The 56,147-nt window shown below is 68.7% G+C and carries 52 protein-coding genes (1 of these 52 running past the window's edge); 15 read left to right on the forward strand and 37 right to left on the reverse strand.

From position 1 onward, the window contains the following. Positions 1-144: 144 nt before the first annotated feature. From AB0305_RS08280 to fdxA, 3 genes are all read right to left on the reverse strand, one after another. Positions 145-1,428: a citrate synthase gene (locus tag AB0305_RS08280; RefSeq protein ID WP_290255781.1), complete on the reverse strand. Its 1,284-nt coding sequence runs from the start codon at positions 1,426-1,428 to the stop codon at positions 145-147. 230 nt (positions 1,429-1,658) lie between these two features. Next, positions 1,659-2,807 (reverse strand): succinyldiaminopimelate transaminase, encoded by a 1,149-nt coding sequence (gene dapC, locus AB0305_RS08285; protein WP_364133072.1) that lies wholly within the window; start codon positions 2,805-2,807, stop codon positions 1,659-1,661. A gap of 12 nt (positions 2,808-2,819) precedes the next feature. Then, a complete protein-coding gene (gene fdxA, locus AB0305_RS08290) occupies positions 2,820-3,146 on the reverse strand; it encodes a ferredoxin (RefSeq protein ID WP_290255783.1) in 327 nt (108 codons plus the stop codon). Positions 3,147-3,316: 170 nt separating this feature from the next. On the opposite strand from fdxA, the gene AB0305_RS08295 reads away from it, so the two are divergent. Beyond that, positions 3,317-3,613: a hypothetical protein gene (locus AB0305_RS08295; protein ID WP_364133075.1), complete on the forward strand. Its 297-nt coding sequence runs from the start codon at positions 3,317-3,319 to the stop codon at positions 3,611-3,613. Here AB0305_RS08295 and AB0305_RS08300 read toward each other — a convergent pair. Both AB0305_RS08300 and typA read right to left on the reverse strand, forming a co-directional pair. Next, positions 3,610-4,944 carry an MFS transporter gene (locus tag AB0305_RS08300; protein ID WP_364133078.1) on the reverse strand — a complete coding sequence of 445 codons (1,335 nt, stop codon included), beginning with the start codon at positions 4,942-4,944 and terminating at the stop codon, positions 3,610-3,612. The two genes, AB0305_RS08295 and AB0305_RS08300, sit on opposite strands and share 4 nt — an antisense overlap. A gap of 192 nt (positions 4,945-5,136) precedes the next feature. Continuing rightward, the gene (gene typA / locus AB0305_RS08305; protein WP_290255786.1) at positions 5,137-7,065 is read right to left on the reverse strand and encodes a translational GTPase TypA; all 1,929 of its coding nucleotides are present in this window, start codon (positions 7,063-7,065) and stop codon (positions 5,137-5,139) included. 294 nt (positions 7,066-7,359) lie between these two features. Between typA and AB0305_RS08310 the strand changes: the two genes are divergently transcribed. Continuing rightward, a complete protein-coding gene (locus AB0305_RS08310) occupies positions 7,360-8,271 on the forward strand; it encodes an SGNH/GDSL hydrolase family protein (protein WP_364133081.1) in 912 nt (303 codons plus the stop codon). A gap of 115 nt (positions 8,272-8,386) precedes the next feature. Here AB0305_RS08310 and AB0305_RS08315 read toward each other — a convergent pair whose 3' ends face one another. The 5 genes from AB0305_RS08315 to AB0305_RS08335 all read right to left on the reverse strand — a co-directional run bounded on the left by AB0305_RS08315 (position 8,387) and on the right by AB0305_RS08335 (position 16,031). Then, entirely contained in the window at positions 8,387-10,102 is a 1,716-nt protein-coding gene (locus AB0305_RS08315) for an ABC transporter ATP-binding protein (protein WP_364133084.1), read from the reverse strand. Between the two features lie 11 nt (positions 10,103-10,113). Next, positions 10,114-11,106 carry an ABC transporter permease gene (locus tag AB0305_RS08320; RefSeq protein ID WP_364133087.1) on the reverse strand — a complete coding sequence of 331 codons (993 nt, stop codon included), beginning with the start codon at positions 11,104-11,106 and terminating at the stop codon, positions 10,114-10,116. Continuing rightward, positions 11,096-12,025, reverse strand: a complete 930-nt coding sequence (locus tag AB0305_RS08325; RefSeq protein ID WP_290255790.1) for an ABC transporter permease — start codon at positions 12,023-12,025, stop codon at positions 11,096-11,098. The genes AB0305_RS08320 and AB0305_RS08325 overlap by 11 nt, the downstream gene beginning before the upstream one ends. Positions 12,026-12,280: 255 nt before the next feature. Continuing rightward, complete coding sequence (locus AB0305_RS08330) at positions 12,281-13,921, reverse strand: ABC transporter substrate-binding protein (protein ID WP_290255791.1); 1,641 nt, start codon at positions 13,919-13,921, stop codon at positions 12,281-12,283. Between the two features lie 283 nt (positions 13,922-14,204). Beyond that, entirely contained in the window at positions 14,205-16,031 is a 1,827-nt protein-coding gene (locus AB0305_RS08335; RefSeq protein WP_364133092.1) for an ABC transporter ATP-binding protein, read from the reverse strand. 76 nt (positions 16,032-16,107) lie between these two features. Between AB0305_RS08335 and AB0305_RS08340 the strand changes: the two genes are divergently transcribed. Then, positions 16,108-16,737, forward strand: coding sequence for a PH domain-containing protein (locus AB0305_RS08340; RefSeq protein ID WP_364133095.1), 630 nt, complete (start codon positions 16,108-16,110; stop codon positions 16,735-16,737). 28 nt (positions 16,738-16,765) lie between these two features. On the opposite strand, the gene AB0305_RS08345 is transcribed toward AB0305_RS08340, so the two are convergent. From AB0305_RS08345 to AB0305_RS08365, 5 genes are all read right to left on the reverse strand, one after another. Then, positions 16,766-17,887, reverse strand: a complete 1,122-nt coding sequence (locus AB0305_RS08345) for an ABC transporter permease (protein ID WP_290256469.1) — start codon at positions 17,885-17,887, stop codon at positions 16,766-16,768. 26 nt (positions 17,888-17,913) lie between these two features. Next, positions 17,914-19,455, reverse strand: coding sequence for an ABC transporter permease (locus AB0305_RS08350; RefSeq protein ID WP_290255794.1), 1,542 nt, complete (start codon positions 19,453-19,455; stop codon positions 17,914-17,916). Positions 19,456-19,630: 175 nt separating this feature from the next. Next, complete coding sequence (locus AB0305_RS08355; RefSeq protein WP_364133098.1) at positions 19,631-21,412, reverse strand: ABC transporter family substrate-binding protein; 1,782 nt, start codon at positions 21,410-21,412, stop codon at positions 19,631-19,633. A 299-nt stretch (positions 21,413-21,711) separates the two neighbouring features. Then, complete coding sequence (locus tag AB0305_RS08360) at positions 21,712-23,322, reverse strand: cryptochrome/photolyase family protein (RefSeq protein ID WP_364133101.1); 1,611 nt, start codon at positions 23,320-23,322, stop codon at positions 21,712-21,714. Positions 23,323-23,372: 50 nt separating this feature from the next. Beyond that, complete coding sequence (locus tag AB0305_RS08365) at positions 23,373-24,275, reverse strand: dihydrodipicolinate synthase family protein (protein ID WP_290255797.1); 903 nt, start codon at positions 24,273-24,275, stop codon at positions 23,373-23,375. Between the two features lie 80 nt (positions 24,276-24,355). Between AB0305_RS08365 and AB0305_RS08370 the strand changes: the two genes are divergently transcribed. Further along, on the forward strand, positions 24,356-24,907 hold the full coding sequence (locus AB0305_RS08370; protein ID WP_290255798.1) for a DUF3090 domain-containing protein: 552 nt from the start codon (positions 24,356-24,358) through the stop codon (positions 24,905-24,907). A 49-nt stretch (positions 24,908-24,956) separates the two neighbouring features. Here the strand turns inward: AB0305_RS08370 and AB0305_RS08375 are convergent, their stop codons facing one another. The 5 genes from AB0305_RS08375 to AB0305_RS08395 form a co-directional block, all read right to left on the reverse strand. Then, a complete protein-coding gene (locus AB0305_RS08375; RefSeq protein ID WP_290255799.1) occupies positions 24,957-25,265 on the reverse strand; it encodes an SDR family NAD(P)-dependent oxidoreductase in 309 nt (102 codons plus the stop codon). Further along, positions 25,253-25,624 carry an SDR family NAD(P)-dependent oxidoreductase gene (locus tag AB0305_RS08380; RefSeq protein ID WP_364133105.1) on the reverse strand — a complete coding sequence of 124 codons (372 nt, stop codon included), beginning with the start codon at positions 25,622-25,624 and terminating at the stop codon, positions 25,253-25,255. Before AB0305_RS08380 ends, AB0305_RS08375 begins: the two co-directional genes overlap by 13 nt. A 64-nt stretch (positions 25,625-25,688) precedes the next feature. After that, positions 25,689-26,261, reverse strand: coding sequence for a hypothetical protein (locus AB0305_RS08385; protein ID WP_364133108.1), 573 nt, complete (start codon positions 26,259-26,261; stop codon positions 25,689-25,691). A gap of 457 nt (positions 26,262-26,718) precedes the next feature. After that, entirely contained in the window at positions 26,719-27,243 is a 525-nt protein-coding gene (locus AB0305_RS08390; protein WP_364133111.1) for a hypothetical protein, read from the reverse strand. Positions 27,244-27,375: 132 nt separating this feature from the next. Continuing rightward, the gene (locus AB0305_RS08395; RefSeq protein ID WP_364133113.1) at positions 27,376-27,945 is read right to left on the reverse strand and encodes a TetR-like C-terminal domain-containing protein; all 570 of its coding nucleotides are present in this window, start codon (positions 27,943-27,945) and stop codon (positions 27,376-27,378) included. A gap of 55 nt (positions 27,946-28,000) precedes the next feature. Between AB0305_RS08395 and AB0305_RS08400 the strand changes: the two genes are divergently transcribed. Further along, positions 28,001-28,501: a DUF4188 domain-containing protein gene (locus AB0305_RS08400; protein ID WP_364133116.1), complete on the forward strand. Its 501-nt coding sequence runs from the start codon at positions 28,001-28,003 to the stop codon at positions 28,499-28,501. 114 nt (positions 28,502-28,615) lie between these two features. Here the strand turns inward: AB0305_RS08400 and ychF are convergent, their stop codons facing one another. Then, positions 28,616-29,701 carry a redox-regulated ATPase YchF gene (gene ychF, locus AB0305_RS08405; protein ID WP_364133119.1) on the reverse strand — a complete coding sequence of 362 codons (1,086 nt, stop codon included), beginning with the start codon at positions 29,699-29,701 and terminating at the stop codon, positions 28,616-28,618. A gap of 77 nt (positions 29,702-29,778) precedes the next feature. Between ychF and AB0305_RS08410 the strand changes: the two genes are divergently transcribed. After that, positions 29,779-31,026 carry a DNA recombination protein RmuC gene (locus AB0305_RS08410; protein WP_364133122.1) on the forward strand — a complete coding sequence of 416 codons (1,248 nt, stop codon included), beginning with the start codon at positions 29,779-29,781 and terminating at the stop codon, positions 31,024-31,026. A 15-nt stretch (positions 31,027-31,041) separates the two neighbouring features. Here AB0305_RS08410 and AB0305_RS08415 read toward each other — a convergent pair whose 3' ends face one another. Both AB0305_RS08415 and AB0305_RS08420 read right to left on the reverse strand, forming a co-directional pair. Continuing rightward, a complete protein-coding gene (locus AB0305_RS08415; protein WP_290255810.1) occupies positions 31,042-32,133 on the reverse strand; it encodes a 4-hydroxy-3-methylbut-2-enyl diphosphate reductase in 1,092 nt (363 codons plus the stop codon). Between the two features lie 22 nt (positions 32,134-32,155). Next, complete coding sequence (locus AB0305_RS08420; protein ID WP_364133126.1) at positions 32,156-33,022, reverse strand: hypothetical protein; 867 nt, start codon at positions 33,020-33,022, stop codon at positions 32,156-32,158. A 227-nt stretch (positions 33,023-33,249) separates the two neighbouring features. Here AB0305_RS08420 and xseA point away from each other — a divergent pair, with 227 nt between their 5' ends. Together xseA and AB0305_RS08430 are read left to right on the forward strand one after the other, a co-directional pair. After that, on the forward strand, positions 33,250-34,536 hold the full coding sequence (gene xseA / locus AB0305_RS08425; RefSeq protein WP_364133129.1) for an exodeoxyribonuclease VII large subunit: 1,287 nt from the start codon (positions 33,250-33,252) through the stop codon (positions 34,534-34,536). A 26-nt stretch (positions 34,537-34,562) separates the two neighbouring features. Then, a complete protein-coding gene (locus AB0305_RS08430; protein WP_290255813.1) occupies positions 34,563-34,805 on the forward strand; it encodes an exodeoxyribonuclease VII small subunit in 243 nt (80 codons plus the stop codon). Here AB0305_RS08430 and AB0305_RS08435 read toward each other — a convergent pair. From AB0305_RS08435 to AB0305_RS08470, 8 genes are all read right to left on the reverse strand, one after another. Next, positions 34,802-35,656: a polyphosphate kinase 2 family protein gene (locus tag AB0305_RS08435; protein ID WP_364133132.1), complete on the reverse strand. Its 855-nt coding sequence runs from the start codon at positions 35,654-35,656 to the stop codon at positions 34,802-34,804. The two genes, AB0305_RS08430 and AB0305_RS08435, sit on opposite strands and share 4 nt — an antisense overlap. Positions 35,657-35,725: 69 nt before the next feature. Continuing rightward, a complete protein-coding gene (locus AB0305_RS08440) occupies positions 35,726-36,946 on the reverse strand; it encodes a pyridoxal phosphate-dependent aminotransferase (protein WP_364133135.1) in 1,221 nt (406 codons plus the stop codon). A 142-nt stretch (positions 36,947-37,088) separates the two neighbouring features. Beyond that, positions 37,089-38,051, reverse strand: a complete 963-nt coding sequence (locus AB0305_RS08445) for an ABC transporter substrate-binding protein (protein ID WP_290255816.1) — start codon at positions 38,049-38,051, stop codon at positions 37,089-37,091. Continuing rightward, positions 38,048-38,794: an ABC transporter permease gene (locus AB0305_RS08450; RefSeq protein ID WP_290255817.1), complete on the reverse strand. Its 747-nt coding sequence runs from the start codon at positions 38,792-38,794 to the stop codon at positions 38,048-38,050. Before AB0305_RS08450 ends, AB0305_RS08445 begins: the two co-directional genes overlap by 4 nt. Continuing rightward, on the reverse strand, positions 38,791-39,492 hold the full coding sequence (locus tag AB0305_RS08455) for an ABC transporter permease (protein ID WP_364133139.1): 702 nt from the start codon (positions 39,490-39,492) through the stop codon (positions 38,791-38,793). The genes AB0305_RS08450 and AB0305_RS08455 overlap by 4 nt, the downstream gene beginning before the upstream one ends. Continuing rightward, positions 39,492-40,583 (reverse strand): ABC transporter ATP-binding protein, encoded by a 1,092-nt coding sequence (locus AB0305_RS08460; RefSeq protein ID WP_364133142.1) that lies wholly within the window; start codon positions 40,581-40,583, stop codon positions 39,492-39,494. The genes AB0305_RS08455 and AB0305_RS08460 overlap by 1 nt, the downstream gene beginning before the upstream one ends. 286 nt (positions 40,584-40,869) lie before the next feature. Then, positions 40,870-41,976 carry a ribosome small subunit-dependent GTPase A gene (rsgA, locus tag AB0305_RS08465; protein ID WP_364133145.1) on the reverse strand — a complete coding sequence of 369 codons (1,107 nt, stop codon included), beginning with the start codon at positions 41,974-41,976 and terminating at the stop codon, positions 40,870-40,872. A 350-nt stretch (positions 41,977-42,326) separates the two neighbouring features. Beyond that, positions 42,327-42,791, reverse strand: coding sequence for an NUDIX hydrolase (locus AB0305_RS08470; RefSeq protein WP_364133147.1), 465 nt, complete (start codon positions 42,789-42,791; stop codon positions 42,327-42,329). Between the two features lie 65 nt (positions 42,792-42,856). Here AB0305_RS08470 and AB0305_RS08475 point away from each other — a divergent pair, with 65 nt between their 5' ends. Continuing rightward, positions 42,857-43,879 (forward strand): pirin family protein, encoded by a 1,023-nt coding sequence (locus tag AB0305_RS08475; RefSeq protein WP_364133149.1) that lies wholly within the window; start codon positions 42,857-42,859, stop codon positions 43,877-43,879. 38 nt (positions 43,880-43,917) lie between these two features. Here the strand turns inward: AB0305_RS08475 and AB0305_RS08480 are convergent, their stop codons facing one another. Continuing rightward, entirely contained in the window at positions 43,918-44,850 is a 933-nt protein-coding gene (locus AB0305_RS08480) for a BadF/BadG/BcrA/BcrD ATPase family protein (protein ID WP_364133152.1), read from the reverse strand. A 49-nt stretch (positions 44,851-44,899) separates the two neighbouring features. Here AB0305_RS08480 and AB0305_RS08485 point away from each other — a divergent pair, with 49 nt between their 5' ends. Further along, positions 44,900-45,940, forward strand: coding sequence for a nitronate monooxygenase (locus tag AB0305_RS08485; RefSeq protein WP_364133155.1), 1,041 nt, complete (start codon positions 44,900-44,902; stop codon positions 45,938-45,940). 55 nt (positions 45,941-45,995) lie between these two features. On the opposite strand, the gene AB0305_RS08490 is transcribed toward AB0305_RS08485, so the two are convergent. Beyond that, positions 45,996-46,979 (reverse strand): LysR family transcriptional regulator, encoded by a 984-nt coding sequence (locus AB0305_RS08490; protein WP_364133158.1) that lies wholly within the window; start codon positions 46,977-46,979, stop codon positions 45,996-45,998. A 117-nt stretch (positions 46,980-47,096) separates the two neighbouring features. Between AB0305_RS08490 and AB0305_RS08495 the strand changes: the two genes are divergently transcribed. After that, positions 47,097-48,413 (forward strand): MFS transporter, encoded by a 1,317-nt coding sequence (locus AB0305_RS08495; protein WP_364133161.1) that lies wholly within the window; start codon positions 47,097-47,099, stop codon positions 48,411-48,413. On the opposite strand, the gene AB0305_RS08500 is transcribed toward AB0305_RS08495, so the two are convergent. After that, a complete protein-coding gene (locus AB0305_RS08500) occupies positions 48,410-49,573 on the reverse strand; it encodes a PLP-dependent aspartate aminotransferase family protein (RefSeq protein WP_364133164.1) in 1,164 nt (387 codons plus the stop codon). The genes AB0305_RS08495 and AB0305_RS08500 overlap by 4 nt on opposite strands. A 132-nt stretch (positions 49,574-49,705) precedes the next feature. Between AB0305_RS08500 and AB0305_RS08505 the strand changes: the two genes are divergently transcribed. After that, positions 49,706-50,212 carry an Lrp/AsnC family transcriptional regulator gene (locus AB0305_RS08505; protein WP_290255827.1) on the forward strand — a complete coding sequence of 169 codons (507 nt, stop codon included), beginning with the start codon at positions 49,706-49,708 and terminating at the stop codon, positions 50,210-50,212. 35 nt (positions 50,213-50,247) lie between these two features. On the opposite strand, the gene AB0305_RS08510 is transcribed toward AB0305_RS08505, so the two are convergent. After that, positions 50,248-51,483, reverse strand: a complete 1,236-nt coding sequence (locus AB0305_RS08510; RefSeq protein ID WP_364133166.1) for an MFS transporter — start codon at positions 51,481-51,483, stop codon at positions 50,248-50,250. A 175-nt stretch (positions 51,484-51,658) separates the two neighbouring features. Between AB0305_RS08510 and AB0305_RS08515 the strand changes: the two genes are divergently transcribed. The 3 genes from AB0305_RS08515 (at position 51,659) to AB0305_RS08525 (ending at position 54,960) form a co-directional block, all read left to right on the forward strand. Beyond that, on the forward strand, positions 51,659-52,195 hold the full coding sequence (locus AB0305_RS08515; protein ID WP_364133169.1) for an Lrp/AsnC family transcriptional regulator: 537 nt from the start codon (positions 51,659-51,661) through the stop codon (positions 52,193-52,195). A gap of 7 nt (positions 52,196-52,202) precedes the next feature. Next, complete coding sequence (gene corA, locus AB0305_RS08520) at positions 52,203-53,198, forward strand: magnesium/cobalt transporter CorA (protein WP_290255830.1); 996 nt, start codon at positions 52,203-52,205, stop codon at positions 53,196-53,198. Positions 53,199-53,283: 85 nt separating this feature from the next. Then, a complete protein-coding gene (locus AB0305_RS08525; RefSeq protein WP_364133172.1) occupies positions 53,284-54,960 on the forward strand; it encodes an AarF/UbiB family protein in 1,677 nt (558 codons plus the stop codon). Between the two features lie 39 nt (positions 54,961-54,999). Here the strand turns inward: AB0305_RS08525 and AB0305_RS08530 are convergent, their stop codons facing one another. Together AB0305_RS08530 and AB0305_RS08535 are read right to left on the reverse strand one after the other, a co-directional pair. Next, positions 55,000-55,353, reverse strand: coding sequence for a hypothetical protein (locus tag AB0305_RS08530; protein WP_364133174.1), 354 nt, complete (start codon positions 55,351-55,353; stop codon positions 55,000-55,002). Positions 55,354-55,389: 36 nt separating this feature from the next. After that, positions 55,390-56,147, reverse strand: the end of a protein-coding gene (locus AB0305_RS08535; protein ID WP_364133177.1) for an ABC-F family ATP-binding cassette domain-containing protein. 835 nt of this gene lie beyond the right edge of the window; 758 of the gene's 1,593 nt are visible here — the last part of the coding sequence; its start codon lies beyond the right edge, outside the window; its stop codon occupies positions 55,390-55,392.

Raw genomic sequence — 56,147 nt, forward strand, 5'->3', positions numbered from 1 at the left:
GACGCCATTCAGCTGCAGCACAGCCTGGCCGACCTGCATCGCGCCGGCGCTCGCGCCATCGCCATGGAAGTGTCGTCGCACGGCCTGGAGCAGGGACCGCCGCCGTCGGGCTGTGCTCAGCAGTGCAGTGCCGTTGGATGGGACCTAGACGGCCGGGTAGTTCCGTTCCGGCTCTCCCGTGTACAGCTGGCGCGGGCGGCCGATCTTGGTGTTCGGGTCGCTGATCATCTCGCGCCACTGCGCGATCCAGCCGGGGAGGCGGCCGATCGCGAAGAGCACGGTGAACATCTTCTCCGGGAAGCCCATGGCCTTGTAGATCAGGCCGGTATAGAAGTCCACGTTCGGGTAGAGCTTGCGCTGGATGAAGTAGTCATCCTGCAACGCCTTCTCTTCGAGGCGGAGGGCGATCTCGAGCAGTTCGTCGTTGCCGCCGAGCTTGCTGAGGATCTCGTGGGCCGTGGCCTTGACGATCTTGGCGCGCGGGTCGTAGTTCTTGTAGACCCGGTGGCCGAAGCCCATCAGGCGGACGCCGTCTTCCTTGTTCTTGACCTTCTCCATGTAGTCCTCGGGCTTGATGCCGTCGGCCTGGATCTGGCGGAGCATCTTGAGGACGGCCTCGTTGGCGCCACCGTGGGCGGGGCCGAAGAGGGCGTTGATGCCGGCGGAGACGGACGCGAAGAGGTTGGCGTTGGAGGAGCCGACCAGGCGGACCGTGGAGGTGGAGCAGTTCTGCTCGTGGTCCGCGTGCAGGATGAGCAGCAGGTCCAGGGCCTTGGCAACGACCGGGTCGACCTCGTACTGCTCGGCGGGGAGGCCGAAGCTCAGGCGCAGGAAGTTCTCCACCAGGTTCATGGAGTTGTCCGGGTAGAGCATCGGCTGGCCGATGGACTTCTTCAGCGCGTATGCGGCGATGACCGGCATCTTGGCCAGCAGGCGGTAGGTGGAAACCTCGACGTGCTCGGCGTTGAACGGGTCCAGCGAGTCCTGGTAGAAGGTGGACAGCGCGGAGACGGCGGAGGAAAGCACCGGCATCGGGTGCGCGTCGCGCGGGAAGCCGCTGAAGAAGCCCTTGAGCTCCTCATGCAGCAGGGTGTGGTGGCGGATCCGCTGATCGAAGGCCTCCAGCTCGGCCGGCGTCGGCAGGTTGCCGTAGATCAGCAGGTAGGACACCTCGAGGAAGCTCGAGTGCTCGGCGAGCTGCTCGATCGGGTAACCCCGGTAGCGCAGGATGCCGGCGTCGCCATCGATGTATGTGATGGCCGAGGTGGTGGCCGCCGTGTTCATGAAACCGGGGTCAAAGGCAACGGCGCCGGTCTGCTTCAGCAGCTTGGAAACGTCGTAGCCTTCGTTTCCTTCAACAACCTTGATGCGCGGGAGCTCAAGCTCGCCGCCTGCATGACGCAGGGTTGCGCTGGTGGTCTCAGTCATGGATTCTCCTCATGAGGCCCTGGGCCCCTGTTGAAAGCTTGATCCAACATCTGGTGAAGCCGCCCACGGAATCCGCATCTACATGCCGGTTCCAACGGCCGCGCTGCCTTCTTGTGGAAAGCCACCATTGATCGTCAGTTAAAAAGTACCGGGACTTCGCGGGTGGTACTAATCCGCAGGGCCTTCAAGGCGGCGAATCCGCGCTTTGTGTGCCCCGCGTCACAGCATCGTTACGGTCCCGTAGCCAGACGCTCCGCGGCGGTGGCGATCCGCTCGTCGCTGGCCGTGAGGGCCACCCGCACGAAGCCGTTGCCGGCGTCGCCGTAGAACACCCCGGGGCCGACGACGATTCCGCGGTCCGCCAGCCGCCCCACCGTGTCCCAGGTCGGCTCGCCCGCGGTGGCCCACAGGTAGAGTCCGGCGCGGGACTCGTGAATGGTCAGCCCGAAGGACTCCAGTGCGGGAACGATCCGCTCGCGGCGGCCGCGGTACAGGTCCTTCTGCGCGGTGACGTGGGCGTCGTCGCCGAGCGCCACGCGCATGGCCTCCTGGACCGGGTAGGGCACGATCATCCCGGCGTGCTTGCGGCTGTTGACCAGGTTGGCCATCAGGGCCCCGTCGCCGGCGACGAAGGCGGCCCGGTAGCCGGCCAGGTTGGACTGCTTGCTCAGCGAGTAGACCGCCAGCAGCCCCTCGTGGGAGCCGCCCGCCACCCGCGGGTCGAGGATGCTGGGTACGGGTTCCCCGCCTCGCTGGACGTCCCATTCGCCCCAGCCGAGTTCGGCGTAGCACTCGTCGGAGGCGACGACGGCGCCCAGCTCACGGGCCTGCGCCACGATCCGGCGCAGGGACTCGGCGTCGCGGACGCTGCCGGTGGGGTTGGCCGGGGAGTTGACCCAGACGAGCCGGACGCGCGAGCGGGTGCCGGCGTCGAGTTCATCGAGGTCGTCGGCGGCGACGTGCTCCGCGCCGGCGAACGTGGCCCCGATGTCGTAGGTGGGGTACGCGACGGTGGGCCGGACGACGACGTCGCCGGGCTTCAGGCCGAGCAGGAACGGCAGCCAGGCCACCAGTTCCTTGGACCCGACTGTGGGCATGACGTTCTGCGGGTCGAGGCCGGGGACGCCGCGGCGGCGCTCGAACCAGGCGGCGATGGCCTCGCGGAGGGCCGGGGTGCCGTGCACGGTCGGGTAGCCGGGAGCGTTGGCCGCGGCCCGGAGGGCGTCCTGGACCAGGGCGGGCGTGTCATCCACCGGGGTGCCGATGGACAGGTTGGCCACTCCCCCGGGGTGCCCGGCGGCGCGGGCGCTGTAGGGCGCCATCGCCTCCCACGGGTAGTCGGGCAGGCTGAGGCCGAAGCTGCGCACCGCAGAAGTCACCGTGGATCCGTCCTAGTGGTCTTGGTTCTGCGGCGGCAGGGCGGCGATCATCGGGTGGTCGGTGTGGGTGTTGCCGATCTTGGCGGCGCCGCCCGGGGAACCCAGCACGTCGAAGAACTCCACATTGGCCTTGTAGTAGTCCGCCCACTCTTCGGGTGTGTCGTCCTCGTAGTAGATCGCCTCGACGGGGCAGACCGGCTCGCAGGCACCGCAGTCCACGCACTCGTCCGGGTGGATGTACAGGGAACGCTCGCCCTCGTAGATGCAGTCGACGGGGCACTCCTCAATGCATGCCTTGTCCTTAACATCTACACACGGCTGCGCGATTACGTACGTCACGACCCTGGCCTCTCCACGTTGGCTCCGGCTTCCGCCGGGCGTTCTGCCCCGGCCTGAGCGCCGGGCTGCTGACTTCCGAGCCTATTATCCCCCAGCCCGCTCCCGCCAACCTACCCGGCCGTCACAGACGCCCGCGGCAGGCGGTCTGCCCGCGGACCTAGGATGGTCCGGTGAGCGATTCCCCTTCCCGGCCCCGTGACTTTCTGGCCTCCGCCGCGCCGGGCACCCGGGTGGTGGTCCGGTACCGCATCGAGGGCGGCCTGACCGACGCGCTGGGCGAGCTGCTGGGTTGCGACGGTACCGAGTGCACGGTCCGCACGCGCCGGGAGGACACGGTCATCACGCTGGCGTCCGTGGTGGCGGCGAAGGCCGTGCCGCCGCCTCCGCCCCGCCGGGCGCCGCGGGTGAGGCCGGGCTCTACTGAGCCGGAGAAATCCCAGGACGCTGCCGGGCCGGAGGAAGCCTAGGAGGCGGGTCCCTCGACGCTGTCCGGGAGCTTCCGCATGGACATCAGCGGCGAGAACAGCACCGGCGCCACGGAGAGCAGGCTCAGCGCGGCGCCCAGCCACATGGCGGGCACCATCCCGATTGACTCGCCGAGGAAGCCGCCGATCAGGGCCGCCACCGGCATGACGCCCCAGACGACGCAGCGGACGGAGGCGTTCATCCGGCCCAGCAGCCGCGGCGGGCAGACCCGCTGCCGCATGGTCAGCTGCATAATGTTGTAGACCAGCGCGCCGAAGGTGGTGCCGAACTCGGAGATGGTCAGCAGCACCAGGGCGTTGCCGGGTTCGGTCTGCAGGGCCGCCACCGGCACCAGCACCAGCGCCAGCGACCCAAGCAGTGCCCCCGCCGGGATGACCCGGCCCTCGCCGATCCGGCGGGCAAGCCACGGGCCGGACACCGCGCCCAGCAGGCCGCCCGCGGCGCCGACGGACATGATGATGCCCATACCCTGGGGACCCAGCCCCAGCTGCCGGAGCACCAGCACCGGCAGCAGCGTGAACACCAGCATGCTGGCGAAGTTCATGCCGGCGGTGCAGAGCACCACGCGGCGGATCAGTTCGTGCCGCACCACAAAGGAGAGGCCCTCGCGGATCTCGGTGCCCAGCGAACCGTGTTCCCGGGCCGGGCGGGGCTCCTCACGGTCGCGGGTGCGGGTCAGGAACACGGCGGAGAGCAGGTATCCCACGGACTGGCCGACAAAGAGCACCGGCGCCGTCACCACGGCCAGGAGCGCTCCGCCGGCGGCTGGCCCGCCGATCCGGGCGATCTGGGCCGTGGCCTCGAGTTTGGAGTTTGCCTCGCCCACGTGGCGGGCGGGCACCAGCAGGGGGACGAAGCTCTGATAGGAAACGTCGAAGAACACGGTGGCGACGCCGACGACGGCGGAGATGACGTAGAGGTGCCAGACCTGCAGCGCACCGGCCCACCAGAGCAGGGGCACGGCGCTGATCGCGACCATCCGGACCAGGTCCGCGAGGATCATGGTGCGGCGCTTGAGCCAGCGGTCCACCCAGGCGCCGGCAGGCAGCCCAACCAGCAGGAAGGCGGCGAGTCCGGCGGCGTTGAGGATGCCCACCTCGAACTCGGTGGCGCGCAGCAGGGTCACGGCCAGGACGGGGAACGCGAGCTGTCCGAGCTGGGCGCCGAGCTGCGAAAGGGACTGGGCGGTCCAGAAGACGCCGAAGTTGGCGTCACGCCAGAGCGAGGCCTCCCGGGCAGTGTCCCCCGGTGCCTCAGCGTCCCCGCCGACGTCGGAATCCGCGGCGAAGTCGGCGGGTTTCTGGGCTGTCACCGGGTCAGCTTTGCAGTAGAGGTGACAGCTGTCAATCACTTCGCGGCGCGCCGGGACGGCGTTGCGCCGCACGGCACCGGCAGAACCGGGAGGGCCGCTTAAACGGCTCTGCCGCCGGGCGGCGGTTGGACCGCCTGCCCGACGGCAGTTCGTGGTGGCGCTGGACGCGCCGATGCCCTGGCGGGCTGGACCCTAGGCCTTGGCGCGGGCGCGGTTGGCCTTGGCCCGCTCGTTGGAGTCCAGGATCACCTTGCGGATACGGATGTCTTCCGGGGTGACCTCGACGCATTCGTCCTCGCGGGCGAATTCGAGGGATTCCTCGAGGGTCAGCTCGCGCGGCGGGGTCAGGTTCTCGAAGGAGTCCGAGGAAGCGGCACGCATGTTGGTGAGCTTCTTTTCCTTGGTGATGTTGACGTCCATGTCATCGGCGCGGGAGTTCTCGCCGACGATCATGCCCTCGTAGACCTCGGAGGTGGGCTTCACGAAGAAGGAGCCACGTTCCTGCAGGTTGATCATGGCGAACGGCGTCACGACACCGGCACGGTCGGCAACCATCGAACCGTTGGTGCGGTATTCGATCGGGCCGGCCCACGGCTCGTAGCCCTCGGAGATCGAGGCGGCGATGCCGGCACCGCGGGTGTCCGTGAGGAACCGGGTGCGGAAGCCGATCAGGCCACGGGCGGGAACGATGAATTCCATGCGGCACCAGCCGGTGCCGTGGTTGGCCATGTTGGTCATGCGGCCCTTACGGGCGGCCATCAGCTGCGTCACGGCGCCGAGGTATTCCTCGGGCACGTCGATGGTCATGTGTTCCATCGGCTCGTGGATCTTGCCGTCGATGGTCTTGGTGACAACCTGCGGCTTGCCGACGGTCAGCTCGAAGCCTTCGCGGCGCATCTGCTCGACCAGGATGGCGAGGGCGAGCTCGCCACGGCCCTGGACTTCCCAGGCGTCGGGACGCTCGGTCGGGAGGACCTTGATGGAGACGTTACCGATCAGTTCCTTGTCGAGGCGGTCCTTGACCTGGCGTGCGGTGACCTTGGCGCCCTTGACCTTGCCGGCCAGCGGGGAGGTGTTGATACCGATGGTCATCGAGATGGCCGGGTCGTCAACGGTGATCAGCGGCAGCGGCTGCGGGTTCTCGGCGTCGGTCAGGGTCTCACCGATGGTGATCTCCTCGATGCCGGCGACGGCGACGATCTCGCCCGGTCCGGCGGACTCGGCCGGGACGCGGTCCAGGGCCTTGGTGGCCAGCAGTTCGGTGATCTTGACGTTCTTGAGCTCACCGTTGGCGCGGGCCCATGCCACGGTCTGGCCCTTGCGCAGGGTGCCGTTGTAGATGCGGAGCAGGGCGAGGCGGCCGAGGAACGGGGAGGCGTCCAGGTTGGTGACGTGTGCCTGCAGCACACCGTCCGGGTTGTAGGTCGGGGCCGGGATGTGCTCGATGATGGTCTTGAAGAGCGGTTCCAGGTCCTCGTTCTCCGGGGCGGTGCCGTCGGCGGGCTGCTCGAGGGAGGCGCGGCCGACCTTGGCGGCGGCGTAGACGACGGGAACTTCGAGGATCTTGTCCAGGTCCAGGTCCGGAACCTCGTCCGCGAGGTCCGAGGCCAGGCCCAGGAGCAGGTCCATGGACTCGTGCACGACTTCCTCGATGCGGGCATCGGGACGGTCGGTCTTGTTGACCAGCAGGATCACGGGCAGGTGCGCGGCGAGGGCCTTGCGCAGCACGAAGCGGGTCTGCGGCAGCGGGCCTTCGGAGGCGTCCACGAGGAGGACGACGCCGTCGACCATGGACAGGCCGCGCTCGACCTCACCGCCGAAGTCGGCGTGGCCGGGGGTGTCGATGACGTTGATGGTGATGGTCTCGCCGTTGGAGGACGGACCGTTGTAGGCCACCGTGGTGTTCTTGGCCAGGATGGTGATGCCCTTTTCGCGTTCCAGGTCACCGGAGTCCATGACGCGGTCTTCGAGGTGGTTGTGCTCGGCAAAGGAGTTGGTCTGCTTGAGCATGGCATCGACCAGGGTGGTCTTGCCGTGGTCAACGTGGGCCACAATCGCGACGTTGCGCAGGTCACTGCGCAATGCAGTGGCTACCGCAGTGTTGGTGGTGGTTTCAGACATGCGTTATTGCTCGATTCAGTGGTGAAGTCAGCTGTTGTATCGCGACATTTCCGACCGGAACGCACGACAGGAATGGCCCGTTCGCACAGGGCACCTGCATCCATTCTAGCGGCTCGGGCATTTATTGGCCTAAATCGCCCGCCGGCGCGGGGATCCCCGGGCACCGGGCCCGGCGCCCGGCGACGGCGGCGGCGCCCGGCGGGGTCGTGTCCACGTGAGGAATGTCACTGGCTTTTGGGAGCGAAGTACCGCATTATTGCCGTGGTAAAGAAAAGCAAAGCCCGGAGACCCCAGATGCGAATCGCCTCGGCTCTGACCCGCTACGCCGCACCTGTGATCGCCACCGGCGTTCTCCTGGCCGGCTGCGGGCAGGCACCCACCACTTCCTCGTCCGGCCCGGACTCACCGGCCAGCGCCAGCGCCCCCGCCTCCGGCGTACCCGGAAAGTCGGCGGCCCGTGCGGGTGCAGGTGCGTCCGGCGAACCGGTCGCCGCCGGCGGGCAGAAGTCCCTGCTGGCACCCCTGCCCAACCCGGCCACCATGGCCCCGGGCACGGTATACCGCAACCCGGCCAACGGCCGGGAAGAGGTCATCGTGGCCAACATCTCCCGGACCGCGCTCCTGATCGGCGACTCCCAGTCCGAACCGACCAATGGGTGGCCCCGGCAGGGCCTTTCCGCGGCCGGGTACGACGTCTTCTTCTGCGGTCTGGGCGGAACCGGCTATGTCGCGGCGAATGGGAAGACCGGCAACTACGTCGACGCCCTGCAGCGCGGGGACTGGAAGCTGCCCTACGGCGCGCCCGCCCTAATTGTCATGGAAGGCGGCGGCAACGATGCAACCCGCGGGGCCACCGACGCCCAGATCGTGGCCAACGCCGAGCGGCTGATCGCCTCCCTCAAGCAGCGCTACCCCTCCGCCCGGCTGGCGATGATCGGCACCCTGGCCCGCGGGGCGAACTACGGCGGCGGCCGCCGGACCCAGGTGGATTCGTTGCTGGGCGGCCTTGCGGCCCGGCATTCCATCCCGTTCATCAGCACCGGCGACTGGCTGACCAAGTACAACCTGACCTCGCAGATGGCCGACGGCGTGCACATGAACAGCACCGGCCACGCCGCGCTCGGTACGATCCTGGCCGGCAAACTCAAGGATCTGGGCCTCGAACTGCCCCCGCCCGGGCCCGTGACCACCGAGCCCGGCAACTAGGCAGCGGTACCGGAGGACCGGGAAGAGTTAAACAAAGGGAGCCGGTGACCACCCCGCGGGGTGGTCACCGGCTGCCTTTGTTAGTGAGGGCCCGCAGGGGCGTCCTGCCTGGAGGTCAGGCGACGTCCGGTGGGAGCATCAGCTTGGCGCCGGGGATGGCGTTCAGCAGGGCCTTCGTGTACTCCATTTGCGGCGCGTCGAAGACGTCGTCGGTCGAACCGGTCTCCACCAGCTTGCCCTTTTCCATCACGCAGACGTGGTCCGCGATCTGCCGGACCACGGCCAGGTCGTGGGTGATGAAGAGGTAAGTCAGGCCCAGCCGCGACTGCAGGTCCGCGAGCAGGTTGAGAACCTGCGCCTGGACCAGCACGTCGAGTGCGGAGACGGCTTCGTCACAGATGATGACCTCGGGATCGAGGGCCAGGGCACGGGCGATCGCGACGCGCTGGCGCTGGCCGCCGGAGAGCTCGTTCGGGTAGCGCTGCATGGTGGACTGCGGCAGGGCCACCTGGTCCAGCAGTTCGCGCACCTTCTTTTCCCGGCTGGCCTTGGTCCCGATCTTGTGGGTGCGCAGCGGTTCCTCGATGGTCCGGAAGATGTTGTACATCGGATCGAGGGAACCGTAGGGGTCCTGGAAGATCGGCTGGACACGGCGGCGGAACGCGAAGATTTCCTTGGCGTTCAGCGTCGAGGTGTCCACGCCGTCGAACACGATCTTGCCGGAGGTGGGCTGGAGCAGGTTCAGCACCATCTGCGCCACCGTGGACTTGCCGGAGCCCGACTCCCCCACGATCGCCGTCGTCGTGCCGCGCTTGACGCTGAAGGACACGTCGTCCACCGCGGTGAAGTCGGTGGACCGGCCCAGGCCGGAGCGGAGCTTGAAGACCTTGCGGAGGTTCTCGATCTTGAGCACCTCGTCCGGCTTCGCGGCCTCGACCACGCCTTCCTCGGCGGGGGCGAGCAGGTCCTCGGACTCGACGCCCTGCTCCTTGGCGACCTGGATCCGGCGGGACGCCAGCGACGGCGCGGAGGCGACCAGGCGCTGCGTGTACGGGTGCTGCGGGTTGCGCAGCAGTTCCAGCGACGGACCCGATTCCACCACCTGGCCGCGGTACATCACGACCACCTTGTCGGCGCGTTCGGCGGCGAGGCCGAGGTCGTGGGTGATCAGCAGCACGGCGGTGCCGAGCTCGGTGGTCATCTTGTCCAGGTGGTCAAGGATCTGGCGCTGCACGGTCACGTCCAGGGCCGACGTCGGCTCATCGGCGATGAGCAGGCGCGGCTGGCAGGACAGGCCGATGGCGATCAGCGCGCGCTGGCGCATGCCGCCGGAGAACTCGTGCGGGTACTGCTTGGCGCGCCGTGCGGCGTCCGGCAGGCCGGCCTGCGAGAGGACCTTGGCGACGTCGTCGGGACCGTCGGGCAGCCCGTTGGCCTTGAGCGTCTCGCGGACCTGCTGGCCGATCTTCCAAACCGGGTTGAGGTTGGACATCGGGTCCTGCGGGACCATGCCGATGCTGTTGCCGCGCAATTCGATCATGCGCTTCTCGCCGGCCTTGGAGATGTCCTCGCCGTCGAACAGGATCTGGCCGCCGGAGACCCGGCCGTTGGTGGGCAGCAGGCCGATCGCGGCCAGCGCCGTGGTCGACTTGCCCGAGCCGGACTCGCCCACGATCGCGACCGTTTCGCCCGGCATCACGGTGAGGTGGGCGTTGCGGACGGCGTTGACGTCGCCGCCGCCGGTCTTGAAGGTGATCGCCAGGTCCCGGATTTCCAGGAGCGGACGCACGGCGGCCGTTCCCTCTTCACGGATTTCAACAGGGGTGTTCATGGCTTCCCCTTTCATCGCTTGCGCGCTTTGGGATCGAGAGCATCACGGAGGGCGTCGCCCAGCATGATGAAGCTCAGAACGGTGATGGAGAGGGCGATGGCCGGGTAGAGCAGCGGCATCGGGTTCGAGCGCAGGGAGGCCTGAGCTGCCTGGATGTCGTTGCCCCAGGACATCACGCTGGGCGGGAGGCCGATGCCCAGGAAGGACAGCGTGGATTCGGCCACGATGAAGGTACCCAGGGAGATGGTGGCCACGACGATGATCGGGGCCAGCGAGTTCGGCATGACGTGACGCATCAGGGCGCCGAACTTGGAGACACCCAGGGAACGCGCGGCGGTGACGAAGTCGGCGTTGCGGACCTCGATCACGGCGCCACGGGTGATGCGGGCGATCTGCGGCCAGCCGAACGCCATCAGGATCAGCACCAGGGTCCACGCGGTGCGGTTGGAGCGGAACATCGGCAGCTGCATGACGACGATCGCGCCGAGGATCAGCGGCAGCGCGAAGAAGATGTCGTTGATGCGGGCCAGGACCGCGTCAACCCAGCCGCCGTAGTAGCCGGCCAGGGCGCCCATGATGCCGCCGATGACCAGGACACCGATGGTGGTGAACAGGCCGACGGTCACCGAGGAGCGCGTGCCGTAGATGACGCGGGCGTAGACGTCGCAGCCCTGCTGGGTGAAGCCCAGCGGGTGGCCGCCGGTGGGGCCGCCGTCGGAGTTGGCCAGCTGGCAGGCCTCGGAGGTGGGGTCGATGCCGGAGAACAGTCCCGGGAAGAGGGACACGGCCACGACCACCAGGATCAGGAACGCGGAGATCAGGAACAGCGGCTGCTTGCGCAGGTTGCGCCAGGCCTCGGCCCAGAGGCTCAGGGGTGCCTGGTCCTCCTTGACCTTGTCCGTGGCCTGCAGCGGGGTCTCGGAAAAGTCGGCGACGAAGTGCTCGATGTGGCGCGGGGCGGGCATCGGAGCGTCCTGCCGTGCGGGATTGGTTTCAGGAGTCATAGCGGATCCTCGGGTCAAGCCAGGCGTAGAGCAGGTCAACGAGCAGGTTGGAGAGGCAGTAGATCAGCACCAGGACGGTGACGATCGAGACCACCGTGGGTCCCTCGCCGGAGAGCACGGCCCGGTAGAGCCGGTTGCCGACGCCGGGCACGTTGAAGATGCCTTCGGTGACGATCGCGCCGCCCATCAGGCTGCCCAGGTCCGCGCCCAGGAAGGTGATGACGGGGATCAGGGAGTTGCGCAGGATGTGCACGCGGACCACTCGGAACCGGGACAGGCCCTTGGCGGTGGCGGTGCGCACGTAGTCGGCGTTCATGTTCTCGATCACCGAGGTGCGCGTCAGGCGCAGCACGTACGCGAAGGAGCCCAGGCCCAGCACGATCGCGGGCAGGATCAGGTCCTGCACCGTAGCCGCGGAACTGACCGTGGGCTTGGCCCAGCCGAGCTGGACGCCGATGGTGAACTGCAGCAGGAAGCCAAGGACGAAGATCGGGATGCCGATGACGATCAGGGACGCCACGAGGACGGTCGCGTCAAAGAGCTTGCCCTTCCGCAGGCCGGCGATCAGGCCGAAGATGATGCCGAAGACGGCCTCGAAGATCAGCGCCATGATGGCCAGGCGGGCGGTAACCGGGAACACCTCGCCCAGCACGGCGGCGATGGGACGGCCGGAGAAGTCCTGGCCGAGGTCGAAGGTGAAGATGCTCTTGAGGTAGAGCAGGTATTGGATCCAGAACGGCTGGTCCAGGTGGTACTGCGCGCGGAGCTTCGCGGCGACGGCCTCGTTGACCGGCTTGTCGCCGAAGAGGGCGACGATCGGGTCACCGGGGAGGCTGAAGACCAGGAAGTAGACCAGCAGCGTTGCGCCCAGGAAGACGGGGATCAGTTGGAGAAAACGCTTGAGGATGTAAGTCGCCATCAGCGAAGCACACCCTTGTCAGCAGGCATCCGGTCCAGGGATGCGGCGGAGTTGTTCATCGAAGAACCTTTTCACTTTGGACTGCGGCCCGGCGCCGGGTCGGTCACAGAGGACGGGCTGCAGAGTTCACCCGAGGCGGTGGCCGTCAGGGCGGACTGTCAGGGAGAACTTGCGGGGATCTGTCCGGAAAACAGAGTGGAAGCAGAACAACGGCGGAGGCCCCAATCCAGGCAGCCCCCGCCGTCGTTCAGTTATTTACTTGCCGCTGATGTTGTAGTACAGCGGGACGCCGTCCCAGCCGTAGTCAACGTTGGTGACCTTGTCGCTCCAGCCGCCCTGGGCAACCTGGTACCACAGGGGGATGGCCGGAAGGTCGGTCAGGAGGATTTCCTGAGCCTTGTTCATGGCCTTGTTGCCGTCGGCGACGGTGGAGGCGTTCAGGCCGTCGGAGATGGCCTTGTCGAACGTCGGGTTCGCGTACTTCGCGTCGTTGGAGCCGGCACCGGTCTTGTAGATCGGGCCGAGGAAGTTGTACAGCGACGGGTAGTCGGCCTGCCAGCCGGCGCGGATGGCACCGGTCAGGGTCTTGGCGGTGGCGTCGTTGCGGGCTTCCTTGAACGTGGCGTAGGGCTTGCCCTCAACCTTGATGCCGAGGGTGTTCTTCAGCTGGTTCACAACAGCCTCAACCCATGCCTTGTGGCCGCCCTTGTCGGCGTTGTAGGCGATGGTGAAGGTCTTGTCAGCGTCCCACTTCTGGATCGCGTCGGCCTTGGCCCAGGCGTCCTTGGCCTTGGTGGCGTCGAACTTCAGGTTGTCCGAACCCGGGATCGAGTCGCTGTAGCCGTCCAGCACGGGGGCGGTGAAGTCCTTGGCGGGCTGGCGTGCACCGTTGAAGATGACCTTGGTGATCTCATCGCGGTTGATGGCCATGGAGATGGCCTGGCGGCGCAGCTTGCCGGCCTCGCCGCTCCACTCCGGCAGGTATTCCGGGATGGCGATGGTCTGGTTGCCGGCGTACGGCTTGTTGATCGTGCGGTCACCCAGGTCGGACTTGTAGTTCTTCAGGGCGCTCGTCGGGATGGTCTGCAGGATGTCCAGGTTGTTGGACAGCAGGTCCTGGTACGCGGCGTCGTCGTTCTGGTAGATCTTGAACGTCACGCCGGCGTTCTTGGCCTTGCGCGGGCCGTTGTAGTCCGGGTTCGGGACAAGCTGGATCTGCACGTTGTGCTGCCAGCCGCCGTCGGCCATCTTGTACGGGCCGTTGCCGACCGGCTTCTCGCCGAAGCCCTTCGGGTCCTTCAGGGCACCGGACGGGACCGGCACGAAGGCGGTGTAGCCCAGGCGCAGCGGCCAGTCGGATTCCGGCTGGGAGAGTTCAACGGTGAAGGTCTGGTCGTCAACGACCTTCAGGCCGGACATGGTCTCGACCGTGGAGCCTTCCTTGCTGGCCTCGTCGTAGCCCTTGATGGACTCGAAGAAGCCACCGCTGAGCTGTGCGTTCTTCGCGGCGGCACCGAAGTTCCAGGAGTCAACGAAGGTCTTGGCCGTGATGGCCTCGCCGTTCGTGAACTTCTGGTCCTTCTTGATCTTGATCGTGAAGTGCTGGCCGTCCTTGCCCTCGATGGACTCAGCCAGTTCGTTCACGGGCTTGCCGTTGGGGTCGTAGCTGACCAGACCGGAGAACATCATGTCGATGACCTTGCCGCCGCCAACTTCATTGGTGTCGGCGGGCATCAGCGGACGCTGGGGCTCGGAACCGTCAGCAATGATGACCTTGCTGGTGTCGCCACCGGTGCTGCCGCCGGCGGTGTTGGAACCGCCGCCGCCGCAACCGGTCAGGGTCATGGCAGCGATAGCCACCAGGCCCAGTGCTTTGGAAGTGCGCGAAAAACGCATTCCTCCTCCTAAGAGTTGTGGGAGTTCTGCGGGAGAGACTTGTGCTTCCCGGCAGGCGCGGGCACAGGGATATCCCTGTGACGTGGCCTACATATGGAAGTAGCCTAACCGCAAGATGTCCAGATCATGGAACTCCGTTGCCAAACCGTGACTCGACAGCACTGTGACGGCTAGCGTCAAGCGCAACGTATTTCAAGTCACAGATTACTGGCTGGTAGGATACGTGCCGCTTCTCCCGTTCCTCGTGGATTCCCTCCCTGTTGCCCCTTTCCTAACCGCTCTCCTAGCTGGCGCCCGAGAGCAGCTGGGCCCGCAGTTCCCGCCGTTCCCGCTGCTTCTCCGGGTCCGGCAGGGGCACCGCGGCCAGCAGGCGCTGGGTGTACGGCTCCTGCGGGTTGCGCAGGATCTGGTCGCGGCTGCCCTGTTCGACGATCCGGCCCCGTTGCATCACGCAGATGCGGTCGGCGAGGACGTCGACGACGGCGAGGTCGTGGGTGACGAAGAGGCAGGCGAAGCCGAGTTCCTTCTGAAGGTTCTGGAACAGCTCCAGCACCTTGGCCTGGACCGAGACGTCGAGGGCGGAGGTGGGTTCGTCGGCCACCATCAGCTTCGGCTTCAGGGAGAGGGCCCGGGCGATGCCGACGCGCTGCTTCTGGCCGCCCGAGAGTTCGTGCGGGTAGCGGTTGCGGTAGTTGCGCGGCAGCTCCACCTGGTCCAGCAGCGCCTCGATCCGGGTTTGCAGCTCGGCACCCTTCGCGACGCCGGCCAGGAACATCGGCTCGCCGATGCTCTCGCCGATGGGCAGGCGGGGGTTCAGCGAGGAGGACGGGTCCTGGAAGACCATGCCCACGTGGCGGCGCATCTCGTGCAACTGCCGGCCGTTGCGCTTGGCGGCGGAGATGTCCTGCCCCACCACCTTCATGGTGCCGGCCGCGACGGGCAGCAGGCCGACGGCGGCGCGTCCGATGGTGGTTTTGCCGGAGCCCGACTCCCCCACCAGGCCGACGACCTGGCCCGGGTAGATCGCCAGGTTGGCGCCCTCCACCGCGCGGAAGGCCGGCACCCGGCCCTGCTTGGGGTATTCGATCGCGACGTCGGTCAGTTCCAGGACCGGGTCGCCCTGCGGCTTGGCGGTCTCCGCGGCGGCGGCGAGGGCCGCGGCGTTGGCCCGTTCCCGGCGAAGGAGTTCCTCGTGCGGGATGGCCTCGAGGTCGGCCTGGGTGGCGGCGGCGAGGGCCGCGGTAACGTCTACGTCGCCGTCGGCCTCCCCGCCCTGGCCCAGGTGCGGCACGGCGTCCAGCAGCGCCTTGGTGTACTCGTGCTGCGGGTTGTGGAAGATCTCCGCCGCCGTGCCGGTCTCCACAATTACGCCGCGGCGCATGACCGCGATCCGGTCCGCGAGGTCGGCGACGACGCCCATGTCGTGGGTGATCAGGACGATCGCGCTGTCGAGCTTGTTGCGGAGGTTCCGCATCAGGTCCAGGATTTCGGCCTGGACGGTGACGTCGAGGGCCGTGGTGGGCTCGTCGGCGATCAGCAGCTTGGGGTCGCAGGAGAGCGACTGCGCGATCATGGCGCGCTGCCGCTGGCCGCCGGAGAGCTGGTGCGGGTAGGAGCGGAAGGCCTTCTCCGGGTCCGGCAGCTCCACCAGCTCGAGCATCCGCACGGCCCGTTCCCTGGCCTGGTCCGGGGAGACCTCGTTGTGCAGCCGGATGGTTTCCACGATCTGCGCCCCGACGGTGTAGACCGGGTTCAGTGCGGTCATCGGCTCCTGGAAGATGACGGCGACGTCCTTGCCGCGGACGGCCCTGATGTTGGCTTCGCTGCCGCCCAGGAGTTCATTGCCGGCCAGCTTGACGCTGCCGTTGACGCGGCTGTTGCTCGGCAGCAGGCCCAGCAGCGCCATGGAGCTGGCGCTCTTGCCGGAGCCGGACTCGCCGACGATCGCGAGGACCTCGCCGGCCCGGACCTCGTAGTTCAGCCGGATGGCGGCCGGGACCCATTTCTTGTCCACGCCGAAGTCGACGCTGAGGTCGCGGACCTCCAGGACGACGTCGCCCTTGCCGGGGGCGGAGGGCTGCGCCGGGTCCACGGTGATGAAGTCAGTCATGATGGGGTGTTCCTTCCGCCGGGCCGCCGCACCGGGAATTTAGTGCGTTCGGCCGGAATGCTGAAATATGGGGGGCATGAGCACAGCGCCCGATGCCGGAAACGTCGAAATCTTCAAGGCCCGGACCAATAAATGGTTCGCCGGCCTGGCCTGGGGCGTCGGGCTGCTGGGCCTGGTCGTGACGGTGGCCTCGGCCGGTCCCGCGGGGCTGCTGGGCACCGCTCCCCTGCTGCTGGTGGCCTTCCTGGGCTGGCAGTTCTTTTGGCTTCCCGCCGTCGTGGTGCACGACGGCGGGGTCACCCTGGAGAACCCGTTCCGGTCCGTCGAGGTGCCGTGGGCGGCGCTGGTGCATGTGGACACCCGCTACGCCCTGACCCTGGTGACGGCCCGGCGCAGCTACGCCGCGTGGGCAGCCCCCGCGCCGGGCATCTGGGGCGGCCGCAACGCCCGCCCCGAGGACCTGCGCGGGCTGCCGGACACCAGCTACGGCCCGGGCAACTCGGTGCGCCCGGGAGACCTGAAGACCACCGACTCGGGCCAGGCCGCCCGGCTGGTGCGCGGCCGCTGGCAGGCCCTGGTGGAGAGCGGCGCCCTGGCCGCCGGCGAGGCCGCCACCACCGCGGTGTCCGTGACCCCGCGGTGGGCGGCGATCGCCGTCGCCGTGGTGCTGCTGGCGGCCAGCGTCTGGACCGTCGCCGCCGTCTAGCCTGCGGCCCGGGTTCGGGGCTGTCACCTTAGTCGTCCTTGGTGCCATCGAAGGCGGTGACCGCGGACTTTTCCGCTGCCGGCGAGGCACCCGCTGCAGCGGGAGAACCGGCGGGGGTGCCCGCGGCGGCGTCGGCTTCGCGGGCCTTCTTGGCGTTGAACTTCTTCTGCCGCGGGTCGAAGGCATCCCGCAGCCCGTCGCCGATGAAGTTGATGCTCAGGCAGATCAGCACGATGAACAGGCCGGGGAACCAGAACAGCCAAGGCCGGGTGGCGAAGGCCTGCTGGTTCTGCGAGATGAGCAGGCCCAGGGACGTGTCTGGGGCCTTGACCCCGACGCCCAGGAAGCTCAGCGCGGTCTCGGTGAGGATGGCCGCGGACATGGTCAGGGTGACGTTGACGATCAGGACGCCGACGGCGTTGGGCAGGATGTGCTTGAAGATGATCCGGGCGTTGCTGGCACCGGAGATCCGGGCGGCGTCGACGAATTCGCGTTCCCGCAGGGACAGGAACTCGCCGCGCATGAGCCGGGCGAGGCTGACCCAACTGATCAGGCCGAGGAAGATGCCCAGGGCCAGGACGCCGTTGCTGCTGGCGAAGGAAGCGAACCAGCTGCCGGAGTCGCGCCGGCCGGCCATCTGCGCCATGACCGCCGCGAGCAGCAGCGCCGGGATGATGATGATGACGTCGGTGAGGCGCATCAGGATGGCCTCGGCCCAGCCGCGGAAGTAGCCGGAAATCGCCCCGACCAGGACGCCGAGCAGGCCGGCGATCAGGCCGATGACCACCATGACGGTGATGGACTGCTGCGCTCCGCGCATGGTCATGGCGAACAGGTCGCGGCCGATCCGGTCCTGGCCGAAGGGGTGCTCGCCCCAAGCCAGCGGCCAGAGCGAGGAGGTGGGGGCGCCGTCGTTGACCAGGGCGGAGACCTGCTCGTGGTTGTACTTCCACCAGCCCGGGATGCCGAGGTAGCCCACGGAGGTGAAGGCCATCAGAAAGATGATGGCGAAGACCACCAGGCCGATGATCGCGCCGGTGTGGCCGAGGAAGCGCTTGCGTACGATCTGGCCCTGGCTCAGGCCCTTGGCCTCGAGGACGGGTTCTATGCCGGCCGCGGGGGCACCCTTGAGGGCCGCGTCCTCGGCCATGATTTCGTCTTGCTGGCTTGGCTGGCTCATGCTTTTACCCTTACGCGCGGATCAAGTGCGGAGTAGGCGAGGTCCGCAATGAGGTTGAAACCCATGGCCGTGATGGCCACACAGACGAAGACGCCCATGACCGGGTTGGGATCGGTGTGGGAGATGCCGTCCAGGAACAGGAAGCCCATGCCGCGCACCGAGAACACGGATTCGGTGATGACGGCGCCGCCGATCAGGCCGCCGATGTCGAAGGCCACGATGGTGGCGATGGGGATCAGGGCGTTCCGGAAGGCGTGCCGCATGACCACTGTCCGTTCCGAGACGCCCTTGGCGCGGGCGGTGCGGATGTAGTCCATGTTCATGATTTCCAGCATCGAGGCCCGGGTGAAGCGGGTGTAGCTGGCCAGAGAGATGAGGATCAGGGCCATGGTGGGCAGGATCAGGTGGGTGAAGGAGTCCAGGCCCAGGATCCAGAAGTCGCCCTCGATGTTGGGGGTGCCGGCGCCGATCGTGGCGATCGGGCGGCCGCGGACGCGGCTGTTGTCGAAGTAGCTCGGCCAGGCCTGCATGAACCGGTCCAGCAGGATCATTCCGCCGACCAGGAACGAGGTGATCGCGGCGGCGCGCATGGACTGGCCGCGGTCGTAGCCGCCCATCAGGTAGCCGATGCCCAGGCCCACCAGGACGGCGGCGACGGCCAGCAGCACGATCATCAGGAAGGTCGCCTGGTCCAGCAGCGGCTGGACCACGAAGTAGAGGACGACGCCGACGGCGACGGCGATCAGCGAGGATTGCAGCGCCTTGCGGTTTTTCAGGCCCGCGGAGAGCAGGGTGACGGCGAAGGCGATGCCGACGCCCGCGATGGCGATCACCACTGGTCCGAGGCCCGGGTTCTTGAACCAGAGGGTCGCGGAGAAGTAGATCAGGACGGCGCTGACGAAGGCAAATACGACGGCGCCGACGGTGAGCCGCCGCCGCAGTGCGCCGCCGGCGGCGACGGCGACGATTACGCCGAGCACCAGGCCGATGGCCAAAGCTACGGGGAGCGGGACGTCGGGGTCCCTTAGGAAGTTGTTGAAGCCGATGGCGCCGAATTCCTTGAGCAGGACGGCGACCCAGAAGATCGGCAGCGAGAAGAACAGGAACGCCATGAAGGTGACGCCGTAGTCCAGGGCGCTGTATTGGCGCAGGGCGGTGATGATGCCGAGTGTGATGCCGATCAGGATGGCCAGGATGGTGGCACCGGTGACCAGCGTCAGGGTCTGTATCAGGGCGTGGCCGAGGGCGTCCGTGACGGGCTGCCCGGCGATGTTCTTGCCCAAGTCGCAGGAGTTGGCGAACGGCACCAGGCACTGGGCCGCTCCGCCGAGCCAGCGGAAGTAGCGCACAGGGGCGGGGACGTCGAGCTGCAGCAGCTGCGTCCGGGCATCCATCAGGGCCTGTTTCTGCGGGGAGTTATTGACCCGGAATTCCTCCAGGGGGTCTCCGGACGCCGCCGTCAGGAGGTAGACCAGGAAGGAAGCGCCGAGAAGGATGAGGGCGGCCGTCATGAGCCGCCGGACTACGTAAGTCACCATGGGAGTACAACCTCGGTATTCAGGTCCTGGGATTGCCGGGACCGGTTGCTGGGTTCGCGCCGGCTGCGGGGATACGGCGGGCCAAACCTCTGTGGGGTGCCGCTAGAAAGGCGTCGGGACCGTGGAGCCTTGGTCCCGACGCCTTTCGCCAGCACGTGTTACTTGCGGTCGTCGGCTACTTCTGAGCCCACTCCCAGAAGTTCCACCAGACGCCGGTCTGGTTCGGCATGTACTTCACACCGGTGATGCGGTCGGAGTAGGCGTCAACGCCCACTGCCTGGAACAGCGGCAGACCGTACGCGGAATCCCAGATCTTTTTGTCGATCTGCTGGATGAGTCCGTCCTGCTTGCTCTTGTCGGTGGTGACGATCAGCTCGTCCATCAACTTGTCAGCATCCTTGTCGGAGAACTTGTTGAAGTTGGAGTCGTTGCCGGTCTTGAAGATCTGCGGGACGCCGGAAACGCCGACACCCGGGTTGATCCAGCCGAAGATGGTGGCGTCGTAGCCACCCTTGCCCAGGGCCTTGCCCCAGTCGGACTTGCCGAGACCGCCGTCGACGATCTTGAAGCCGGCCTTGGCGGCGGACTCGCGGATCAGGGAGAAGGCGTCAACGCGGTTGGGGTTGTCCTTGTTGTACATGATGCGGACTTCGGGGGTGGCACCGTTGAGCAGCTTCTTGGCGCCGTCGATGTCGACATCCTGGTACGCGGAGGAGCCGTTGTTCTTGACCGAGTCAGCGTAGGCGGCCTGGTCCGGGACGAACAGCTGGGAGTCAAGCGGCTTGGCCTTGTCGTCCAGCTTCTTGACGATCTTGTCGACGATGTCCTTGCGCGGGACGGTCTTCATGAACGCCTCGCGGACGTTCTTATCCGCGAACGGGCCGCTGTAGTTCAGGTCGATGTGGTCGTAGGAGAGCTGGTTGCCCTGGTCGACGGTCACGCCTTGGCTCTGCAGCGCCTTGAGCTGGTCCACCGTGTCGGCGGAGGCCTGCGGGGCGATGATGTCGGCCTCGCCGTTCTTCAGCGCCTGGACCTGGGCGGCGGAGTCGCCGATGTAGCGGACGGTGATTTCGTCCAGCTTGGCGTCCGGGCCCCAGTTGTAGTCCTTGTTCTTGACCATGGTCAAGGACTGGTCCTGGTTGATGGTCTTGACGACGTACGGGCCATTGGAGAGGAAGAGCTCCGGGTCGGCCGGCAGGGTCTTGGTGTCGAAGCCGGTGTTCCAGAGGTCGGACATGGCCTTCAGCTGCGCGTTGGCAGGCTTCGGGGCCTTGGCGTCGCCGCGCGGCATGCCCTTGAGCATGGAGACGAACGCCTTGGCATCGGCCAGGCCGGCCTTCTTGGCCAGGACGTGCGCGGGGATGTCGACGCCGGGGCCGCCGAGGGCGATTTCCCAGTCGGCGAACGGCTTGGAGTACTTGATGGTCATCGACTTGCCGTCGTCGCTCATCTCCGGGAAGTCGGTGAGCGCCAGGCCGGTGGGGTCACCGGCGTAGGAGAAGTACGAGGTTCCGGTCTTCGCGTCGGCATCGGCGTCGTTGTAGTAGCCGGAGAAGGCGGCCCACTGCAGGAGGAGGTCGGCGGCGGTGACAGGCGTGCCGTCGGACCACTTGACGCCGTCGTTGATGGTGTATTTCACCGTCAGCGGGTTATCGGAGGTCTTTTCCATCTTGCCGAACTTTTCGTTGCGGACAACGTTCAGCTTGTTATCGATGTAGTAGAAGCCCGAGTGGGTGGCGTAGCTGACCTTCGAGTTGATGTCAGTGTTGCCGTCGGCGGTGTTCGGGTTGAACGTGTTGAACGCGTTAACCTCGACGACCGTTGCCGATCCGCCGGTTTTGCCTGCCGCGGCTGACGACGACGGGGTTGACCCGCCGCTGTTGCCGGCGCAGGCGCTGAGTGCGAGGGCAGCTGCCGCTGCCACCCCCACCGCTTTGGAAATACGACCGAAGCGCATTCCGCCTCCTTGTTTCTGTGGTGTGGATGAGACCTGCGCCAACGGCACCGGCCAGACGCCCACACTCCCCCAGCGGCAGTGTGGTTCGTCTCACATGGCATGAACTGTAAACCCGGGATGGCGCGGAATGGTGGGAAATTCGGACAGCACTATCGTTCGTTATCGAGCTGTAACAAATTTTGATTCCGCTGTGTAAATTTTGTGAAAATTCGTTGACGGATACGTTACCGGGGGCTATTGACGGCCCGGAAGAAATCCGCTTGGCGGCGCCCGGACGAGCTCTCCCAGTTAGGCGGTAATTACCGGGCTCCCCGTGCCGTGAGCCGGTTCCCCGGATTGCCGCCCGGCAGCAAGACCTCCGCGCGGCTCCGGTGGCGGGCGCGGGTCTCCGGATCCATCCCGTCCAGCAACGAGACGACCATCCGCGACCGTGGGTTCGCGGCAAATACCTCCCGGTGGTCCGCGATGAACGTCCAGTACAGTCCGTCCCAGTCCGCGGTCCACTCTCCCGGCGGGAGGTCCGACATCTTCTTCAGGTAATTACTGCCGGAGACGTAGGGCTTGGTGGTGATGGCGTCCCCGGCCGCGAACTGGCTCATGGCGTAGACGTTGGGGACCATCACCCAGTCGTAGGCGTCGATGAACAGTTCCATGAACCACTCGTAGACGGCGTCCGGGTGGATGCGCAGCAGGGACATGACGTTGCCCAGGACCATCAGCCGTTCGATGTGATGGGCGTAGCCGGTGGCCAGGACGCGGGAGACCACCAGGTCCACCGGCGCCAGGCCGGTGCCCGCGTCCCACCAGCCCTCCCCCAGTTCATTCCGATGGCCCAGCCGGTTTGCGCTGCGCAGGGCACGGCCGCCGGTCCGGTAGGTGGCGCGCATGTATTCGCGCCAGCCAATGACCTGCCGGATGAAGCCCTCCACCGAGGCCAGGGGCGTAGCCTCTGTGGCTCCGTCCAGGACAGCCTCGACCACCTCCCGTGGGTCCAACAGGCCGATGTTCAGGGCCGGGGTGAGCAGGCCGTGGGCGATGAACGGGTGGCCGGCGGAGATGGCGTCCTCGTAGGGGCCGAAGTCGTTCAGCCGGTCCCGGACGAATTCACGCAGATGGTCCCGGGCCTCCCCGGCGCTGGTGGGCCAGGCGAAAAGCTTCGGGTCCCCCGGGGCTTCCGGGAACTCCCTGGCCACCCAGTCGATCGCGTCGGCGACGTCGCGGTGCTGGCCGGCCTGCGGGCCCCCGTCGAGCTGTTCCGTCGCGGGTCCGTCCAGTCCCGTCAGGTCGAAGCTGCCCTGCGGCTCGACGGCGGGATGGCCGGCGAACCGGCCCACCGCGGCGGGGGTATAGCCGCGCGGCAGCTTCTTGCGGTTCTCCGCGTCGAAGGACCACTTGCCGCCCACGGGCCGACCACCCTCCATCAGGAGGTCCAGCCTGCGGCGCTGCCACACATAGAAGTCGTGCATGCGTGCGGTTTTCCCGGCAAACCAGTTGTCGATGTCCCGGCGGCTGGTGAGGAAGTTCGGGGTCTCCAGCACGTCGGCCACGCGCGGCCGGTAGCCGCCGTCGTTCAGCGCGGCGCCCAGGTCCCGCTCCAGCCAGTCGTCGACGACGTCGAACCACGTCACCCGGGACGGGCGGCGGCTGCGGACCAGCTCGGCCAGCTGATCGCCGGAGGGCCGCCCGGCGTCGCTGGCCAGGACCTCCACCTCGAAGCCGCGGCCGCGCAGCCGGCGGGCGAATCGGGTCATCGTGGCCCGGTGCAACACCAGCTTCTGGGCATGGAACGAGTACTGGCGGAACATCAGATCGTGCTCGATCAGTACGAACACGGTGCCGGCCGCCGCGTCCAGGTGCTGGTCGAACAGCTGGTGCGGGAGGACAAGGCGCAGTTCCGGGCCGGGGCTCATGACCCAACGATAAAGGACTCCACGCGGCGGTCCCCGGCCTCAGCCCTGAGTCAACCCAGGTCCAGGGCCTTGAGGACGCGGGCGACGCGGGCCCGCTGCTCCGTGTCCAGCCCCCGGATGGGCAGCGGAAGGCTCGGCCCTTGGACGAGGCCCAGCTGTTCGGCCACCGCCGCAACAACGCGGAGGCTGCCGCCGAACTCCTGGAAGAGTTCCCACAGCGGGCCCAGCCGCGTGGACTCCGCCGCCGCGTCCGCGGCCCTTCCCTCCTGGACGGCCCGCGTGATGGTGAGCGCAGGCCCGGGCAGCGTCCCGGCGATCACGGAGTACCAGGCGTCGCAGCCAGCTGCCAGCCCGGCCGCGGCGGAAGCATCCCCGGAGATGCCGATGGTGACATGGGCGGGGATGACGGCCCGGATCCCCGCGACCCGCGCTCGGGCCTCCGCCGGTCCGGCGGGGACGGCCGGGATCTTGATCGAAGCGATCCCCGGGAGCGCCGCGATGTCCGAGTACAGTTCGGTGGTGAAGGTGAAGCGGGTGGTCCCGGGATTGTCGTAGACAATGACGGGCAGCCCCGTGTGCCCCGCGACCGTCTCGAAGAGCCCGAAGACGTCGTCCGCGGTGAGTGGCTGGTAGGTCATCGGGGCGAGCAGGACTCCTGCGGCGCCGGCGCCTTCGGCGGCGTCGATATGGCGGAGGACGTCTGAGGTGCGAAGCGCGCCCACCCCGACGAACACTGGCACGTCGCCGGCGTTGGCGACAGCCAGGCGTGCCACACCGGCCCGCTCCTCCGGGCTGAGGTAGGCGTAGGAGCCGGTGGACCCGAGGGCCGTGATCGAGTCAACCCCGGCCGCGGCCAAGCGCCGGACGAGGCCACCGAACGCACCCTCATCAACCGCGTCCCGTGTCAGCGGCGTCAGGGGGAAGGCACTCAGGCCGGTAAAGCTGGGGTTCACTGGATGCTCCTTGCCATGGCGGCCCACTGTATAGGCGGGCCCGAAGGGCAGCGGCCGGCCCTTGCGCCTAGAATACTGACATGCCCACACGTGTTCACGAGTTTGACTGGCCAGACCGGGTGGTCGTCGGCACCATCGGCGTTCCGGGGGCGCGGACGTTTTACCTCCAGGTGAACGCCGGGTCGCAGACGGTGAGCATCGCCCTCGAGAAGCAGCAGTCGGCCCAGCTGGCGGAGAAGATCGACGAGATCCTCGACCAGCTCTTCACCGTCGACGGCAATCCCTTCAGCGTGCCGACCAGCACACCGGTCGAACTGGTCGACAACGATCCGCTGGCACCCGTCCAGGAGCAGTTCCGCGCGGGTGCCATGACGCTGGGCTGGGACCCGACGACGGCCCAAATCATCATCGAGGCCTACCCGATCACCGACGTCGACGCCGATGAGGACGATGATTCGTTCGACGACGACGCGGACGACCGCGAGATGCTCCTGGTGCGCATGCCGGTGGGAACCGCGCGGGCCTTCGCCAAGCGCACCCGGGAGATCGTGGGAGCCGGGCGTCCGACCTGCCCGCTCTGCGGCTACCCGATGGACCCCGACGGTCACACCTGCACCCTTCCCGGCATGTGATTTCCCCTGGGAGGGCCAGGTTCTTCCGGCCCCTCGGGTCTTCAGTGGGTCAGGACGCGCCGCCCACGAAGGCCGTGCTGGGGAGGTCTTTCTCGCCGTCAACGATGGCGGTGACAATGCGGGCGGCCACCGCGTCCGGGTCCAGCGCCGCGCCGAATTTGGGTGCCTGCCCGGCGATCGGATGCTCGGACAGCGCGGTGCCGGTATGGCCCGGCCTCGCGTCCAGGATCCGGATCCCGGCGCGGCGGAACTCGCGGCCGGCGGCCACCGCGAAGGCTGCGAGCGCGGCCTTTGACGCCGAATAGGCCGCCAGCCCGGCGACGGGCGCCTCGGCGACAATCCCGCTCAGGGTGACCACGAACGGGTCCCGGCCCCCCTCGCCGACTCCGCCAGGTGCGGCTGGGCCCCGGCTATCAACTCGATGACACTGGTGGTGTTCACGGCGAAGAGTTCGTCCACCGTTGCCGGGTCCAGGTCCGCCGCTGCGCCGAAGGCGACAACACCCGACGCCACCACCATCCCGTCCAGCCGGCCGTGCTGGGCCATCACGCCCTCAAGCACTTCCCTGACCGCGGCGGGCGCGCGCAGATCCTGTCCGCCGGAGCGCGAGGACCGGACCACGGCGGCTCCGCCGTCCTCCAGCCGGGCGGCGATGCGCGACCCGAGCCCTCCCGTGGCACCCAGCACCAGAACAACTGCACCCTCAAGCGTCGTCATGGCTCGATCCTAATGCCCCGAGTGGAAAGGGTAGCCAGTTCCCCGCCGCTACCAAGCGGGCCCGCTACGCGGTCCTGCCGCGTTTGGATGCACGGACGATCAAGGCCACTACCCCCGCCGCGACCGCGGCTCCCGCGACGGCCAGCAGAATCGTGTTCCTCGATGCCGGAGCGGACGTGTTTGCCGGGGCTTCCAGGCCGCGCCTCGCGACTTCGGGCACGTTCCAGTCTGAAGCTGAGGGGAAGATTCCCGGCGGCAGCTTCTCCCTACGGAGCTCGCGGCGCGTCTCGAGACGCTCCCGGACCTGTTCATTCGGCGCGGCGACGACGTCGTCCGCGGCCAGGGCCGTGGGGAAGTCGATGATGTACGGCTCACCGTAGTAGGCCGACGATGCCACGGACTCCAGCCACGTAAAGGGCGGTTCGTCCACGCCGTGGTCGGCGAAAGCGGCCCGCAGCCGCTTGATGATCTCGTCGTGGCTCCTGCCCTTGGAGTCCTTACTGACCTCGAAGATCGCCAGCTGGAGCTGCAGCTTCGCCTCGGCGTCCGGGTCGTTCGCCGCCGGGTCTTGGCCGGTCGGGTCCTCGACCGGCAGTTTGGCGTTCACGTCGGCGGACTTGCTCTGGTCAGGATTCATGGGGTTCCTTTCGTCGTGCCTGTCATCGCGGACTACGCAGCCACAGTGCGGCCTAGGCGCCATTATCCTCGACGTTACCGAGAGCGACCTGAGCAGCATCCCGATACCCATGGAGGCAGGAAGGGAAACCCGAATAGGAGGCATTCACAGGGAACGGCGCTTGAAGGGGTCAGGCCGCCAACAGAAGCTCCGTAAGCGACATCTCAAGGTTGCGCTGCGCCGCGTCGAGATAACTCTGAGCGCTGGATCAAAGACCGAGCCCGGCAAACGTACCGGGGCACTCTTTACCAGGCGGGCGGTTCATCAGCAGCTCACCAATCGCTCCCGGGATCATTCGCATGCCCCGAGTTCCCTGACAAATCGCCTGAGCTGTCCGCCCTGCTCCGTGAGGCGTATCCCCCATGACTCACTTCGTGTGCCCCCCCTCTAACGTCGGTCCGTTGCTTCTGAACTCTTGTCAGCCGATCAGGTAAGCACATCCGCGCCCGTCCGAGGCGGCCGTGCTGGCGAAGACTTTCGCTCTATCAAGGAAAGCGTTGACGTAGGCCGCCTCGGACTCCAGCGTGTGGCCGGGCGAGCAGGACCCGCCCAGAGCGACGTTGATGGCGTGGCCGTCGATCGCCTCAAGGTCTCTGGCGATCAATGCGACTTCGTGCGGCGGAAGCGCGCGCACCCAAGGGTGCCAGGTAAGACCATCGCCGGCGTGTGTCACATGTCCTTCGAACATCCGGTAGGAAGCTCGGGCCGCAGCACCTGGCGAGGGCGGACCAGTGAGCCGCTGCAAATACGGCCATGCTTTGTCGAGGTAGAGGAGGTCACGCTCCGGCAGGGATTGCCGGAGGTCTGTATAGCCCTGAATGAAGCCACGCTCAAGGCCGAACGCATCCGCGAGCGGGTCGGGGCCGATCACGGTCCGTGGATCAGCAAGTGCTTGCGCCGCCTGATCACTGTCAAATGCGTAGGCGTAGTACCGGATTCCCATGGAACCAATCCTGCACGGACAGCAGGCTGCGCCCATCAGGGTTCTACCGTATGTGGATGACTCGGGGATCCGGATCGACAGCGGTTAGACCTCCACGTCCGGCCTGCCTTCGCATGAGGCCAAGGTCCTTCCCTACCGTCCCAGCGAGCGGCTAATTTGCCTGAGGGCGGCATCATAGGCCGCTTCCCACGTCCAGCCAGCCGCCGGCGCCCCGGCAAGTTCCAGTGACACCATCCCATGCACTTGGCCCCACACCGCGCCCACCATCGAGGCGATCTCATCCCCCGGGGCTCCGGGCAGCGCAGCCTCGACTGCGGCGAACAGCGGCTCCATCGCCGGTTCAGCGGCTCCGGGTGTCGGCCGGCAAGGCACCTGGCTGGTCAGCGCCCCCCCGAACATCAGGCCGTAGAGGACAGGATGCTCCAAGGCCCAGGCCCGATAGGCCAGCCCTAATGCTTCGACGCCGCCGTCGGCCGCGTCCCTCTGGGAGGCAGCGAAGGACGCGAAGCCGTCGTCGAGTACGGCACTCAGCAGTTCCGCTTTACCCCCGAAGAGTGAATACACCGCCGTCGTCGATGTCCCCGCGGCAGCGGCCAGACCGCGCAGCGATACGCCCGCGGCGCCGTCGCGGGCGATCAGGGAGGCGGCGGCGTCGAGCAGCCTCCGCCGCAGGTTGTCGTCATGAACTACGGGTCTTGCCATGGGACCAGTATTCCATAACACTGTTCTGTAACACTGTTATGGAAAGGAATGAGACATGGCGGATCACGTTCACACGGGGCGATTCACGGCGGCTCCCGAAGGACCGGTGACAGTCTTCCTGATCGGGATGCGGGCGAACCGATGGTGGAAACTCGGGAAGGTGGCACAGGTGGCGGCGTCCATGCCCACGATGCTTGGCTACCTGGCCAGGACGCCGGAGGCCGGGCTGCTGGGCTACCAGCAATGGTTCGGCCGGACCACCATCATGGTCACCTACTGGAAGAGCCCCGAGCATCTGCAGCGGTTCGCGGCGGACCGATCCGCGCCGCACCTTGAGCCCTGGCGCCGGTTCATGCGGGAATCAGCCGGCACCGGCGACGTCGGAATCTGGCATGAGACCTACGAGACGATCCCGGGTGGCAGGGAAAGCATGTACAGCGACATGCCGGTCTTCGGGCTGGCAGCAGCGACCGGCCACGCCCCGGTCGGGGCAGGACTCAACACCGCTCGCCAGCGTCTGGACGCAGACAGGGCGGGGCATCATCCGTCCCAATGAGACGTCCAAGCCGATGCCGGCAGGCGGCTTCATTTTCGTTCGGAAGCCCAAAAAAGCGGATGGCCGCCGGGAACAGGTGTTCCCGGCGGTCATGCCTTTGCGGTCCTTGGCGGATTAGACGTTGAAGCGGAACTCCACCACGTCGCCGTCGGCCATGACGTATTCCTTGCCTTCGATCCGGACTTTGCCGCGGGACTTGGCCTCGGCCATGGAGCCGGCGTCGATCAGGTCGTCGAAGGAGACCACCTCGGCCTTGATGAAGCCGCGCTGGAAGTCCGAGTGGATGACGCCGGCGGCCTGCGGGGCGGTGTCGCCCTGGTGGATGGTCCACGCGCGGGTCTCCTTGGGACCGGCCGTGAGGTAGGTCTGCAGCCCCAGGGTGTGGAAGCCGACGCGGGCCAACTGGTCCAGGCCGGACTCGTCCTGGCCGTTCATTTCCAGCATCTCGCGGGCCTCTGCCTCGTCGAGTTCGACGAGGTCGGACTCGAGCTTGGCGTCGAGGAAGATGCAATCGGCGGGAGCCACCAGGGCGCGCAGTTCATCCTGCTTCTCGGGGCTGCCGAGGATGCCCTCGTCGGCGTTGAAGACGTAGATGAAGGGCTTGGCCGTCAGCAGGCCCAGCTCCTTCAGGTGTTCCATTTCCAGCTTGTCGCTCTTGATCGAGGAGAAGATGGTGTCGCCGCGCTCCAGGACCGTCTGGGCCGCCTTGACGGCTGCCAGCTCGGCAGCCTCGCGCTTCTTGATCTTGACTTCTTTTTCGATCCGCGGGATGGCCTTCTCGATGGTCTGCAGGTCAGCGAGGATCAGCTCGGTGTTGATCGTTTCCATGTCCGCGCGGGGATCGACCTTGCCGTCGACGTGGATGACATCGGGGTCGTCGAACACGCGCACCACCTGGGCGATGGCCTCGGCCTCACGGATGTTGGCGAGGAACTGGTTGCCCAGGCCTTCGCCCTCGGACGCGCCCTTGACGATGCCGGCGATGTCAACGAAGGACACTGCGGCCGGCAGGATGCGCTGGGAACCGAAAATTTCGGCCAGCTTCTCCAGCCGCGGGTCCGGCAGGTTCACGACGCCGACATTGGGCTCGATGGTGGCGAACGGGTAGTTCGCCGCGAGCACCTGGTTGCGGGTCAGTGCGTTGAAAAGAGTTGATTTGCCGACGTTGGGCAGTCCGACGATGCCAATAGTAAGAGCCACGAGGATTGATTCTACCGGTAAACGGCTCCCCGGCGTCGCTGGCTAAAACTGTCAGAGGTGCGTGCCAGAGTGAAGGCATGGACGCTTTCGCACTCATTCTCGCCCTCCTGATGCTGCTCATCGGGGCCGCCGCCGGCGGCGGTTTCACCTTCGTCGTACTCCGCCGCCGCGCGATTGGCCTCGAGCAGGACTTCGACGGGCTGTCCGTCCGGCTTTCCGAGACCACGGCCCAGCTTGCAGCGGCCGACGCCGAACGCCGGCTCCTCGCCGCGCAGAACCGCGAGCTGGGTGACGCGCGAGCGCAGGACGGCAGTGTGCTGCGCGCCCTGGCGCCCGTGGCCGAGAAGCTTTCCGCCGTGCAGCAGCAGGTCTCTCTGCTGGAGCGGGACCGTCTTGAGCAGTACGGCCAGCTGGCCCAGCAGCTGCAGGAAGCCAGGCTCTCGGATGAGCAGCTGCTGCGCTCCACCCACGCCCTGGAATCCGCCCTGCGGTCGAACAGTGCGCGCGGCCAGTGGGGCGAGGTGCAGCTGCGCCGCGTCGTCGAGGCGGCCGGCATGCTGCGGCACGTGGACTTCCATGAGCAGGTCCACAGCAGCGGCTCGGACACCGCCGTCCGGCCGGACCTCGTGGTCCAGCTCCCCGGCGCGAAGCAACTCGTGGTGGACGCCAAGGTCCCGCTGACCGCCTACCTTGAGGCCCAGGAACTCGGCGCCTCCGGCAAGGCCGGCCACGCCACCGGGACCGCGGGGCAGGGCCCGTTGCTGGCGGCGCACGCCAAGGCGCTGAAGGCCCATGTGGATGCGCTGAGCGGCAAGAAGTACTGGGACATCCCCGGCAACGCCCCGGAACTGGTGATCTGCTTCCTGCCGGCCGAATCCATCCTGGCTGCCGCCCTGACGGCGGACCCTGCCCTGCTGGACTACGCCCTGTCCCGCAACGTGGTGCTGGCCTCCCCCGGTACGCTGCTGGCCGTCCTGAAGTCCGTGGCCTTCACCTGGCGGCAGGACGTGCTGACCGACAGCGCGCGGGAGCTGTTCGAACTGGCCCAGCAGCTTTACGAGCGGATGGGCACCTTGGGCGAGAACGTCTCCAAGCTCGGTTCCTCACTCAAGACGTCCGTGGACCGGTACAACTCGATGGTGGGCACCCTTGAGGCCCGGGTGCTGCCGACGGCCCGCAAACTCAATGCCATGGACACCGCCGGGCTCACCGCACCGGTCACCGTTGAGGTGACACCGCGCTCCGTGGCCGCGCCGGAGCTCCAGTACGAGGCCCCCGCCGTGGCCGCAGCCGGACCGGCCGAAGCGGGCGAGTCCGCCGCCTAGGAACCCGGATAAGAGCTAGGAACCGGCCGCGGGGCGTGACCCGCGGCCGCCCAGGGCGCGGGAGACATCGCCGGCCTGCTTGAGCGTAGCCCGTAGTTCCTTGGGCAACGAGAACAGCAGGTCTTCCTCCGCGGTAACGACTTCCTCCACGGTGCCGTAGCCGTAGTCGGCCAGAAGCCGGAGCACTTCCTGGACCAGGACTTCGGGCACGGAGGCGCCGGAGGTGACGCCGACGGTGGCGACGCCCTCGAACCAGGACTCGTCGACCTCGTTGGCGAAGTCCACCCGGTAGGAGGCTTTCGCACCGTACTCCAGGGCCACCTCCACCAGGCGGACGGAGTTGGAGGAGTTGGCCGAGCCGACAACGATCACGAGATCCGCCTGCGGCGAGATCTTCTTGATCGCCACCTGCCGGTTGGTGGTGGCGTAGCAGATGTCGTCGCTGGGCGGATCCTGCAGGGTCGGGAAGCGTTCCTTCAGCAGCCGGACCGTCTCCATGGTCTCGTCGACGCTGAGTGTGGTCTGCGAGAGCCAGATGACCTTCTCCGGGTCCCGGACAGTGACCTTGTCCACTTCGTGCGGGCCGTTGATGATCTGAATGTGTTCGGGGGCCTCGCCGGCGGTGCCCTCGACCTCCTCGTGGCCGTCGTGGCCGATCAGCAGGATGTCGAAGTCGTCCTTGGCGAAGCGCACGGCCTCGCGGTGGACCTTGGTCACCAGCGGGCAGGTCGCATCGATGGTGCGGAGGCCGCGGTCCTCGGCGGACTGCACCACGGAGGGAGCCACGCCGTGCGCGGAAAAGATCACCAGGGCGCCCTCGGGGACCTCGTCGGTTTCGTCGACGAAGATGGCCCCCTTCTCCTCCAGCGAGCTGACCACGTGGACGTTGTGGACGATCTGCTTCCGCACGTAGACCGGCGGTCCGTAGTGCTCGAGCGCCTTTTCCACGGCGATCACGGCGCGGTCAACGCCGGCGCAGTAACCGCGCGGGGCCGCCAGCAGCACGCGCTTGGGCCCGGAAACGGGGGCCGCGGCCAGGATTTCCTCCGGCGAACGCCGCCGGCGCGGAACGGAGGGCATCGGAATGGAAACAGCGGTGGACGTCATGCCCCCATGCTACCGGTGTTCGCTACGGCCGGGCCGTGGGCCGCCTGCGCGGGGCGACGACGCGGAGCACGATGCCGGCCACCAGCAGCGCACCGCCGGCTACCAGGGCGGCGATGATCCACTGCCCGAAGTTCGCCGTGGCGGCGTCTACGAATTCGCGCTTAAAGATGCCCGCGACGTCGTTGCCGCCCGAGGTCGCCAGGACAGCCTTCCCGGCCAGGTCCGAGCCGAACTTCCACACCGCGGCCAGCACGAGCGCGCCCAGGCCCATGCCGGCCAGAACGGTCCACTTGCGGCGGGCAGCGACAAAAGCCAGGAGGAAGGCGATGCCAGCCCCCACGGCCACGGGCGTTCCCATCGGCGCATAGGCGGACACGCGTTCGATCATCTGGCGCTGGCTGGATTGCCCGATGTTGATCCGGACCGTGTCGGGGGCCTTCAGCGTCAGGGGCAGCGGGGAAGCCTCGGTGATCCGTTTCACCACCAGACCGACCAACGGTGCGACGTCGAGGGTCAGGGAGGTGGCGCCGTCGGTTTCCGGGGGCAGCGTCGACGGGTCCGCAAAGCTCAGCCGGTGACTGCGGCGGAGAGTCTCCGCCCAGGCATCCGCGTAGCCCGGAGCGGTGGTGAGGGACTTCGCCGCGTCGGTCAGGATCGGTTTGATCAGGTTGGCGAGCGCGTCCGGGAGCTGCTGCTGGCCGGTGCCGATGCCGTTCACCGCCGCCGTCGCCAGGCCCTGTTGGAAGGCGGGATCCTTGCCCAGCGGAGCGGTGAGGGCAACAAACCCGTCCTCCTGGACGATGTTGCGGTCCACCCAGAGGGCGGGGACGGCGACCGCGGATAAGGCCAGGCCGATCAGTACGGCGATGGCCGAGACAAAAGTGCGCACGAAAGTCTCCTGGTGGGTTGGGAGTGAAGCCATCCTACGGGTGAGCCCGGGCGGACGGTAAAACCACCGCGCGCCCCGCCACCAGGAGGCCTGCCGTTAGAAAGTCGGACGCCGCTGGTATTGCTATGGATAGAGTTGAAGCCGGCCCCGCCGCCGGAATCGTTCCGCGACCACCACCGAAGGACCCGCAACCATGCACCTGGCACCCCGCGTCGACAGCCGCCGGCATGTCTGAGGAGACCGCCGAGGCCTCTACGCTGCCGGCCACTGCCGCCGGCACCAGCCCGGACAATCCGTGGCCGCTGCAGCTGCTCTCCCAGAAGCTGAAGGGGTACATCGACCGGGCACCGTCGGCGTGGGTGGAGGGACAGGTCATCGAACTGAACCGCCGCGGCTCCAACGCCTACCTGACCCTCCGGGACATCGACGCGGAGATCTCCCTGCCGGCGTCGGTCTGGAGCAGCGTCCTGGACCGGCAGGCGACCCCGTTGGAGCGCGGTTCACGCGTCGTGGCCCTGATCAAGGCCGAGTTCTGGCTGAAGACCGGCCGGCTGAACATGTCGGTCAAGGACATCCGCCCGGTGGGGCTCGGTGACCTGCTGGCCCGCATCGAACGGCTCCGCCAGGCGCTGGCCGCCGAGGGGCTCTTTGCCGATTCCCGCAAGAAACGGCTGCCGCTCCTGCCCCACCGGATCGGGCTGATCACCGGCCGGGACTCGGACGCCAAGAAGGATGTGCTCCGCAATGCGGCGTTGCGCTGGCCCGCCGTCGAGTTCGAAGTCCGTGAGGTCGCCGTCCAGGGCAACACCGCCGTCGCGCAGGTCCTCGGCGCGCTCCGCGAGCTCGACGCCCATCCGAGGGTGGACGTCATTGTCATCGCCCGCGGCGGCGGCTCCCTCGAGGATCTCCTGCCGTTCAGCAGCGAGGAGCTCATCCGCGCCGTCTCCGCGGCTTCCACTCCGGTGGTCAGCGCGATCGGCCACGAGGCGGACCGGCCCATCCTCGACGACGTCGCCGACCTGCGCGCTTCCACCCCCACCGACGCGGCCAAGCGGATCGTGCCCGACGTGGCGGAGGAACTCGCCCGGGTCCGGCAGGCCCGCGACCACCTGCGGCGCGGCGTCGGCCGGCTGGTCGACCGCGAAACGGACCGGCTGGCATCGCTGCGGTCCCGGCCCGTCCTCTCCGCCCCGGAGGGGATGATCACCACCCGCCACGACGACGTCGAGCGGCTCAAGAACCGCTCGCACTCAGCGATCACCACGGCGGTGGTTCGCGCCGCGGACCAGCTGGTGCACCTCAAGGCGCAAATCCGGGCCCTGTCCCCGCAGAAGACCCTGGACCGCGGCTATGCCGTGGTCCAGCTGGACGACGGCATCGTCGAACCCGGGGCCCGGCACGAGGTCATCCGCTTCCCCGATGAGGCCCCGGACGGCACAGCCCTGGCAATCCGGGTGGCCGGCGGAAAATTCACCGCCCGGTCCACCGGCGGTGCCGAACCCACCGACGACTAACCCAACAGACCACCAGGAGAACCACCATGGCAGCGGACAGCGCGGCAACGCCCACCACCCATACGGACCTCGACGCCCTCAGCTACGAGGAAGCCCGCGAACAGCTCGTCGCGGTCGTCGGCAAGCTGGAGGCCGGCGGCGTCAGCCTCGAAGACTCACTCGCCCTGTGGGAACGCGGCGAGGCACTGGCGAAGCGCTGCGAGCAGTGGCTGGAGGGTGCCCGGAAGCGCCTGGCCGCCGCAAAGGAGCAGGCGGCCGACGAGGGCTAGGAGCGCCGGACCAGCTCCCGCTCCATGTCCAGGTCGATCTCCGGGGCGGGCCACTGCAGGGCCAGGGACTCCAGCGCGTCCAGCAGGAGCTGCTGCACGGCGATCCGGGCGTACCACTTCTTGTTCGCCGGCACCACGTGCCAGGGCGCGTGCTCGGTGCTGGTCCGCTCAAAGGCAGCCTGGTAGGCGTCCATGTAGTCGTCCCAGAAGGCCCGCTCCTTGAGGTCGTTGCCGCTGTACTTCCAGTGCTTGGCCGGATCGTCCAGGCGGGCGAGCAGGCGCTGCTGCTGCTCGTCCCGGCTGATGTGCAGCATCACCTTGACGATCTTGGTGCCTGCCGCGGCCTGCCGGGCCTCAAATTCGTTGATGGCCCGGTAGCGGCGGTCCAGTTCCTCGGCGTCGGCCCACCGGTGCACGCGGTGGATCAGGACGTCCTCGTAGTGGGAACGGTCGAAGACGCCGACCATCCCTGCCGCCGGCACCTCCTTCTCGATCCGCCACAGAAAATCGTAGGACTGCTCCTCGGGCGTCGGTGCCTTGAAAGATTTCAACTGCACGCCCTGCGGGTTCATCTGGCCCATGACGTGGTTGACGATCCCGCCTTTGCCGGCGGTGTCCATCGCCTGCAGGACCAGCAGGACCCGCTTCTTGCCACCGGCGCGTGACTCCGCGAAGAGCTGCTCCTGGAGCCGGGTCAGCTTGCCGTCCAGTTCGCCGAGCAGGGACTCGCCCGCGGCCTTGTCGCCGCTGTACCCGGGGGTGGCGCCGGGGTCCACATCGCCCAGAATGAACTTCTTGCCCGCCCTCAGCAACTCGGCGGGATGTTTCTCAAAGTTCACGGCGTCTGCCATTACAGCCTCATTCCGGTCCGGGCAGCCGGCCGCCGCGACGGGTGTCCGGCGGCGCTGCTGACCCGAATCCTAGTTGCCCTTGTAGCGGCTGAGGAAGTCCGCCATGCGGTTGATGGCTTCCTCCAGGTCCTTGACGTTGGGCAGAGTGACCATGCGGAAGTGGTCCGGGCGCACCCAGTTGAAGGCCCGGCCGTGGGAGACCAGGATCTTCTGCTGCCGGAGCAGGTCCAGCACAAACTTCTCGTCGTCCCGGATGTGGTAAACCTCGGGGTCCAGTTTGGGGAACAGGTACATGGCACCGCGGGCCTGCTGGGTGCTCACGCCGGGAATGGCGTTGAGCATGTCGTAGGCCTTATTACGCTGTTCCAGCAACCGGCCGCCGGGCAGGATGAGATCGTTGATGCTCTGGTACCCGCCGAGGGCGGTCTGGATAGCGTGCTGGGCCGGGACGTTGGCGCAGAGCCGCATGTTCGCCAGCAGGTTGATGCCCTCGAGGTAGTCCGCGGCGTTCTTCTTCGGCCCGGAGATGGCCATCCAGCCGGCCCGGAAACCGCAGACCCGGTAGGCCTTGGACAGTCCGCTGAAGGTCAGGCAGAGCACGTCATCCCCGGTGAGGCTCGCCATGTTCACGTGGACGGCGTCTTCGTAGAGGATCTTCTCGTAGATCTCGTCGGCGAAGAGCACCAGGCCGTGCTTCTCGGCCAGGGCCACGATCTTCTTCAGCGTCTCCTCGGGGTAGACGGCGCCCGTGGGGTTGTTGGGGTTGATCACCACGATGCCCTTGGTGCGCGGGCTGGTCTTGGCTTCCAGGTCCTCCAGGTCCGGCTGCCAGCCGGACTCCTCGTCGCAGAGATAGTGGACGGGCTTGCCGCCGGCGAGGGCGACGGAGGCGGTCCACAGCGGGTAGTCCGGCGTCGGGATCAGCACCTCGTCGCCGTCGTCGAGCAGGGCCATCAGGGACATGGTGATCAGTTCGCTGACACCGTTGCCGAGGTAGATGTCGTCCACGTGGATGTTCTGGATGCCACGGGTCTGGTAGTACTGCGAGACGGCGGTGCGGGCGGAGAAGATGCCGCGGGAATCGCTGTAGCCCTGGGCGTGCGGCAGATGGCGGATCATGTCCACCAGGATCGCGTCCGGCGCTTCGAAACCAAACGGGGCCGGGTTTCCGATGTTCAGTTTGAGGATGCGGTGACCCTCTGCCTCCATCTGCTGGGCGGCCTGAAGAATCGGTCCACGGATGTCGTAGAGGACATTATGAAGCTTGGTGGACTGCTGGATTTCTGCCATCCATCAAATATGCCATAAGGGTGATGGACTTCCCCTGAGACTTGCCTCACAGCCCGTCACGGCCATACGGACCAACGGCAGCGGCCGCCGGGCCCCGTCATCCGGGTCCCGGGCGGCCGCCGTCGTCAGGGTGTGGCGCCGTCTACTTGACGATGCCCTTGTCCTTCAGCCACGCCGCAGCGGCGTCCTTCGGGTTCTGCTTCTGGCTGCCGCTGACCGCCCGGTTGAGGTTGATCAGATCGTCGGTGGTGAGCTGCTTGGAGACGGCGTTCAGCGCTTCCTTGGCCTTGTCCGTCATCTTCGCCTTGTTGTACAGCGGCAGGACCTGCTGGGCGATGAAGTTGTTCTTCGGGTCCTCCAGCACCACCAGGTCGTTGTCCGCGATGGCGGGGGTGGTGGTGTAGATGTCGGCTACCTGGACCTGGTCGGAGAGCAGGGCCTTGACCGTCAGGGGGCCGCCGCCGTCGCTGAACGGTTCCAGCTTCTTGGGTTCGCAGTTGTAGTTCTTCTTCAGGCCCGGGAGGCCGTAGGCGCGCTCGGCGAACGTCGCGGGGGCGCCGACGACGATCTCGTTGCAGACCTTGGCCAGGTCCTCGATGGACTTCAGCTTGTACTTCTCCGCGGTGGCCTTCGTGACCACCATGGCGTCCTTGTCCTCGGCCTTGGACGCGTCCAGCACGGCCAGGCCGTCGGGCAGCTTGCCGGGCAGCGCCTTGGCGATGTCGTCCGCGGAGACCTCGGTGGCTTCCTTGTTTACGTACAGCAGGAGGTTGCCGGTGTAGTCCGGGACCACGTCCACGGAGCCGTCCTGGACGGCCTTGAAGTACACCTCGCGGGAGCCGATGTTCGGCTTGGTGGTGGCGGTGACGCCGGCCGCGTTCAGGGCACCGGCGTACAGTTCGGCGATGATCTGGCTCTCGGTGAAGTCGGCCGAGCCGATCACCAGGGATCCGCCGGCGCCACCGGTGGAACCGCCGCTGGCGGGCGCGGAGGACAGCGGGTTGGACGAGCCGCCGCAGGCGGACAGCGCCAGGGCCAGGCCGACACCGGTGGCCAGGGCGCCGAATGCGCGCCTGCCGAGGGCTCGTTGGCGGTTTTCCTTCATGATGTACCTCCTTGAAGAACAGGCTCCGCGGTCGCGGGGTCTGTGAGATCAACCGTGGCCTGCTGGCCGCGGTTTGGTGTGCGGGCGGCGCCCCGGACGAGGAAGAGCCGCTGGAACAGGGCCAGGACGAGGTCGACGGCGATCGCCAGGACGGCGATCAGCAGCGAGCCGCCGAGCATTTGGGGGAAGTCGGAAAGCACCAGCCCGTCGAAGAGGTAGCGCCCCAGGCCGCCTAGGTTGATGTAAGCGACCACCGAAACGGTGGCGATGACCTGGAGCACGCCGGTGCGGAACCCGCCGAACATGACGGGCAGTGCGTTGGGGAACTCGGCCCGGAACAGCACCTGGAGTTCGGTCATGCCCATCGCGCGGGCGGCGTCCACCACATTCCGGTCCACGCTGGAGATGCCGGCATAGGTGCCGGCCAGCAGGGGCGGGACGGTCAGGATCACGAGGGCCCAGACCGGGGGCATCAGCCCGATTCCCGCGAGCAGGACAAAGAGCGTCAGCAGGCCCAGGGTGGGCAGGGCCCGCAGCGCGCCGGCGAGGGCGACGACGGCCACCCGGCCGCGTCCGGTGTGGCCGACGTACAGGCCCACGGGCACGGCGATGGCCACGGCGATCAGCATGACCAGGCCGGTGTATTGCAGGTGCTCGGCCAGGCGCACGGGAATCCCGGTGCTGCCGGACCAGTGGTCCGGGTCTGCCAGCCACGCGAAAGTATCGGAGAAGACGTTGCTCATGCGCTGGCCTCCACGGTGGCCGCGCTGCCGCGGGCGGCCCCCCTGGGGCCGGCAGGCTTCGCCCCGGCGGCGCGGGCCCAGGGGGTCAGGAGGCGTTCGAGCAGCACCAGGAGGGCGTCCATGACGAGCGCGAGGATGAGGATGGCGATGATGCCCACCATCACCTCGGTGACAAAGTCGCGCTGCAGTCCGGCGGTGAACAGCATGCCGAGGTTGCCGATGCCCAGCAGCGCCGCGACGCTGACCAGTGAGATGTTGCTGACCGAGACCACCCGAAGGCCGGCGAACATGACGGGCAGGGACAGAGGCAGGTCGATCTGCAGGAAACGGGCCAGCGGCTTGAAGCCCATGGCGACGGCGGCCTGTTGCAGGTCATCGTCCACCGAATCGAAGGCGTCGAGGGCGGCACGGACCAGGAGCGCCACCGCGTAGATGGTCAGCGCGACGATCACGTTGAGCGGGTCCAGGATCCGGGTGCCGATCACGGTGGGCAGGATGATGAACAGCGCGAGGGAGGGAATGGTGTAGAGCAGGGACGAGGCCGTGAGGACCACGGCCCGGAGGGTGCTGCTGCGTCGCGCAAGCTGGGCCAGCGGGATCGCGATGAGCAGGCCCAGGACCATCGGCACCACCGCGAGCACAAGGTGCTGGCCCGCGAGGGTGAAGACGGTTCCGCTGTTGGCCAGGAACCATTCCATCAGAGTCGTCCCTGCCTGGCCCGCCGGTCCGCGTCGATGACGGCGAGCACCTCGTCGGCCTTGAGAATCCCGGCGACACGGCCGTCGTCGTCGACGGCGACGCCCAGACCCGAGGGCGAGGACAGCGCCGCGTCCAGGGCGCGGCGGAGGGTCTCGCCCTTGCGGAAGAGGGAGCCGCCGGGGACAGTGGCCGCTCCTGCCCCGGGACCGCTCCAGCCCAGGGGACGGCCCTCGTCGTCGACCACCAGCTGCCAGTCTCCGGCCTCGCTGCCGGCGCCGAGCTCGTGGAGCCGGACGGTCTGCGCCGCGTGGATGCGGACGCCGTCGGAGGGGCTGAAGGCCAGGTGCCGGAAGCCGCGGTCCCGGCCCACGAAGGCCGCCACGAACTCGTTGGCGGGAGCGCGCAGGATTTCCTCCGGCGCGGCGTACTGGGCCAGCTTTCCACCAGTAGCGAAGACGGCAACCTTGTCACCCAGGACGGTGGCCTCGTCGATGTCGTGGGTGACGAACACGATGGTCTTGGCGAGGTCCCGCTGCAGGCGCAGGAGTTCCTTCTGTAGCTCGTCGCGGACCAGGGGGTCCACGGCGCTGAACGGCTCGTCCATGAGCAGCACGGGCGGGTCAGCGGCGAGCGCCCGGGCCACGCCGACGCGCTGCTGCTGGCCGCCGGAGAGCTGGGAGGGGTAGCGCTTCCCGAGGGCGGAGGCGAGCCCGACGACGTCGAGCAGCTCCTCGGCGCGCTTGCGGGACTCGGCCTTGGAGACGCCGTTGAGCCGCGGGACGGTGGCGATGTTGTCCAGGACCGTACGGTGCGGCATCAGTCCGGAAGACTGCATGACGTAGCCCATGGAGCGGCGCAGCTGGGGTGCGGGGACACTGGTGACGTCCCTGCCATCCACGGTCAGGGTGCCCGAGGTGGGCTCCACCATCCGGTTGATCATCCGCAGGGAGGTGGTCTTGCCGCAGCCGGACGGGCCGACGAAAACCGTGATCGCGCCCTTGTCGATGGACATGCTCAGATCGTCAACGGCCGCCTGGCCGCCCTGATACTTCTTCGTGACGCTCTGGAACTCGATCATGGCCTCTGCCATTACGGGCTTACCTAACTGTTGGCGGCAACATGGGACGGTCCAGCCAACTGATCATATGCATGCTTATTTTTTACTGTAAAGCGAGTAGGAGCCCAGCGTAACGGGCGCCGCAGACAGGTTGATCAAACGAGTCGAAAAAGTGATCAAACCGTCCCACGGCGCCCGCGTCCCCGCGGCGGCGGCGGACCGCCTCCGCGGGGGCGGCGGACCGCCTCCGCGGGGCGAGCGAAACTCTCCCCGCGGAGTCTTCGGCACCGTTGCCCGGGCGGATGGGCGCACCTTTTCGTTAGCGGCCGCGCCGCCCGGCCTTGCCGCCGCTGCCGCCACCTCTGCTGCTGCCGGGTTCTCCGGAGCCGGCGGCCCGTTTGGCCCCGTACCCCTCTCCCAGGCGTTCCGCCGCCCGCTGGCCGCGGCTGGCCGCGGACACCTTCTGGTGCCATTCCCGCTGGTAGGCCCGCCGCGCGGCCGCGTCGTGCCGGCGGCCCAGGGCGGCGAGCTCGCGCTGCATCTTCTGGTAGCTGGCCCAGCGGCGGCCCTGCAGTGTGCCGTCGGCGAGTGCGGCCTGAACGGCGCAGCCCGGTTCGCGGTCGTGGGCGCAGTCGGCGAACCGGCAGCCGGCAAACAGCTCCTCGAGGTCGCCGAACACTTCGCCCATGCCGTCCTCGGCGTCGAACAGGCCGAACCCGCGCACCCCCGGGGTGTCCATCAGGACGGCGCCGCCGGGCAGTGGAACCAGCTCGCGGACGGTGGTGGTGTGGCGGCCCTTGCCGTCACCGGCCCGGACGGGTCCGGTGTCCTGGACATCGGACCCGGCGAGCGCGTTGATCAGCGTCGATTTCCCGGCTCCGGAGGGTCCCAGCAGCATGATGGTGCCTCCCGGGGGCAGGTGGGCGAGCAGTTCCTCCAGTCCGTCGCCCTGCTGCGCGGACGTGGTGACCACGGCGGCGCCGGCGGCCTGGTGGAGGACGGTGGCGACGACGTCATCCGCCACGCCCGCCAGGTCCGCCTTCGTGATGACCACCAGGGGTGTGGCGCCGGAATCCCAGGCGGCCACGAGGGTGCGCTCCAACCGGTTATGGGTGAGGGGCCAGTCCACCGGAACCACCACCCCTACGACGTCCATGTTGGCGCCAAGCACCTGGGCCTCCGAGGAAGCGTCGAAGGCCTGTTTGCGGATCAGTGCCGTCCGGCGGGGCAGGACGTCGATGATGGCGGTCTCCCCCACGCTGTCGGGGCCGAGCCACACCCAGTCGCCGGTGGCGGGCCAGCCGCCGTTGCGGGGATAGGGGAGGTGGAGCGGACCGTCGTGCGCGGCGACCACGACGCGGGTGCGGTCGACGCGCGCCACGCGGCCGGCGCCGGTTCCTCCGGACACGGGATGGTCAGCGAACATGTCCCGGACGGAATCGGTGAAACCGTAGGCTTCCGGGCCGCTGGGGACGTGGTGATGATGAGATGGTGCAGAGTGAGCGTTCAATGGGAACCCTTTGTGCTGGGCCCCGGGACATGTCGCCCGCTGCGGTCGGAATGGACCGGCGTATACCCGCCCGGCAGGAGATGCCGGAGGTCGGGTCAGGAAGCGCGGACGGCCGGGGCAGAACGTGTGCTGTGGCTGCTGGTGGTGCGCTGCGCGCGCAGATCCGTTGCAATCATCACGTTCACCTCCCCCGCAGTAGCTTTCGCGTTCCCCCGCTGCCGATCACGGCGCGGTGTCTTCAGGGTAGCCGCCCCCGCCGCCGCTGGCTAGGGACCGTTCGGGGAAAGCCTGCCGTCCACCGGCCGTTCCCGGTAGAGCCTCAACGCCACATCGACGAGCGAGACCCGGTTCAGCCCGGCGACCTCGGCCAGCGGGATCCACGCCGCGTGCGTGGTGCTGCCGCCGACCTCATGGCGCAACTCTCCCCCGGTGATCTCCGCTTCGTAGACGAGTCGGAGCGACTGGAAGTCCCGGTGGCCGCCGTCGAGCCGTGACTCGGCGGGCCAGTACCCGACGTCCACGCCCAGCAGGGCGCCGACGGCGGCGTCATAGCCGGTCTCCTCGAAGATTTCCCGCCGGCAGCCGTCCACGGGGTGTTCGGCCAGGTCCAGTCCCCCGCCGGGCAGCGTCCAGCCCTCGCGGCCGCCCTGCTTCCAATACGCGAGGAGGAGGCTGTCGTCGCGGATGACGACGCCGTAGGCGGCAGGGCGGGTGTCGAATGGCAGGGTCATCGTCCCAGCGTAACCGCGCACCGCCGGCCCTGCCGGATCCGGCGGCCGGGCCCTAGAGTTTGAGGGTGACCAACCTCGAAGTCCTGCCGCCCGAAGAAGTCTGCCCCGCCGCGCACAGCGTGGCTGGAACCGCCAGCGGTCCGTGCCTCCAGCTCTGGCCGGCCCGCGAGGTCCCGCTCGGCGGGGTCCGGGCCATGAACGTCTCCCGCACCCTCCCGCAGAGGGGCCTGCCGACCGTGGGCGCGTGGTGCTTCCTGGACAGCTTCGGCCCCGACCGCGTCGCCATGTCCGTGCTCCCGCACCCGCACACGGGGCTGCAGACCGTCACGTGGCCGCTGGCGGGAACCATCCGGCACCGCGACAGCGTGGGCAGCGACGTGATCGTCCGGCCCGGGGAACTCAACATCATGACGGCCGGACGGGGCGTCTCCCACTCCGAGTTCGCGGTGCTGCCCGGCGGCCCTGATGCCGAAATGCCGCTGCAGCGCGGCCTGCAGCTGTGGGTGGCGCTCCCGGACAGCGACCGGCACCGCGGCCCGGCGTTCGAACAGCACCGGGACCTGCCCGTGGTCCGCGGCCAGGGCTTCGCGGCGACCGTCATGGTGGGGAGCCTGGCCGGGACGACGTCGCCCGCCACCACCTTCACGCCGATCCTTGGGGCCGACATCAGCTGCGACGGACCGCTGGACCTGCCCCTGGACCCGGACTTCGAGCACGCCGTCCTGGTGCTCGACGGCAGCGTGGAACTCGACGGCCAGCAGGTGCCGCCCGGACCGCTGGGCTACCTCGGCACCGGCCGGGACCGGCTGCAACTGGTGGCCTCTCCCGGGACCCGGTTCGTGCTACTGGGCGGGGAACCGTTCGAGGAGGAACTGCTGATGTGGTGGAACTTCGTCGGCCGCAGCCACGAGGAGGTGGCACAGGCGAGGGAGGACTGGGAGGCGCAGGCCGGACTCACGGACGCCGACGCCGCGTCGGCCCGCTTCGGGCTGGTGCCCGGCCATGGACCCGACGCCGGCCCGGAAGCCGGGCGGATCCCCGCGCCGCCGCTGCCCGGGGTGCCGCTTCGTCCGCGCCGGCGGCACTGACCACGACGGCCGGTTGGCCCGGACCCGTTTAGCCCGGCTCAGTCCTGTTCGGCGACGAGCTGCAGGACCCCGAACACCGGCTCCTGCTGCAGCACCCGGACGTCGGTGATCCCCTCGGCGGCGAGCGCGGTGCGGAACGCGTCCTGCAGGCGCACCACGTTCATACCGAGCCCGCTGCCCAGGATCACGGGACCGGCGATGCCGAGCTGCCGGAGGGTCTGGACGGCAAGGTCGGCCAGGTCGCGCCCGGCCTGTCCGATCAAGGCCTGGCTGGCGGGGTGCCCGGCGTCGGCGGCCTCGACCACCACACGCGCCTGCTGGGCCCAGAAGCGCCGGCCCGTGGCCGGCGAGTGGAAGAGGGCAATGAGCTTGTTGGGGTGGTCCGTGCCGCAGGAGGCCAGCAGCGCCCGGGTCAGTTCGTCCGGTTCCAGTCCCTGGTTCATCCGGCGCAGGCTGTGCCGGACCGCTTCCCGGCCGAGCCAATAGCCGCTGCCCTCGTCGCCGAGCAGGTAGCCCCAGCCTCCGGCACGGGCCTCGGCGCCCTCGGCGTTCCGCCCCCAGGCGGCAGAACCGGTGCCGGCGATGACGGCCACCCCGGTGGCGGCTCCCCCGGCCGCCAGCAACAGCCGGGAGTCATGGACCACGGTGACCCGGGCGCCGGGCGCGTGCGGGCTGATCAGCGCGGCGAGCGCGGCGGCGTCCTCGTCCGTGTCGATGCCGCCGGCACCGGCGTAGACGCGGGCGATCGTGCCGCCGCCGATCCTGGCAAACAGCTCCGCCAGGTTCCGGGCCGCCTCCTCGGGGGTGACGTTTTGGACGTTGGCGCTGCCGACGGACTCGTCGGCCACGGGGACGCCGGACTCGAAGCGGACACCGCGCGTCTTGGTTCCGCCGATGTCCAGGCCGATCACGGCCCCGTCGGGGCTCGGGACGGCGGCCGGGGGGACGGAGGGGGTGTCAGAATGGGTCACCGGACAAGCCTACTGACAACGGCCGCCGAAAATCCCGTCAGGAGTACCCATGCCGCACCCGATGTTTGGCACCAGCGTCATCGCCGCGCCGATGGCCGGCGGGACGTCGACGCCGTCCTTCGTCACCACCGTGCACCGGGCCGGCGGGCTGGGCTTCCTCGCCGCCGGCTACAAGGACCCCGCCGCGATGGCGGCCGAGATCCGCTCCGTGCGCGCCACGGGCGCCCGGTTCGGGATGAACGTCTTCGTCCCCGACCCGGCCCAGCTGCCGCCGGGCCCCGCCGTGACGGCGGCGCTGGCGGCGTACCGGCAGGAGCTGATCCCCGAGGCGGGTCGCTACGGCGTTCAGCTCCCGGCGCCGCGGCTGGACGATGACGACCGCTGGCAGGAGAAGATCGATCTGCTGCTCGCCGACCCGGTGGAACTTGTCAGCTTTACCTTCGGCCTGCCAGGGACGGACACGGTGCGGCGGCTGCAGCGGGCGGGTTCCCTGGTGCTGGCCACCGTCACCGGCCTGGCCGAGGCGAGGCTGGCGGAGGAGCAGGGGGTGGACGCCCTGGTGGTGCAGCACTCCTGCGCCGGCGGGCACAGCGGGGCCTTCCTGCCGGGATCGCTTGGGATGTTGCAAGAGGGCCCGGCGGAGGGTACTACGGCGGACCTGGTCCGGGCGGTCCGCGCCGCCGTCGGACTTCCCCTGGTGGCTGCCGGCGGCATCATGGACGCGGCCGGGGTGGCCGGCGTCCTCGCCGCGGGCGCCGGCGCCGCGCAGGTGGGGACGGCCCTGCTGCGCACAGAGGAGAGTGGAACCCGCCAGCTGCACAAGGATGCCTTGGCCAGCCCGCGCTTCACCGGAACGGCCATGACCCGGGCGTTCACGGGACGTGCCGCCCGGGCCCTGGTGAACGAGTTCGTTGCCGCGCACCCGGACGCGCCGGAGGCCTACCCCGCGGTCCATCACCTGACGGCGCCGCTGCGGGCGGCCGCGGCCGCCGCCGGGGATCCGGAACGGCTGAACCTGTGGGCGGGCACCGGATGGCGGGAGGCGAAGGCCGGACCGGTCGCCGGGGTGCTGGCACGGCTGCTGGGCTAGCCTCGCTCCACGCGCCGGCCGCAGCGCGCCGGGGACGACCGCCGGAGACGACCGTTTAGCGGCCGGAGCGGCCGCGGACGAAGCCCGCCAGCAGGGAGGGGCCCTCGCTGAGCACCAGCTCCCGGAACAGGCGCACCGGGTCCGGTTCGGCGTCCGCCCCGCCGCGCCGTTCCCGCCACGCGAGGCCGATCTCACGGAAGGCCAGCTCCGACTCCAGCGCCAGCTCCACCCAGCCCAGTTCGGGCGGCTGTCCGGGCTGGTGCCGGTCCGGGGACGGGCCCGCCGGCGGCAGGATGCTGACGCCCAGCCCGGCCGAGACAAGGCCACGGGCCGTATGGGAGTCCTGGCTTTCGAAGGCGATCCGCGGCCGGAAACCGGCCTCCCGGAACAGGGCATCGGAGAGGGATCGCAGCCCGTACCCGGGGCCCATCGCCACGAACGGTTCGGCCCGCAGTTCGGCCAGCGGCACGCTGGCCCGGCCCGCCAGGCGGTGGCTGTGGTGGACCACCAGGCGCAGCGGTTCCCGGTAGAGGGCGGCAGAGGAGATCCCCCGGCTGGGGCCTGCGACGGGGGCCGTCAACGCCAGGTCGGCCTCCCCCGCGGCAAGCTCGGCCAGGCATCCGTCGCGGGAGCCCTGACTGAGCTGGAAGGCCGGCTGCGGGTGCCGCCGGTGGAAGGCGCTGATCAGCAGGGGCAGCATCGCCTCGCCGAAGGTGTGCTGAAAGGACACCGCGATCCTGCCGCGGACCACCTCCGATTCATGCCGCACCACGTCCAGTCCCGCCTGGAACTGGGCCAGGGCCGCCTCGATGTGCGGCAGCAGCGCCTCCGCCGCCGGGGTGAGCCGGACTCCCCTGCCGTCGCGGAGCACCAGTTCCGTGCCGATGAGGCGGCCGGCCCGCGCTATGCCGCGGCTGACCGTGGATTGCGGCAGGCCCAGGGCCTCGGCCGCCGCGGTGACGTGCCGGGTCCGGCCCAACTCGGCCAGGACCGGCAGCAGCGGCAACAGCTGGACAAGGTGTTTGTTCTCCACATCCACGCGGGACCTCCTCGGCAGATGACCTCCCGACGGGCCGGGAAAATGTTCCGTTTGGGCCATGAATCTAATGGTAATGATGCATTGGAAGCATACCCGGCCGGCGTCTACGCTGGGCAGATGCCCCGCCACCCCGTCTCCAGCCCCGCCACCGGCCGGCCCTCCCCCGTGGCACCGCCCGTCCCCGGCACTGAAGCCCCGGGGAACCACGGGCAACGGGAACCGCAGGCAGCGTGGGCCGGCCACCGCAAGGGCTCCGCGGGATACCGAAGGATCCTTGCCGGCCTGGCCTTCGCCGGCGTCGCCACTTTCGCGCAGCTGTATTCAACCCAGGCCGTCCTGCCGCTGATTGCGCGCGGAATGGAGGTCACCGCGGCGGAGGCCGCCCTGACGATCTCCCTGGCCACCGTCGGGCTGGCCCTCACGGTCCTGCCGTGGTCTTTTGTTGCGGACCGGGTGGGACGGGTCCGGGCCATGGCCTGGGCGATCTCGGCGGCAACCGTGTTCGGCCTGCTGGCGCCGCTGGCGCCGACGTTCCCGGTGTTGCTCGCCCTGCGGGCACTGGAAGGTATGGCACTGGGCGGGATTCCGGCGATCGCGGTGGCCTACCTGAATGAGGAGATCACGAAGGCCCAGGCCGCACTGGCCGCAGGGACCTACGTTGCCGGCACCACCCTGGGCGGGCTGGCGGGCCGGTTGCTCGCCGGACCCGTCGGCGAACTCTGGGGCTGGCGCGCCGCCGTCCTGTGCGTCTCCGCCATGGCCGCGGTGGCGGCGGTCCTGTTCCTGGTCCTGGTCCCGCCGGCCCGGAACTTCACCCCGTCCGCCGCCGGGGGCTTGCGCGGCGCGTTGGCCACCCTGGGACACCATGGCCGGAACCCGCGGCTGCTGGCCATCTACCTGCAGGCCTTCCTGCTGATGGGCGGCTTCGTGGCCGTCTACAACTATTTGGGGTTCCGGCTCTCCGCCGCACCGTTCGGCCTGCCGGCCACCCTAATCAGCCTGATCTTCCTGGCCTATCTCTCGGGCACGGTCTCGGCCCGCTGGGCCGCCGGGCTGACCGCGCGGCATGGCCGCCGGAACGTCCTGATCGCCGGGACGGTGCTGATGGTGGGCGGCCTGGCGCTGACGCTTACCGCTCATCTGGTCCTGATCCTGGCCGGGCTCCTGATCTTCACCGGCGGTTTCTTCGCCGCCCACAGCATCGGCTCCGGCTGGACCGGGGTGATCGCCAGCGGCGGCCGGGCCCAGGCCGCCTCGCTCTACAACCTCGCGTATTACCTGGGCTCCAGCGTCCTGGGCTGGGCGGGGGGCCTGCTCTTCCAGTCGCTGGGCTGGACGGCGCTTGCCCTGGGGGTGATGGCACTGGCGGCGACGACGGCGGCGGTCACCGCCGTCGTTCATCCGGCCGGCGTGCCCGGCACCGCGCAGGCCTAACGCATGGCTTCCAGGGCCTGAACCAGGTCCGCGATGACGTCCGCCGGGTCCTCGAGCCCCACCGAGACCCGCAACAGCCCGGCGTGCGGCTTCGCCTCGGCCGCAACGGGCCGGTGTGTCAGGCCGGCGGGATGCTGGATGAGGGAGTCGATGCCGCCCAGGGAAACGGCGTGGGTGAGCAGCCGGACGGCGCCCGGAAGCCGCTCAGCATGGTCCGCGCTGCCCAGCTCGAAGGCCAGCAGCGATCCCGGTCCGGCCATCTGCGTCCCCACCAGCCCCTGCGGATCGCAGTCCGGCAGCCCCGGGTAGTAGACGCGGCGGACCAGTCCATGGCCGGCCAGGGCCACGGCCACCTTGTGCGCTCCGGCCTGCTGGGCCCGGACCCGGACCGGCAGGGTGGCCAGTCCGCGGTGCAGCAGGTAGGCCGGCCAGGGCGTCAGGATTCCGCCGGTGATGGCCCGCACCCGCCGCAGCCGGGCGGCCCACTCGCCGCCGGCCGCAATGACCCCGCCCATCGCGTCCCCGTGGCCGCCGATGAATTTGGTGGCACTGTGCAGCACCATGGCCGCCCCGTGGCGTGCCGGCTGCTGCAGCACCGGGGTGGCGAAGGTGTTGTCCACCAGCACCGGGACCCCGTCGGCGGCGGCCACGACGGCGGCGATGTCCACCAGGTCCAGGCTGGGGTTCGCCGGCGTTTCCAGGATGACCAGGCCGGTGTCCGGCCGCAGCGCACCGCGCACGCCGCCGGCCGTGGTGAAGGTGACCTCGGTGCCCAGCGCGCCGGAGGCCAGCAGGTGGTCGCTGCCGCCGTAGAGCGGCCGTACCGCAACGATGTGCTTCCTCCCCGTCGCCACGACGGCCAGCAGTGCGGCACTCAACGCCGCCATGCCGCTGGCGAAGCCCACGGCCTCGGGCATCGCCTCGAGCAGGGCCACGCCCTCTTCGAAGCGTGCCACCGTCGGATTCCAGAGCCGCTGGTAGACCGTGCTTTGGCCTTCCTGCGGGGTGCCGCCCGTGGCCAGCTGCTCGTAGGCGAGGCCGCCGTCGTGGACGGAGGGAAGCGGGGCGGTGGTGGACAGGTCGATCGGGACGGCATGCAGGCCCTGGTCCGTGAGGCCCTGGCGGCCGGCGTGGACGGCCTGGGAGTCGAAGGAAAGCACGATTCTCCTTGTGAATATTCGCCATTGAATAGGGCAAGTATCCGGCAGATATTCGGAAGGAGACAGGTGTTTCGAATGGAACCGGCGGATATGGCCGCCTAAGATGAACCTAAACCACATAAAGGAGGACCCGTGAGCAGTGCTGCGAAGAATGTTCGGACCGGAGCGGGGGCCGGCGAACCGCTGGACGCTATCGACGAGCGTCTGCTGGCAGCGCTGGTGGCGGACGCCCGCATCTCCAACAAGCAGCTGGCCGAGCTGGTGGGCATCGCGCCCTCCACCGCCCTGATGCGCACCCGGGCGCTCTCCGACCGCGGCATCATCCAGGGCTTTGAGGCCAAACTCAGCCTCCCCGCCGTCGGCCGGTCGGTGCAGGCCCTGATCGCGGTGCGCCTGCGGGCCCACGACCGCGAACAAATCGACCGGTTCACCGCCCGCGTGCCCAAGCTCCCCGCCGTGCTCTCGACCTTCCACACCTCCGGCTCGGTGGACTACCTGCTGCACATTGCCGTGGCCACCACGGAGGACCTGCGTGACTGGGTGCTGGACAACCTGGCCACGGACCCGGTGGTGGGCCACACGGAAACCACTCTGGTCTTCGACCACATCCAGGGCAACCACGGGCCGCTGCCGGACTGAGGCGAGGGACCTTCGGCGCCCGCGGACCCGAGGGACTAGGCGCGCAGCGCCTGCCGCAGCGACACCGCCGCGAGAACCAGGCCCAGCGCGGCGCAGAGCACCACGAAGCCGGCCACCGCGGTCTGCAGCCCGACGGCGCCCGCGGCCAGGCCGAGCCCGATCACCGGGAAGGCGCTGCCGAGGTAGGTGATCACGTACACCGTGCTGATGATCTGCGCGTGGCGGGCCGCCTCGACCTTGCCGGCGACGGTGTTGAAGACGGTCCGGAACGCCACGCCCTGGCCCAGGCCCGCGGTGACGCTCGCCGCGACCAGCAGCCAGGGGCTGCTCCAGGCGGCAGCGGCGGCGATCAGCAGCACCGAGACGGAGAGCAGCACGAGCCCCGCCGGGACCACGAACCGTCCCCGCACGGCCAGCAGCTGGCTCAGGGCGGACGCGGCGAGGGTGAGGCCGGCCAGGACCCCGATCAGCGGACGCGAGTCGGCGTGGACGATCTGCGCGAAATAGCCCGGGGCCAGGGAGAGGCAGAAGCCGAACACGGCGAAGCTGAGGAAGCCCACCGACGAGGCGAGCCAGAAGGCGCCCCGTGCCTCGCTGGAGACGGACGGCCTGCGCGGGGCGAGGACCTTCAGCGGCTGCTGCCCGGCGGTGGAGGTGATCGCGGGGCGGGCCTTGAGCAGGTACAGCGGGACCAGGAGCGCCGCCAGGACCAGCGAGTGGAGGTAGTACGGCGTCGACGTCGGACCCGGGAACACCGAGAGCAGCCCGCCGATCGCAGGCCCGGCCGCCACCCCGCCGGCCGAGGCGAGCAGCGTGAAGCGGGAGGCCCATTCGGGCCGGCTGGGCAGCAGTTCCCGCAGCGCCGCGGAGCTCGCCCCGGTGGCCAGGGCCACCGCGGCGCCCTGCAGGGCACGCCCTGCGCAGAGCGCCGCCAGGCTGTCGGCCGAGGCAAAGACCAGTCCGCCGGCCAGGCCCGTCAGGACCGCCAGCACCATCGCAGCACGCCGGCCGATGTGATCGGACCAGTGCCCCGCAAGGATCAGGGTGGCAACGAGGGCCAGGACGTAGGCAGAGAACGCCACCGTCACGTCCAGCGCCGAGATGCCCAGCCGGGCCTGGAGCAGCGGGTAGAGCGGGGTCGCGAGATTGGCTCCCACCAAGAGCGTGAAAATGACGACGCCGGCCATCACCAGCCGGGCGGTGACGGAGGCATCCCAACCCCAGCGGGCGGCGGTGGCCGGGCGCATGCGGAGTTCGCTGAAGACGGTCATGACGGTGTCCCTGCACATCGGGGTACCGCGGGCGTTCCCGGTGGGGAGGCTACGGACCCGGTAAAGAAATGGATGCCTCCAGAATGCGGCACGCATGATCGTTCACCTCTCTTTTCGTGCCAGAATTGATCAAAACCATCAATGATGCCCCGCGCGGATGAACCGGAGTGATGATTTGAACAGCCTCGACCCCACCGACCTGCGGATCCTGCTGGAACTGGTCAAGGATCCCCGGGTCCAGATCGGCGAACTCAGCGACGCCCTGGGCATCGCGCGGAACACGGCGCAGACCCGGGTCCGGCGGATGTTGCGTTCGGGGATCCTGCACGACGGCGGCCGTGAGATCGACCTGGAGGCGGTGGGGTACGACGTCGTCGCGTTCGTCACGATCGAGGTGAACCACCGGGAGCTCGACGGCGTGGTCGCCGCACTGCGCCTCATCCCCCAGGTCCTGGAGGTGCACGAAATCTCCGGCCGGGGCGACGTCTGGTGCCGGCTGGTGGCCACGGACACGCACAATCTCCAGACTGCCCTGCGCTCCATCCTGCGGATCAAGGGCGTCATCCGGACCGAGACGGTGCTCGCCCTGCACACCCACATCCCCTACCGCACCGAGCCGCTGATCAGCCGGCTGGCTCAGGGCGCCGCCGGAACCGCTGCGCGGCCAGCGCGCCGGGCCGTTGCGGCCGGTGACGGCACCGACGCTGGATAATGGCCCGGTGACTATCATCGACAACGCCGTCTACGTGGACGGCGTCCGCCGGGCCGAGCCCGAGAGCCTGGAACAGACCTTCGAGACCCTGAATCGCCACGGGGGCATGGCGTGGATCGGCCTCTACCGTCCCACCACCGAGGAAATGGCCGCCGTCGCCGCCGAATTCGGACTGCACGGCCTCGCCGTGGAGGACGCCGTCTCCGCCCACCAGCGCCCGAAGCTGGAACGCTATGACGACAACCTCTTCACCGTGCTCCGGCCCGCCCGCTACCTGGACGACTCCGAGACCGTGGAGTTCGGCGAGCTGCACGTCTTCACCGGCCGCAACTTCGTGGTGACGGTGCGGCACGCCGAGACCGCCGGCGTCGGCCAGGTGCGGCGCCGCCTGGAGCTGCGCCCGGACCTGCTCTGCCACGGGCCCGAGGCCGTGCTCTACGCGCTGATGGACCAGGTTGTGGACGACTACGGGCCGGTGGTTGCCGGGCTGGAAAACGACATCGACGAGATCGAGGACCAGCTCTTCAGCGGCGACCCCCTGGTCTCCCGGCGCATCTATGAGCTCGCCCGCGAGGTGATCCACTTCCAGCGGGCCATCCATCCGCTGCCGGCCATGATGCAGCACCTGCGCAGCGGCTTCGAGAAGTACCGGGTGGATTCGGAACTGCAGCACAATCTCCGCGATGTCGAGGACCACGTGGAGCGGCTGATTTCCCGCGCGGACTCCTTCCGGGACCTGCTGCAGAACGCGCTGACCCTGGACGGCACGCTGACCGCCAACCGCCAGAATGAGGCGAGCGCCGAACAGAACGAGCAGGTCAAGAAGATCTCCTCCTGGGCCGCGATCTTTTTCGCCCCGTCCTTCGTGGCCGGGGTGTACGGCATGAACTTCGAGAATATGCCGGAGTTGCACTGGGCGTTCGGGTATCCGATGGCGATCGGGCTGATGGCCGCCACGGCGACGCTGATGTATGCCATCTTCAAGCGGAAGGGCTGGCTCTGACCGGAGCCCGCTGACGCCGGCACCCGCTCACGGGCGGGCCTTCCCTACCGCCCCGTGTCCCGCGGGCCCCGTGTACTCTGGCCGCATGAGCGCGCGGCGGGAGCGGTTCCGGCACATCGTGGAGACCCTGGGCAGGCACGGGCTGGGATTCGCGGTGGGCGGGCTGCACCTGGAGCGGTTGCACTTGACCGGCCGGCCCGGAGGGTTGCCCGGCGCCCGGATGCCTGCCCCGGAGCGGGTGCGCCTGGCCCTGGAGGAACTCGGGACGGTGTTCATCAAGTTCGGCCAGATCGTCTCCACCCGGACCGACATCCTGCCCCCGGACTACGCCGCGGAGCTCGCCACCCTGCAGGACGCCTCCCCCGCCATCCCGGCCGAACAAATCCGCGACGTCATCGCCGAGGAGCTCGGGCCGGCCGCGCACCAACTGCTGGCCGGGCTGCGGGACACACCGCTCGCCACCGGTTCCATCGGGCAGGCCCACGAGGCAACACTCGCCGGCGGGGGCGCGGCCGACGGCGGCGTCTTGGCCGACGTCGTGGTCAAGGTGCGCCGGCCCGGCGTCGTCGAGGAGGTCAATGAAGACCTGGAAATCATGGCCGAACTGGCCAAACGTGCCGAACAGGCATCCTCGGCCGTGGCCGGCTGGCGGGTCGCGGCCCTGGTGGACGAGTTCGCCCAGACCCTCCGGGCGGAACTGGACTACCTGCAGGAGGCGCGCAACGCCGAGCAGTTCGCGGCCAACTTCGCCGGTGACCCGCGCGTGCACATCCCCCGGGTCTTCTGGGACGCCACCACCACGCGGGTGCTGACCCTGGAGCGGCTGCGCGGCATCAAGATCAGCGACGTCGGCGGGCTGCGGGCGGCCGGGATCGACACCGGGGACCTCGCCGTCCGCGCCTGCACCGTGCTCCTGAAGATGGTCTTCGAAGACGGGTTCTTCCACGCCGACCCGCACCCGGGAAACTTCTTCGTCGAACCCGACGGCAGGCTGGGGATCATCGATTTCGGCATGGTGGGCAAGATCGACGACGGCGCCCGGTGGAACCTGGTGCGGGTACTGCTGGCGGTTGTGGACAAGGACCCCCGGAGCCTGACCACCGCGGTGGTGCGGCTCTGCGGCGGCGCCGACGGCGACTATGGCACCCTGCAGGCGGCGTTGGGCCGGCTGTTGGACCGCTACGCCGACCGGCCACTGGCGGAGGTGCCGCTGGTACCGGTCCTGGCCGAGCTGGCGGGGCTGCTGCGGACCAGCCGGCTCCGCCTGCCGCGGGAGACGGCCCTGATGGTCAAGATGCTGGTCATGGCCGACGGGCTGGGCAAACAGCTGGACCCCGGCTTCGAGCTGACCGAACAGCTGGGGCCCTTCACCCGCGGTGTGGTGCTCTCCTCTCTCACCCCGGAGGCGGTGGCTGAGCGGCTGAAGAAGCTCGGGTGGGAGGCCCTGAGGTTCGGCATCGAGGCACCGGAACTGGCCCGGAGGCTGCTGGAGGTGCTGGAGCGTGGCGGGGTGGACGTGCATTTCCGGGCCGGGGAACTCCAGTCGCTGATGGACCGGGCGGAGAAGACCGGCAACCGGATCGTCGCGGGCCTGATCGTCGCTGCGCTGATCGGCGCCGTCGGGGAACTGGTGTCCTTCCAGCCGGACCGGTGGAAACGGTGGCCCAAGGCCCTGTTCACCGCCGGGCTGGGCGGTGTTGGTGCCCTCGGCGGCTATCTGGCGATCGGCTCGCGGCCGCACCGGCGGCGCGGGACCGGCTAGGGCCGCCTGCTTCAATCCAGCAGGTTGTCCGGGACTGCCTCAGGGCGTGGGGCGTCGGTGCCGTGCCTGCGCCACCAGCCGGGCAAAGGCTAGGACGAACACCGCCTCGATCGCCGCCATCAGCGCGAGCCAAAGCCACTCACGGTGGCCGATGAAGTAGACCACCCCCGCCCCCACCAGGATGCTGCCAAGGACCAGCGCGTACACCGCGAAGCCGACGGCTACCTTCGCGCTGCGGACCCCCGTGCGGAAGCCGAAACCGTTGGGCTCGCCGCCCGGCTGTCCGCGCACACGGTCCTCCCGGGCCGGGCCAAGCCGGTCGAATTCCTCCCACGGATCGGGGCCATGTTCCGGAGGTAGGTCCGGACGTTGGTCCGGAGGTTGTTCCGCCATTGCCCCATTTTAGTCGGCGCCGTCAGCCGCCGCAGGTCAGGCGGCGCGCTGCTCCACCTGGCCGGGGGCGGCGCCGTCGGCCCCGAAGACCAGCAGCCGGGTGGCAATCTTCTCCGTGAAGAACCGGTCGTGGCTGACCACCACGACGGCGCCCGGGAAGTGCAGCAGGGCCCGTTCCATCACCTGGGTACTCGAGAGGTCCAGGTGGTTGGTGGGTTCGTCGAGGAGCAGCACGGACGCCCCCGAGAGCAGGCACTGGGCCATGGCGACGCGGGCCTTCTGGCCGCCGGAGAGGTTGCCAATCTTTTGCTTGAGGTCCGCCTCGGAGAACTGGAACATCGCGAGGAAGCGGTTGACCGACTTCCTGGTGGCGGTCAGGGCCAGGCTGTCCGGGAGGGCGTTGACGGCGTGCGAGACGGTGTCGCCGTCGTCGAGCGCCGCCAGCATGGCGTTGTAGGAGACGTACCCCGGACCCTTGGCCCAGGCGACCGTGCCGGCGTCGGGGGCCTCCTCGCCGGTGAGGACCCGCAGGAGGGTGGATTTGCCGCTGCCGTTGGCGCCCAGGACGGCGATCCGGTTGCCCTTGCGGATCTCGAAGCCCAGATCCGTGAACAGCGTCCGGCCCTCGTAGGACTTTTCCAGCCCCTCGACCCGGCAGAGGACGTCCTTGACGTGCAGGCCGCCGTAGATCTCGGTGACGATCTGGTCCACCGGCCGGGGGGTGCGCGACTTCTTGATCTTGGCCAGCTTGTTCTCCAGGCCCCGGCTGGCGGCCTTGGCGGCCTCGCGCCGGT

It is taken from the genome of Arthrobacter sp. NPDC080086, from assembly GCF_040702285.1.

What these genes read in the sequence shown, in the direction of transcription:
- AB0305_RS08310 (WP_364133081.1), top strand. Translation starts at nt 7,360, where the DNA reads ATGCGAATCGCCTCGGCTCTGACCCGCTACGCCGCACCTGTGATCGCC.
- AB0305_RS08430 (WP_290255813.1), top strand. Translation starts at nt 34,563, where the DNA reads ATGGCAGCGGACAGCGCGGCAACGCCCACCACCCATACGGACCTCGAC.
- AB0305_RS08485 (WP_364133155.1), top strand. Translation starts at nt 44,900, where the DNA reads ATGCCGCACCCGATGTTTGGCACCAGCGTCATCGCCGCGCCGATGGCC.
- AB0305_RS08525 (WP_364133172.1), top strand. Translation starts at nt 53,284, where the DNA reads ATGAGCGCGCGGCGGGAGCGGTTCCGGCACATCGTGGAGACCCTGGGC.
- AB0305_RS08450 (WP_290255817.1), bottom strand. Translation starts at nt 38,794, where the DNA reads ATGAGCAACGTCTTCTCCGATACTTTCGCGTGGCTGGCAGACCCGGAC.
- AB0305_RS08445 (WP_290255816.1), bottom strand. Translation starts at nt 38,051, where the DNA reads ATGAAGGAAAACCGCCAACGAGCCCTCGGCAGGCGCGCATTCGGCGCC.
- AB0305_RS08470 (WP_364133147.1), bottom strand. Translation starts at nt 42,791, where the DNA reads ATGACCCTGCCATTCGACACCCGCCCTGCCGCCTACGGCGTCGTCATC.
- AB0305_RS08400 (WP_364133116.1), top strand. Translation starts at nt 28,001, where the DNA reads ATGGCGGATCACGTTCACACGGGGCGATTCACGGCGGCTCCCGAAGGA.
- AB0305_RS08280 (WP_290255781.1), bottom strand. Translation starts at nt 1,428, where the DNA reads ATGACTGAGACCACCAGCGCAACCCTGCGTCATGCAGGCGGCGAGCTT.
- AB0305_RS08380 (WP_364133105.1), bottom strand. Translation starts at nt 25,624, where the DNA reads ATGACGACGCTTGAGGGTGCAGTTGTTCTGGTGCTGGGTGCCACGGGA.
- rsgA (WP_364133145.1), bottom strand. Translation starts at nt 41,976, where the DNA reads ATGTTCGCTGACCATCCCGTGTCCGGAGGAACCGGCGCCGGCCGCGTG.
- AB0305_RS08395 (WP_364133113.1), bottom strand. Translation starts at nt 27,945, where the DNA reads ATGGCAAGACCCGTAGTTCATGACGACAACCTGCGGCGGAGGCTGCTC.
- AB0305_RS08355 (WP_364133098.1), bottom strand. Translation starts at nt 21,412, where the DNA reads ATGCGCTTCGGTCGTATTTCCAAAGCGGTGGGGGTGGCAGCGGCAGCT.
- AB0305_RS08335 (WP_364133092.1), bottom strand. Translation starts at nt 16,031, where the DNA reads ATGACTGACTTCATCACCGTGGACCCGGCGCAGCCCTCCGCCCCCGGC.
- AB0305_RS08410 (WP_364133122.1), top strand. Translation starts at nt 29,779, where the DNA reads ATGGACGCTTTCGCACTCATTCTCGCCCTCCTGATGCTGCTCATCGGG.
- AB0305_RS08385 (WP_364133108.1), bottom strand. Translation starts at nt 26,261, where the DNA reads ATGAATCCTGACCAGAGCAAGTCCGCCGACGTGAACGCCAAACTGCCG.
- AB0305_RS08325 (WP_290255790.1), bottom strand. Translation starts at nt 12,025, where the DNA reads ATGGCGACTTACATCCTCAAGCGTTTTCTCCAACTGATCCCCGTCTTC.
- AB0305_RS08510 (WP_364133166.1), bottom strand. Translation starts at nt 51,483, where the DNA reads ATGACCGTCTTCAGCGAACTCCGCATGCGCCCGGCCACCGCCGCCCGC.
- AB0305_RS08330 (WP_290255791.1), bottom strand. Translation starts at nt 13,921, where the DNA reads ATGCGTTTTTCGCGCACTTCCAAAGCACTGGGCCTGGTGGCTATCGCT.
- AB0305_RS08440 (WP_364133135.1), bottom strand. Translation starts at nt 36,946, where the DNA reads ATGGCAGAAATCCAGCAGTCCACCAAGCTTCATAATGTCCTCTACGAC.
- AB0305_RS08435 (WP_364133132.1), bottom strand. Translation starts at nt 35,656, where the DNA reads ATGGCAGACGCCGTGAACTTTGAGAAACATCCCGCCGAGTTGCTGAGG.
- AB0305_RS08360 (WP_364133101.1), bottom strand. Translation starts at nt 23,322, where the DNA reads ATGAGCCCCGGCCCGGAACTGCGCCTTGTCCTCCCGCACCAGCTGTTC.
- AB0305_RS08495 (WP_364133161.1), top strand. Translation starts at nt 47,097, where the DNA reads ATGCCCCGCCACCCCGTCTCCAGCCCCGCCACCGGCCGGCCCTCCCCC.
- AB0305_RS08370 (WP_290255798.1), top strand. Translation starts at nt 24,356, where the DNA reads ATGCCCACACGTGTTCACGAGTTTGACTGGCCAGACCGGGTGGTCGTC.
- AB0305_RS08320 (WP_364133087.1), bottom strand. Translation starts at nt 11,106, where the DNA reads ATGACTCCTGAAACCAATCCCGCACGGCAGGACGCTCCGATGCCCGCC.
- AB0305_RS08455 (WP_364133139.1), bottom strand. Translation starts at nt 39,492, where the DNA reads ATGGAATGGTTCCTGGCCAACAGCGGAACCGTCTTCACCCTCGCGGGC.
- typA (WP_290255786.1), bottom strand. Translation starts at nt 7,065, where the DNA reads ATGTCTGAAACCACCACCAACACTGCGGTAGCCACTGCATTGCGCAGT.
- AB0305_RS08315 (WP_364133084.1), bottom strand. Translation starts at nt 10,102, where the DNA reads ATGAACACCCCTGTTGAAATCCGTGAAGAGGGAACGGCCGCCGTGCGT.
- AB0305_RS08415 (WP_290255810.1), bottom strand. Translation starts at nt 32,133, where the DNA reads ATGACGTCCACCGCTGTTTCCATTCCGATGCCCTCCGTTCCGCGCCGG.
- AB0305_RS08340 (WP_364133095.1), top strand. Translation starts at nt 16,108, where the DNA reads ATGAGCACAGCGCCCGATGCCGGAAACGTCGAAATCTTCAAGGCCCGG.
- AB0305_RS08390 (WP_364133111.1), bottom strand. Translation starts at nt 27,243, where the DNA reads ATGGGAATCCGGTACTACGCCTACGCATTTGACAGTGATCAGGCGGCG.
- xseA (WP_364133129.1), top strand. Translation starts at nt 33,250, where the DNA reads ATGTCTGAGGAGACCGCCGAGGCCTCTACGCTGCCGGCCACTGCCGCC.
- AB0305_RS08345 (WP_290256469.1), bottom strand. Translation starts at nt 17,887, where the DNA reads ATGGCCGAGGACGCGGCCCTCAAGGGTGCCCCCGCGGCCGGCATAGAA.
- AB0305_RS08350 (WP_290255794.1), bottom strand. Translation starts at nt 19,455, where the DNA reads ATGGTGACTTACGTAGTCCGGCGGCTCATGACGGCCGCCCTCATCCTT.
- AB0305_RS08460 (WP_364133142.1), bottom strand. Translation starts at nt 40,583, where the DNA reads ATGGCAGAGGCCATGATCGAGTTCCAGAGCGTCACGAAGAAGTATCAG.
- AB0305_RS08530 (WP_364133174.1), bottom strand. Translation starts at nt 55,353, where the DNA reads ATGGCGGAACAACCTCCGGACCAACGTCCGGACCTACCTCCGGAACAT.